46 protein-coding genes and 1 tRNA gene (1 of these 47 running past the window's edge) are annotated in these 47476 nt (G+C 32.3%); 18 read left to right on the top strand and 29 right to left on the bottom strand.

Features of this window, described 5'->3' with window-relative positions; translation table 11 throughout:
• Positions 1–111 precede the first annotated feature (111 nt).
• From GTZ96_RS10565 to GTZ96_RS10555, 3 genes are all read right to left on the bottom strand, one after another.
• Positions 112–654 (bottom strand): hypothetical protein, encoded by a 543-nt coding sequence (locus tag GTZ96_RS10565; RefSeq protein ID WP_161643852.1) that lies wholly within the window; start codon positions 652–654, stop codon positions 112–114.
• Positions 655–1026: 372 nt separating this feature from the next.
• Entirely contained in the window at positions 1027–2238 is a 1212-nt protein-coding gene (locus tag GTZ96_RS10560) for a tyrosine-type recombinase/integrase (protein WP_161643850.1), read from the bottom strand.
• 66 nt (positions 2239–2304) lie between these two features.
• Positions 2305–2378, bottom strand: a tRNA-Met gene (locus GTZ96_RS10555).
• A 154-nt stretch (positions 2379–2532) separates the two neighbouring features.
• Here GTZ96_RS10555 and GTZ96_RS10550 point away from each other — a divergent pair.
• Complete coding sequence (locus GTZ96_RS10550; RefSeq protein ID WP_161643848.1) at positions 2533–2925, top strand: START-like domain-containing protein; 393 nt, start codon at positions 2533–2535, stop codon at positions 2923–2925.
• Between the two features lie 55 nt (positions 2926–2980).
• Positions 2981–3820: an aminotransferase class IV gene (locus GTZ96_RS10545; RefSeq protein WP_161643846.1), complete on the top strand. Its 840-nt coding sequence runs from the start codon at positions 2981–2983 to the stop codon at positions 3818–3820.
• Here the strand turns inward: GTZ96_RS10545 and GTZ96_RS10540 are convergent.
• From GTZ96_RS10540 to GTZ96_RS10525, 4 genes are all read right to left on the bottom strand, one after another.
• The gene (locus GTZ96_RS10540) at positions 3817–4377 is read right to left on the bottom strand and encodes a YqgE/AlgH family protein (protein WP_161643844.1); all 561 of its coding nucleotides are present in this window, start codon (positions 4375–4377) and stop codon (positions 3817–3819) included. The two genes, GTZ96_RS10545 and GTZ96_RS10540, sit on opposite strands and share 4 nt — an antisense overlap.
• A 124-nt stretch (positions 4378–4501) precedes the next feature.
• A complete protein-coding gene (locus tag GTZ96_RS10535; RefSeq protein WP_071183513.1) occupies positions 4502–4774 on the bottom strand; it encodes an HU family DNA-binding protein in 273 nt (90 codons plus the stop codon).
• A gap of 179 nt (positions 4775–4953) precedes the next feature.
• The gene (gene fmt, locus GTZ96_RS10530) at positions 4954–5901 is read right to left on the bottom strand and encodes a methionyl-tRNA formyltransferase (protein WP_161643842.1); all 948 of its coding nucleotides are present in this window, start codon (positions 5899–5901) and stop codon (positions 4954–4956) included.
• A complete protein-coding gene (locus GTZ96_RS10525; RefSeq protein WP_161643840.1) occupies positions 5901–7796 on the bottom strand; it encodes a RecQ family ATP-dependent DNA helicase in 1896 nt (631 codons plus the stop codon). Before GTZ96_RS10525 ends, fmt begins: the two co-directional genes overlap by 1 nt.
• Before the next feature lie 183 nt (positions 7797–7979).
• On the opposite strand from GTZ96_RS10525, the gene GTZ96_RS10520 reads away from it, so the two are divergent.
• The 4 genes from GTZ96_RS10520 to GTZ96_RS10505 all read left to right on the top strand — a co-directional run bounded on the left by GTZ96_RS10520 (position 7980) and on the right by GTZ96_RS10505 (position 11344).
• The gene (locus tag GTZ96_RS10520) at positions 7980–8264 is read left to right on the top strand and encodes a DUF493 family protein (RefSeq protein ID WP_161643838.1); all 285 of its coding nucleotides are present in this window, start codon (positions 7980–7982) and stop codon (positions 8262–8264) included.
• Positions 8265–8329: 65 nt separating this feature from the next.
• Positions 8330–9052, top strand: a complete 723-nt coding sequence (locus tag GTZ96_RS10515; protein ID WP_161643836.1) for a DUF4290 domain-containing protein — start codon at positions 8330–8332, stop codon at positions 9050–9052.
• Between the two features lie 98 nt (positions 9053–9150).
• The gene (gene murA, locus GTZ96_RS10510; protein WP_161643834.1) at positions 9151–10467 is read left to right on the top strand and encodes a UDP-N-acetylglucosamine 1-carboxyvinyltransferase; all 1317 of its coding nucleotides are present in this window, start codon (positions 9151–9153) and stop codon (positions 10465–10467) included.
• Positions 10468–10471: 4 nt separating this feature from the next.
• Positions 10472–11344, top strand: coding sequence for a cation diffusion facilitator family transporter (locus GTZ96_RS10505; RefSeq protein WP_161643832.1), 873 nt, complete (start codon positions 10472–10474; stop codon positions 11342–11344).
• Between the two features lie 77 nt (positions 11345–11421).
• Here the strand turns inward: GTZ96_RS10505 and GTZ96_RS10500 are convergent, their stop codons facing one another.
• Both GTZ96_RS10500 and GTZ96_RS10495 read right to left on the bottom strand, forming a co-directional pair.
• The gene (locus GTZ96_RS10500; protein WP_161643830.1) at positions 11422–11835 is read right to left on the bottom strand and encodes a type II 3-dehydroquinate dehydratase; all 414 of its coding nucleotides are present in this window, start codon (positions 11833–11835) and stop codon (positions 11422–11424) included.
• Between the two features lie 82 nt (positions 11836–11917).
• Complete coding sequence (locus GTZ96_RS10495) at positions 11918–12484, bottom strand: porin family protein (protein ID WP_161643828.1); 567 nt, start codon at positions 12482–12484, stop codon at positions 11918–11920.
• 356 nt (positions 12485–12840) lie between these two features.
• Here GTZ96_RS10495 and GTZ96_RS10490 point away from each other — a divergent pair, with 356 nt between their 5' ends.
• Positions 12841–13311: a hypothetical protein gene (locus tag GTZ96_RS10490; protein ID WP_161643826.1), complete on the top strand. Its 471-nt coding sequence runs from the start codon at positions 12841–12843 to the stop codon at positions 13309–13311.
• Positions 13312–13392: 81 nt separating this feature from the next.
• Complete coding sequence (gene xerD, locus GTZ96_RS10485) at positions 13393–14295, top strand: site-specific tyrosine recombinase XerD (RefSeq protein ID WP_161643824.1); 903 nt, start codon at positions 13393–13395, stop codon at positions 14293–14295.
• Between the two features lie 136 nt (positions 14296–14431).
• On the opposite strand, the gene rny is transcribed toward xerD, so the two are convergent.
• The 3 genes from rny to GTZ96_RS10465 form a co-directional block, all read right to left on the bottom strand.
• Positions 14432–15994, bottom strand: a complete 1563-nt coding sequence (gene rny / locus GTZ96_RS10480) for a ribonuclease Y (protein WP_161643821.1) — start codon at positions 15992–15994, stop codon at positions 14432–14434.
• A gap of 213 nt (positions 15995–16207) precedes the next feature.
• Complete coding sequence (locus GTZ96_RS10470) at positions 16208–16495, bottom strand: cell division protein ZapA (RefSeq protein WP_161643819.1); 288 nt, start codon at positions 16493–16495, stop codon at positions 16208–16210.
• Between the two features lie 8 nt (positions 16496–16503).
• Positions 16504–16794, bottom strand: a complete 291-nt coding sequence (locus GTZ96_RS10465) for a hypothetical protein (RefSeq protein ID WP_128194106.1) — start codon at positions 16792–16794, stop codon at positions 16504–16506.
• 177 nt (positions 16795–16971) lie between these two features.
• Between GTZ96_RS10465 and GTZ96_RS10460 the strand changes: the two genes are divergently transcribed.
• The 3 genes from GTZ96_RS10460 to GTZ96_RS10450 all read left to right on the top strand — a co-directional run bounded on the left by GTZ96_RS10460 (position 16972) and on the right by GTZ96_RS10450 (position 21983).
• Entirely contained in the window at positions 16972–18666 is a 1695-nt protein-coding gene (locus tag GTZ96_RS10460) for a M23 family metallopeptidase (RefSeq protein ID WP_161643817.1), read from the top strand.
• 11 nt (positions 18667–18677) lie between these two features.
• The gene (locus GTZ96_RS10455) at positions 18678–21146 is read left to right on the top strand and encodes a TonB-dependent receptor (protein WP_161643866.1); all 2469 of its coding nucleotides are present in this window, start codon (positions 18678–18680) and stop codon (positions 21144–21146) included.
• Between the two features lie 114 nt (positions 21147–21260).
• On the top strand, positions 21261–21983 hold the full coding sequence (locus tag GTZ96_RS10450; protein ID WP_161643815.1) for a CREC-EF hand family protein: 723 nt from the start codon (positions 21261–21263) through the stop codon (positions 21981–21983).
• A 10-nt stretch (positions 21984–21993) separates the two neighbouring features.
• On the opposite strand, the gene GTZ96_RS10445 is transcribed toward GTZ96_RS10450, so the two are convergent.
• The 5 genes from GTZ96_RS10445 to GTZ96_RS10425 form a co-directional block, all read right to left on the bottom strand.
• A complete protein-coding gene (locus GTZ96_RS10445) occupies positions 21994–22695 on the bottom strand; it encodes a DUF2971 domain-containing protein (protein WP_161643813.1) in 702 nt (233 codons plus the stop codon).
• 176 nt (positions 22696–22871) lie between these two features.
• Positions 22872–24719: an ABC transporter ATP-binding protein gene (locus tag GTZ96_RS10440; RefSeq protein ID WP_161643811.1), complete on the bottom strand. Its 1848-nt coding sequence runs from the start codon at positions 24717–24719 to the stop codon at positions 22872–22874.
• 78 nt (positions 24720–24797) lie between these two features.
• Complete coding sequence (locus GTZ96_RS10435) at positions 24798–26525, bottom strand: phospho-sugar mutase (RefSeq protein ID WP_161643809.1); 1728 nt, start codon at positions 26523–26525, stop codon at positions 24798–24800.
• Between the two features lie 130 nt (positions 26526–26655).
• A complete protein-coding gene (locus GTZ96_RS10430) occupies positions 26656–27615 on the bottom strand; it encodes a glycosyltransferase family 2 protein (protein ID WP_161643807.1) in 960 nt (319 codons plus the stop codon).
• A 6-nt stretch (positions 27616–27621) separates the two neighbouring features.
• Complete coding sequence (locus GTZ96_RS10425) at positions 27622–28155, bottom strand: DUF4199 domain-containing protein (protein WP_181033175.1); 534 nt, start codon at positions 28153–28155, stop codon at positions 27622–27624.
• A 238-nt stretch (positions 28156–28393) separates the two neighbouring features.
• On the opposite strand from GTZ96_RS10425, the gene GTZ96_RS10420 reads away from it, so the two are divergent.
• From GTZ96_RS10420 to GTZ96_RS10410, 3 genes are all read left to right on the top strand, one after another.
• Positions 28394–28645 (top strand): type B 50S ribosomal protein L31, encoded by a 252-nt coding sequence (locus tag GTZ96_RS10420; RefSeq protein ID WP_035662670.1) that lies wholly within the window; start codon positions 28394–28396, stop codon positions 28643–28645.
• 127 nt (positions 28646–28772) lie between these two features.
• Positions 28773–29948: a GlmU family protein gene (locus tag GTZ96_RS10415; protein ID WP_161643805.1), complete on the top strand. Its 1176-nt coding sequence runs from the start codon at positions 28773–28775 to the stop codon at positions 29946–29948.
• A 207-nt stretch (positions 29949–30155) separates the two neighbouring features.
• Positions 30156–31790 carry an ABC-F family ATP-binding cassette domain-containing protein gene (locus GTZ96_RS10410; protein WP_161643803.1) on the top strand — a complete coding sequence of 545 codons (1635 nt, stop codon included), beginning with the start codon at positions 30156–30158 and terminating at the stop codon, positions 31788–31790.
• Positions 31791–32043: 253 nt separating this feature from the next.
• Here GTZ96_RS10410 and GTZ96_RS10405 read toward each other — a convergent pair whose 3' ends face one another.
• Positions 32044–32346 (bottom strand): GNAT family N-acetyltransferase, encoded by a 303-nt coding sequence (locus tag GTZ96_RS10405; RefSeq protein WP_181033174.1) that lies wholly within the window; start codon positions 32344–32346, stop codon positions 32044–32046.
• A gap of 269 nt (positions 32347–32615) precedes the next feature.
• Between GTZ96_RS10405 and GTZ96_RS10400 the strand changes: the two genes are divergently transcribed.
• Entirely contained in the window at positions 32616–33287 is a 672-nt protein-coding gene (locus GTZ96_RS10400; RefSeq protein ID WP_161643802.1) for an alpha/beta hydrolase family protein, read from the top strand.
• A gap of 133 nt (positions 33288–33420) precedes the next feature.
• Here the strand turns inward: GTZ96_RS10400 and GTZ96_RS10395 are convergent, their stop codons facing one another.
• Positions 33421–33936, bottom strand: coding sequence for a DUF2892 domain-containing protein (locus GTZ96_RS10395; RefSeq protein ID WP_161643800.1), 516 nt, complete (start codon positions 33934–33936; stop codon positions 33421–33423).
• A 169-nt stretch (positions 33937–34105) separates the two neighbouring features.
• Between GTZ96_RS10395 and rpmH the strand changes: the two genes are divergently transcribed.
• Positions 34106–34267 (top strand): 50S ribosomal protein L34, encoded by a 162-nt coding sequence (gene rpmH, locus GTZ96_RS10390; protein WP_007804536.1) that lies wholly within the window; start codon positions 34106–34108, stop codon positions 34265–34267.
• Positions 34268–34435: 168 nt separating this feature from the next.
• Entirely contained in the window at positions 34436–37291 is a 2856-nt protein-coding gene (gene carB, locus GTZ96_RS10385) for a carbamoyl-phosphate synthase large subunit (protein WP_161643798.1), read from the top strand.
• A 215-nt stretch (positions 37292–37506) separates the two neighbouring features.
• On the opposite strand, the gene GTZ96_RS10380 is transcribed toward carB, so the two are convergent.
• The 9 genes from GTZ96_RS10380 to GTZ96_RS18315 form a co-directional block, all read right to left on the bottom strand.
• Positions 37507–38136, bottom strand: a complete 630-nt coding sequence (locus GTZ96_RS10380; protein WP_161643796.1) for a hypothetical protein — start codon at positions 38134–38136, stop codon at positions 37507–37509.
• A gap of 141 nt (positions 38137–38277) precedes the next feature.
• Positions 38278–38952 carry a TIGR02117 family protein gene (locus GTZ96_RS10375; RefSeq protein ID WP_161643794.1) on the bottom strand — a complete coding sequence of 225 codons (675 nt, stop codon included), beginning with the start codon at positions 38950–38952 and terminating at the stop codon, positions 38278–38280.
• Positions 38953–39124: 172 nt separating this feature from the next.
• The gene (locus GTZ96_RS10370; protein ID WP_161643792.1) at positions 39125–41104 is read right to left on the bottom strand and encodes a KUP/HAK/KT family potassium transporter; all 1980 of its coding nucleotides are present in this window, start codon (positions 41102–41104) and stop codon (positions 39125–39127) included.
• A 119-nt stretch (positions 41105–41223) separates the two neighbouring features.
• Positions 41224–42732: a hypothetical protein gene (locus GTZ96_RS10365; RefSeq protein WP_161643790.1), complete on the bottom strand. Its 1509-nt coding sequence runs from the start codon at positions 42730–42732 to the stop codon at positions 41224–41226.
• A 178-nt stretch (positions 42733–42910) separates the two neighbouring features.
• Positions 42911–43372, bottom strand: a complete 462-nt coding sequence (locus tag GTZ96_RS10360) for a sensor of ECF-type sigma factor (protein WP_161643788.1) — start codon at positions 43370–43372, stop codon at positions 42911–42913.
• Between the two features lie 17 nt (positions 43373–43389).
• Entirely contained in the window at positions 43390–43812 is a 423-nt protein-coding gene (locus tag GTZ96_RS10355) for a hypothetical protein (protein WP_161643786.1), read from the bottom strand.
• Between the two features lie 33 nt (positions 43813–43845).
• Positions 43846–44388, bottom strand: coding sequence for an RNA polymerase sigma factor (locus GTZ96_RS10350; protein WP_161643784.1), 543 nt, complete (start codon positions 44386–44388; stop codon positions 43846–43848).
• A 61-nt stretch (positions 44389–44449) separates the two neighbouring features.
• Positions 44450–45571 (bottom strand): SRPBCC family protein, encoded by a 1122-nt coding sequence (locus GTZ96_RS10345; RefSeq protein ID WP_161643782.1) that lies wholly within the window; start codon positions 45569–45571, stop codon positions 44450–44452.
• 263 nt (positions 45572–45834) lie between these two features.
• A complete protein-coding gene (locus GTZ96_RS18315; RefSeq protein ID WP_235972954.1) occupies positions 45835–46023 on the bottom strand; it encodes a hypothetical protein in 189 nt (62 codons plus the stop codon).
• Positions 46024–46103: 80 nt separating this feature from the next.
• Between GTZ96_RS18315 and GTZ96_RS10340 the strand changes: the two genes are divergently transcribed.
• Positions 46104–46493, top strand: coding sequence for a pyrophosphohydrolase domain-containing protein (locus tag GTZ96_RS10340; RefSeq protein ID WP_161643780.1), 390 nt, complete (start codon positions 46104–46106; stop codon positions 46491–46493).
• Positions 46494–46567: 74 nt separating this feature from the next.
• On the opposite strand, the gene GTZ96_RS10335 is transcribed toward GTZ96_RS10340, so the two are convergent.
• Positions 46568–47476, bottom strand: partial view of a branched-chain amino acid aminotransferase gene (locus GTZ96_RS10335; protein ID WP_161643778.1) — the 3' portion only. It continues 159 nt past the right edge of the window; only the last 909 of its 1068 coding nucleotides appear in the window; its start codon lies beyond the right edge, outside the window — the gene reads right to left on this strand; the stop codon is at positions 46568–46570.

Genomic DNA, 47476 nt, shown 5'->3' with positions numbered 1-47476 from the left:
TTTGCAAGCTTCATCATTTGGCAATTCTTTTATAAAGTTTAGTATGCTTTGTCCTTCAAATACTTCCATAACGACTGTTTTTAAAGACATAAAAATACAGAAACTAAATGACTAACTCAATAAAGTATTATATTCAGAAGGGGGATCTACATCATTATATAGCGCCCAAACACCTTTACGTAAATCCCATTCTTGCCATTTATTTGGTATAATCTTCATATGTGGGGGCACATAAATAAGCTTAAATTTTTTTTTCCCCTTGACATATGGATTTAGTGAAGTATATTCGAATTGCAATACCACAAACGGTACGTTCTTATTAACAACATCTTTTGTGAATGTCCAATATTTTAATTCTGTAATATCCTTTAGAAGAGTTCCATTATACGTAGTCAACCGTATCTTAAAAGTTTTATAAACTTTTTCTACAGGAAGAAAATCATCTTTGGTTAGATGAAATTTTAATCCGTGAGGCTGAGGAGGAATTAAAGGATTGATTTTTTGGGGTTCCATAAATGTTATCTTACCAATAGATTTAGTATCAATCTTCCACACAGTTGACCATCCTGTTACCAAAACTGTATCCAATGTTAAAAAACCTTGTAATGCAAAGAATAAGACGATAAATGCCATGAATGTGATATGTTTTTTCATAATGTTAAATATTTAGTGGAAAATGTGTCACGACAAAACGAAATTGTCGAACATAAATTTAGTACATTTTTATTTATATACATGACAAAAAAAAACTTAAATATATTGATTTACAGAATATTAAATCTGATTAAAAGAAATTTAGACAAATGATTCAGTCCATATTTGAATACACTAACAAACCTTCTGCCATGTTTTTTATTTTTATTTTTTCGTCAATATAATCGCCTATTTTATAGCACCACACAAAAGCAATGATTGTCAATAAAAACAATCTTTCTGATCTTCCAAATCAGTAACATGTGTGTCCTCTATATCACTGACCCATCCGAAAATATTACTAGAATTGGATTGAAAACTGTTTAAACGAATTTATTTGATATGTTTTGAATAATCATCAGGAAGTACAGCATCAATATCACGTAAATATTTTTCTAATGCAGTCATTGTAGTATGTCCAGTAATTAGCATTAATTTACTTTTGGCTTCAAATGGAGTGCTGTTTTTTACAAGCTCTCTGTATAGCTTGGTTATGAAAGTATGTCTAAAGCTATAAAGCCCGTAATCTTTTCCTAATCCTAAACTGTCTTTTACTTTCTTGAAACGTTTGCTGAAATAATCTCTTTTATCGGTTTCTCCAGTTGTCCAGTCGTAGCCAATGCCATTTGGAGTGAACAAAAAACTTTCCGGATTGTACTTCTCTAAATCGGGTAATGTGGATAATAGTATCTCAGGAATGATTTTGATTTTTACAGCCTTGTTTTTGGTTCGAATATAAATAAGCTTGTCTTTTATGTTTACATCTTTTATGCGCAACCTGACAACTTCTACAGGGCGCAAATGATTATAAGAAACAAACTGAATAAACAAGAGTAATAAATCATCATTATTTTTTAGATAATTGAAAATATCAACTTCTTGGGTAGTACTATAAGTCTTGTTTCTTTCGGGTGACGATTTTAGAACATTAATTTTTTTGACAAAATTATCTGCAATAATATCATTATCCTCTAATGATTGAAAGAACATTGACAAATTGGAGCGTGTGTTATTTCTATTTTTGGCACTTGTATTCGATAAAACAGCGTTAAGAAAAGTGATTACCGCCTTTTTATTTACCGTTGTAATGTATCTATTTTCAAAACCATTTTCCAAAAGCCACTTCTCAAATGATTTTAATCGTACTCTAAAATCACGATAACTATTCTCTTTTAAAGTATTTTTTTTCAATTCAAGCGCAAAAGTAACTGCATCTGGAATATTATATTTCTTTGATTCGTCAACAGAAATAGAATCATCATAGGGATTGAAGCCATTTTCTAAAATAGTTTCAATTGCCTTAGCAAGGATTTTTATAGCTTCTTTTCTTTCTTTTAGTATTTTGAATTGATTGACCCCTGAGTAGATTGGAGTCTGTCTTTCGAGCATGTCGGTTGATGGATTTCGAAACGAATAATACACGTACCAACGCTTAGATAAATCTCCATTTGCATCGTAAATCTTTGGTACTGAGTATTGTTTCTTATAAGTCAAATCGTATGCGTTAGCGTATTCTTTCGTTAAGAGGTGGCGAATTTTAGACATAAAAAAAGCGGTTTTAAATTGCTCTAAAACCGCATAAAATCTATATTTTTTCGTCTTTTAACCTAGTAGCGAAGACGGGAGTTGAACCCGTGACCTCAGGGTTATGAATCCTGCGCTCTAACCAACTGAGCTACCTCGCCAAATGTTCAGGTAAATACTGTTCCTGATTGCGGGTGCAAAGATAGAAATAAAATTAAAAGTTGCAAGCATAAAATGAAGAAAAAAAATATTTTTAAAAACGTTTTTTTTTAGGCATTATATTCTATATATTCGAAAAAAAATAAATCTGCTTTTATGGATGTTAAAGTACGTTACGAAATTGAGTTTCCTATAAATTCTTCGCCGCAATTATTATATCAATATATTTCTACTCCTTCTGGTTTATCTGAATGGTTTGCTGATGATGTGAACTCAAGAGGAGAGTTTTTTACTTTTATTTGGAATGATTCCGAAGAAAAAGCAAGATTAGCTTCTAAAAAATCAGGAGAGAAAGTAAAGTTTAAATGGATTGATACGGCGGGTAAGGATACTGATTATTTTTTTGAATTACACATATTAGAGGATGAGTTGACTAAAGATGTTTCTTTGATGATAATTGATTTTGCGGATGAGGAAGAAGTTGATGAAGCCAAACAATTATGGGAAAATCAAATTTCTGATTTAAAACATCTCTTAGGTTCTGTATAGAGAATTCTATTTTTATAACTTATATTTGCCCTGAACAAAATTCAGGGCTTTTTTTATGATTAATTTCAACGGAACTTTAGTAGCGCAAGATTCAAATATATTAGTACAAAATCGTGGTTTTTTATACGGAGATGCGGTTTTTGAAACGGTTAAAATTGTAAATTCTAAAGTACTTTATTTAGAAGATCATTATTTTAGATTGATGGCTTCTATGCGTGTAGTGAGAATGGAAATTCCAATGAATTTTACAATGGAATACCTAGAAGAGCAATTACTTTCTTTGACGGATAAATTGTCTATTTCGAATGCTGCAAGAGTTAGAATTACTGTTTTTAGAAATGATGGAGGCTATTATTTGCCAATAGATAATACGGTTTCTTTTTTAGTTCATGCAACGGCAACTGAAGCTGTGTTTTATTCTTTTGAAGAAAAAGAATATGAAGTAGACTTGTTTAAAGATTTTTATATTACAAAACAGTTGTTGTCTTCTATTAAAACTACAAATAGAATCTTAAATGTTGCTGCAAGTATTTTTGCAAATGAGAATGCTTTAGATAATTGTTTGTTGTTGAATGACAGTAAAAATGTTGTCGAAGCAATTCAAGGGAATCTTTTTATGCTTATAGGAAATAAATTAATTACTCCCCCGGTTTCTGAAGGTTGTTTGAATGGAGTGATGCGCAAACAAGTTTTAAAATTAGCTAAAACTATTGCAGGAATTGAAGTAGTTGAGGAGGTTATTTCTCCTTTTGAGCTTCAAAAAGCCGACGAATTGTTTGTTACTAATGTTATAAAAGGAATTCAGCCCATTACTAAGTATAGAAAAAAGACTTTTGGAGTAAATATGTCCAGGGAAATAGTTGCCAAGTTGAATGAAATAGTTAGTGCTATTTAATTCAAATAAGGGTTCTCGGGTGCATTAGACCAAATTAGATAATCACCACCCAGTTCGATAATTTGTTGTTTCCAAAAATGAGCAGACGATTTACCTATGATTTTGTTTTTATAGGTATTAGAAGCAATAATCCAGGAATTAGTGTCCATCTCTGATTGGAGTTGGCTTTCAGACCAGCCAGTATAGCCAAGGAAAAAACGAATGTTGTTTTTGTTTATTTTTCCGCTATTAAGGAGTTCTTTTGTAGATTCAAAATCGCCGCCCCAATAGATTCCGTTAGATATTTCGATGCTATTCGGAATTAAACCAGGAACGTTGTGGATGAAATAAAGGTTGTCTTGTTCAACGGGACCGCCATTGTAAATTTTTAAACGTGAATTAATTTCAGGAATTAAATCGTTTATAGTGTATTTCAATGGTTTGTTGATGATAAAACCAACTGATCCGTCTTTGTCATGATCAGCCAATAAAATCACAGATCGATTAAATGATGAATCTCCGATGATAGAAGGCTCAGCAATAAGTAATTGTCCTTTTATTAATTTTTCTGAAATCATGACCTCTCAAGTTTTTATTAAATTTAAGAAAAAAAAATAAAAAACTCCAAACATAATCGTTAAAAAGCAAAAAAAAACCCTCAATTGAGGGTTTTTTTATATTGATAGGTTTTGAAACAAATTCTTAGTTTACAGCACCTTCTAATTCAGCTCCAGCTTTGAATTTTACAACATTTTTTGCTGCGATTTGAATTGTTTTCCCAGTTTGAGGATTTCTACCGTCTCTAGCTGCTCTTGGAGAAACTGACCATGATCCGAAACCTACAAGAGATACTTTTCCACCTTTTTTCAAGGTACCACCTACATTTCCTAAAAATGACTCTAAAGCTAATTTTGCAGCTGCTTTAGTAATTCCTGCATCAGCAGCGATAGCATCGATTAATTCTGATTTGTTCATAATAATAGTTATTAATTGTTGGTTAAAAATAAATTGTCATTACACAAATTTAGCAGTAAATACAGACCTTGCAAGTGTTTTTGTTGATTTTACACTGTTTTGTTAATAACTTATTTTTTTTGTTCATAACAGGGGCTTTTTTCCTATGTTTTTGGCTGATTTTCCCTGTTTTAGTGGGTTTATAGCGCCTTTGCTTCGTCAGAAAAAGTGATGCCATTGAGTAATTCAGGGGTAGTCATTTTCTTTTTGCCTGGAAATTGTAGACTTAATACCTGTATGAAGCCGTCTTTTGTAGCAACTTTTAGCTCTTTTTTAGTGCTGATGATTTTTCCAGTACTAAAATTATGAGCTTCCAAAATGATTTTAGATTCGTATATTTTCACATTCCATTCATGCTCTTTGTCAGTAAAAAAACACCAGGAAGCAGGATAAGGACTTAATCCTCTAATAAGATTGTTGATTTCTAATGAAGATTTACTCCAGTCAATCTTGCAGTTTTCTTTATTGAGTTTGTATGCTGTTTTGATATCATCATCTTCTTTTTGGATAGTTGTGGTGATATTTCCTTTTTCTATTAAGGTTAAAGTTTCAATAACGGTGTTGCTGCCTAAGTTCATTAAACGATCGTGAAGTTGTCCTGCATTTTCGTTAGGATCAATTTCAGTTTCTGAACTCAAAATCATTGCGCCGGTATCTATTTTGTCATCAATGAAAAAAGTAGTAACTCCTGTTTTAGTTTCTCCGTTTATAATTGCCCAATTGATAGGTGCTGCTCCACGATAATTAGGCAGGAGTGAAGCATGAAGATTAAATGTTCCCAGACTTGGCATTTCCCAAACTACTTTTGGTAACATTCTAAAAGCAACTACGATTTGTAAATTCGCGTTAAGCGATTTTAATTCGGCTAGAAAAGATTCGTCTTTTAGGTTGGTTGGTTGTAGAAGGTTAAGATTATTTGCTAATGCATATTCTTTTACGGCTGAATATTTTATTTTTTGTCCGCGCCCTGCAGGTTTATCAGCAGCGGTTATGACACCTACTATGTTGTAGTTGTTTTTTACTATTTGGTCTAGGATTCCTACCGCAAAGTCAGGAGTTCCCATAAATACAATTCGTAATTTTTCCATTATTGTTTTAAGCTATATTTATTGTTTGGTTTTATTAGAATGCTTTTATTTTCTAATAATTCTTGAAGTGCAAAGATAACATCGTCTGAAGGATTATTTAGCTTGATTTGGATTTCTCTCGAAGTTAAATCAGTTGTCTTTAATAAGCTTCGTATTTCTTCTGAAAGTGAAACATTGGTTTTCTTTTTTGTTTTGTGTTTAATACAGTAGGAACAAATGCCACAATTAGTTTCTTTTTTTTCTCCAAAATACTCCAATATTAATTTGTTTTTACAAATAGTGTCTTTCTTTATATAATGTAGAACCGCTTCAAATTGTTCTTTTTTTAATTGGTTTTGGTTTTCTAGGTATTTGGCTATTCGGTTAATTGTTCTTTCGTCTTCTCTAATTTCGTTAAAAATTAAAGTAGTATCATTATTTTTTGAATTGTAATCAACAATGCCTTTTTCTGTTAGTTTTTCTAAAACAGTTTGAACTTCTGCTTCTGAATGATTCGATTTTCGTGCAATTAACGGAAGGTTAAAGTTAGTTTGAATGTCATAAATTCCAGGATACGTACGCAGGATAGCCAGAATAATTTCTTCATCGTTAGGATTCAAACTCGTATAACGAATGACTTCTTTGGAAGGAATAATAAATTGTAAACTTATTTTTTCTGAGAATTCTTGTGATAAGCTAATAACGCCTTGTCTGTCTAAAAACTGAATGGCATTGTAGGTTTTTAAAACAGGGAATTTATATCGGGTACAAAACTGATTTAAGTTAAAGGAATATTGTTCGTTAATGCCTTCGCCGTAGGCAATTTGGAAATAGTTACACATTTTGATAAAAACCTCTTTCAGGAATTGTTTATCAGGAAGTGTATAAATGAATTGATTTTCGGTCTGGGCAACATCTGATGGGTTAGTTAGTAAAACAGCAAAAGCTTTTTCTTCGTTTCTACCAGCGCGACCTGCTTCCTGGTAATAATTCTCAAGGTTTTCAGGTAGTTGAATATGAATCACAGTTTTTACATTGGCTTTGTCAATTCCCATTCCAAAGGCATTGGTGGCAACCATAACCAGTGCTTCTTCTTCCATCCAAAGTTGCATGTTTTTGGTTTTGTCTTTTGTTGATAATCCGCCGTGATAATAGGTGGCTTTAAATCCTAAAGAGTTAAGTTGTGCGGCAGTATCAATACAGGCTCTTCGGTTTCGTACATATATAATAGACGGTTGTGGGTTTTTGCTTAGAATTTGTTTTATCCTAAAGAGTTTGTCTTCAATTTCAAAAACCATGTAAGCGATGTTTTTTCTTTCGAAAGATTTTTCAAAATATTTAGGGTTTTCAAGTCTTAATTCGGTAACAATGTCTTCTTTTACTTTAGGTGTAGCTGTGGCTGTTAAGGCCAGAAAAGGAGTTTTAGGAAAGTGGGTTTTTAGATTCGAAATTTTTAAATAAGCAGGACGAAAATCATGTCCCCATTGCGAAACACAGTGCGCTTCATCAATAGCAATTAAATTTATAGGGAGGCTTTTTATTCTTTCTAAAATCCAATCCGATTGTAAACGCTCAGGAGATAAATACAGAAACTTATAATTTCCGTATTGACAATTGTCTAATAAGTCAATTATTTCGTCTGATTTGATACCGTCAGTAAGAGCAATGGCTTTGATGTTGCGTTTTTCTAAATTGGCTACTTGGTCTTTCATTAAGGCAACTAATGGCGAAATGACCAAACAAATTCCTTTTTGCATCATGGCAGGAATTTGGAAACAAATGGATTTTCCACCACCTGTTGGCATCAGCGCAAAAGTGTCATGACCATCTAAAACAGCATTGATAATTTCTTCTTGAGGTAATCTAAAACTATCGTGGTCCCAGTATTTTTTTAGAATTTGTAAAGCTTCAGGCATGCAATTTAGAAAGATTTAATAGCTTTTTATTTCGAAAAAAGCCGCATTTACAACAAACTTACTCAAACTAATTTATATTTTGAAAATTGAAAGGAATCAAAATGATGATTTTGTTAAAAATCATATTACATAATTCATAATTTACATTTGAAACTGTATATTTGCTTTATTTTTAAATACAAAATGGATAAGAAGACAGAGGAATTTTATGATAGGTTAAAAACGGAGTTGGATAATAGCAATACCTGGCCAGCCTTATATTTGTTTAAATTTATTGTACCTACAGATAACGAAAAAATAAAACAGGTAGAGCTTGCTTTTGATTGTTTAGGAGCTGTTATTAAAACAACTCAATCAAAAACAGGTAAATTTACGAGTATTTCAGTTGATGTTCAAATGAAAGATTCTCAAGAAATAATTAATAAATACATTGAAGTTTCTACTATTGAAGGAATAATTTCATTGTAATCTTTGTATAAAAAGAAAAGTAGCTAGTATACCTTTTAGCTTTCAGAACTCCCAAATAATTAAGTATGAATCAGAAATATGTAAAAGAAAATGCGAATGATGTTGTTCATCATTTAGAATATAACGCAGAAAGATCGCATTTGATTATTCCTGAATACGGACGTCATTTACAAAAACTAATTGACCAGGCTACAGTTATTGAAGATGCTGAAACTAGAAATAAAGCGGCTAAATACATTATTCAGGTCATGGGAAGCTTGAATCCACATTTAAGAGATGTGCCTGATTTTCAGCATAAATTATGGGATCAGCTTTTTATAATGTCTGATTTTAGGTTAGATGTACAATCGCCATATCCTATTCCTTCCAGAGAAGTATTGCAATTAAAACCAGATGTTTTAAAATACCCTCAAAATTTTCCTAAATACCGTTATTATGGTAACAATATCAAGTATATGATTGATGTTGCGAACAAATGGGAAGAAGGAGAAATGAAAAGTGCGTTGGTAAAAGTAATTGCCAATCACATGAAAAAATCGTATTTGAGTTGGAATAAAGACACCGTAAAAGATGATGTTATTTTTGAACATCTTTACGAATTATCAGACGGTAAATTAAATTTAGTACAGAGCTCAGAAGAACTGATTAATACAACTGATTTATTGCGTACTAATAAGAGAGTTTCGAATAAAATTTCTCCTGCTGGACAGCCTAAAATCCAAAGTAATAAAAACAATAAAGGGCCAGGGAAACCAAAGCCTTTTCAGAAAAATAATAATCAAAAATAGAAGTTACTAAGTGTATAAGAAATTAAGTTGCTAAGTTTTTTTTGAAGAAAACCTTAGTGTCTTAGAATCTCAGTAACTCAGAACCTTAAAAAAAGAATATGGGAATTTTTAAAATTGAAGGAGGAATCCGTTTAAAAGGAGAAATAACTCCACAAGGCGCAAAAAATGAAGCATTACAGATTTTATGTGCTGTACTTTTAACTTCTGAAAAAGTAACAATCAACAATATTCCCGATATTATTGATATTAATAAATTGATTACGCTTTTAGGAAATTTAGGAGTGAAAATTCAACGTAATGGATCAGGTTCAATTACTTTTCAAGCAGATGAGGTTAATGTTGGATATTTAGAAACCGAAGCTTTCAAAAAAGAAGGTGGTGCTTTAAGAGGTTCTATTATGATTGTTGGACCACTTTTGGCTCGTTTTGGAAAAGGATATATTCCAAAACCAGGAGGTGATAAAATTGGAAGAAGAAGATTAGATACGCATTTCGAAGGGTTTATTAATCTTGGAGCAAAATTTAGATATAATAGAGAAGACCATTTTTACGGAGTAGAATCTCCGGAAGGAGGTTTGAAAGGAACAGATATGCTTCTTGATGAAGCTTCAGTGACTGGAACAGCTAATATTGTTATGGCAGCTGTTTTGGCAAAAGGAATAACAACAGTTTACAATGCAGCTTGCGAACCTTATTTGCAACAGCTTTGTAAGATGTTGAACTCTATGGGAGCTAAAATTACAGGAGTTGGTTCAAACTTATTAACTATTGAAGGAGTTGAAAGTCTTGGTGGTTGCGAACATAGAATTCTTCCTGATATGATCGAAATCGGTTCTTGGATTGGTCTTGCGGCTATGACAAAAAGTGAAATTACGATTAAAAATGTAAGCTGGGAAAATTTAGGTTTGATCCCAAATACGTTCAGAAAATTAGGTATTACAATCGAGAAACGTAATGATGATATTTATATTCCCGCTCACACAGATGGATACGAAGTAAAAACAGATATCGATGGCTCTATTTTAACTATTGCCGATGCACCTTGGCCTGGATTTACACCAGATTTATTGAGTATCGTTTTGGTTGTGGCAACACAAGCAAAAGGTGATGTGTTGATTCACCAAAAAATGTTCGAAAGCCGTTTGTTTTTCGTTGATAAATTAATCGATATGGGAGCTAAAATTATGTTGTGTGATCCGCATAGAGCTGTGGTTATGGGACATGATTTTAAATCAACATTAAAAGCAACTACGATGTCTTCGCCAGATATTCGTGCTGGAATTTCTTTATTGATTGCTGCACTTTCTGCTAAAGGAACAAGTACAATTCAAAATATTGAGCAAATTGATCGTGGATATGAGCGCATTGACGAACGATTGAGAGCTATTGGAGCTAAAATAGTTCGTGTTGAATAAAAAAATGAGTAAAGAACAGCAAGCCGTTGAGGCAACTTACTTTAGCATAATTGGAAATACCTGCTTAGCAATTATAAAAGGCTTAGCAGGTTTTTTTGGCAATTCTTACGCCCTAATTGCTGATGGAATAGAATCAACGACAGATATTTTTTCATCGCTATTGGTTTTATTTGGAATCAAATATTCGAATAGACCAGCAGATGAAAATCATCCTTATGGACACGGTCGTGCCGAGCCATTGATTACTTTTTTGGTAGTTGGTTTTTTAATTACTTCGGCTACTATTATTGCTTATGAAAGTATACAGAACATACAAAAGCCTCATGATTTACCAAAATTGTGGACTTTATTTGTGTTGGCGCCTTTGATTATTTGGAAAGAATTTTCGTTTCAACTCGTGATGAAACGAAGTATAGAAACCAATAGTTCTTCTTTAAAAGCAGATGCCTGGCATCATAGAAGTGATGCAATTACATCTGTAGCGGCATTTATTGGAATTACAATTGCCTTAGTTTTAGGGAAAGGATACGAAGCGGCCGATGATTGGGCAGCTCTTTTTGCTTCTTGTTTTATCTTTTACAACAGTTATTTGATTTTTAGACCCGCTCTTGGTGAAATCATGGACGAACATGTGTATGATGATTTAATCGAGCATATTAGAACAGTAGCTTCTCATGTAGAAGGGATTATTGATACCGAGAAATGTTTTATCAGAAAATCAGGAATGAAATACCATGTTGATTTACATGCTATTGTTAGTGCTGAGATTTCGGTAAAAGAAGGCCACCAATTGGCACACATTTTAAAAGACACTTTGCGAAAAGAAATTCCTGAATTGGGACATGTTTTGATACATGTAGAACCTGATGATGAATAATTAATTTTAGAAAATTATATAAAAAAAAACGAGTCAAATAATAAAATTGACTCGTTTTTTATGCTCTTAATCTAAGTTTATAGAAAAGATTGTATGGCTAAATCGTAGCTTTTTAAGCCAAAACCTAAAACGACTCCTTTAGCATTTCCTGAAATATAAGATTGATGTCTGAAACTTTCTCTCGAAAATGTATTCGAAATATGTACTTCAACAACTGGAGTTGTGATTCCTTTAACCGCATCGCCAATACCTATAGAGGTGTGTGTGTATGCGCCAGCATTCAGGATAATTCCATCGTAAGAAAAACCAAACTCTTGTATTTTGTTGATTAATTCTCCTTCAATATTACTTTGATAGTAGTTGAATTCGATTGCAGGGAATTTTTTTTGTAGCTCTTCAAAATATTCTTCGAAGGTTAGGCTTCCATAAATTTCAGGTTCGCGTTTTCCTAATAAGTTCAGGTTAGGGCCATTTATAATGCTAATTTTCATTTTTTATCTTTTTGTAAAAATAAAAAAACCGTCTCGTTAAAAAAATAACGAGACGGTTTTTATTATATTTTATTAGTTTTTTTTAGAACATAATTCCAGCAGATACTTGAAAAGTTGAGTTTTTAATGTCGGCATCTTTAGAAGCTTCAGTTAATCCAAGACCGTAACGAGCTTGAATGAATAGATTTTTGGTAATGTTTAAGCCTAAACCTCCCACTGCAGCAAATTCAAAGGTTTCAGAATTTTTATAATCAAAATCATTTCTTTCACTTAATAAGAAAGACGCTTGTGGCCCCACTTCTAAGCTCAAGCTTTTGCTTAAATAGATTTTAGCTAATACAGGAATGGATAGGTAACCCAATTCGTTTTTAAACTCTTCAGCTACATTTTTATAAGTAGCCCCTTGAGTAGAGTACAAAAGCTCTGGTTGAATGGCGAAACGGTCAAATAATTTAATTTCAGATACTAAACCGGCATGATAACTTGTAATAGCTTCTGTTGTGTTGAAGTTTTTAGAATTTACCGTAATACTTGTTCCGTTTTGATTAGCATAATTAATACCACCTTTAATACCAAAACGAATGGACTGAGCTTGTAATAGTGAAGTTATGCTTAAGAGCATAATAGTAACTAAGATTGACTTTTTCATAAATAAATTTTTTAGTTAAGATTTGAGACTGTAAATATAAAACAGTTAAAGAAACTATTTATTGTGTTTTCTAATAAAAATTGATTATGAATATAGAATCTAATTTTTTATTTATAACTAATATCTTTCAAAGATGCGAGCTCTATAAGTCATTTTAAAATTACCAGATTTGCTGATAGGATAGGTTTAAATTGTTGTAAATTAACTAATTATAATTATATGTTTTTTTTGCTGTATCTATTCCTGTTAAATTGTTGTTAATAGTATTGTTGATAAGTTTTTAGTAAGACTAAGTTTTTGTTTTTAATGATTTGATAATTTTAATTGAATAAATTATTAATTTAATAATGTAAACCATGAAAAAAATCATTTTAACAACAATGGTGCTATTTGCTTTTGGATTTGCAAATGCCCAAAGTGGATCTTTTAAACTAGGAGCTCATGTAGGTTTACCTACGGGTGATATGAAAGATGCTAGTTCTGTGAACTTAGGAGTTGATGTGGCTTATACCTGGAGTGTAGCCGAAGGTTTAGATGCAGGTATAACTACTGGTTATACTACTTATCTTGGTAAAAAAGGATGGGGTGATGTTAGTTTTATTCCTGTAGCTGCTACAGCACAATTTACCTTGACTGATAATTGGTTTATTGGAGCTGATTTAGGTTATGGTATTGGGGTTAATGATGGTAATGATGGAGGGTTTTTATACCAACCAAAATTTGGCTACCAAATGGAAAAAGCAGGTGTTTATGTTTCCTATAAAGGAGTTTCTGTAAATGGTTTAAATGTGTCATCTGTTAATTTAGGAGTGAACTTTAAATTGTAGAAAAAAAGAAATATTTTTAACGAGAACCTCTTCTGAAAAGAAGAGGTTTTTTTATGTTTATAAAAGTCGTTTATTTGTAATATGAACTGGAATTCCTATATAAAAAGTTATCAATCCTATCTTAAAATAGAACGCGGTTTGTCAAAGAATACTGTTGCTAATTATTCTTTTGATATTGAACGTTTGTGTTTGTTTCTTTCTGAAAATAAGATAGTGGTTTCTCCTTTGAAGATTGGAGAGGAAAGCATTCAGCAGTTTATATATGCTATTTCCAGTCAGGTAAATGCTCGCTCTCAGGCGCGAATTATTTCAGGATTAAAGAGTTTTTTTAGTTATTTGATTTTTGAAGATTATCGGGTTGATAACCCGATGGAGTTGATTGAATCTCCAAAAACGGGCAGGAAATTACCAGATACCTTAGCAGTTGAAGAAATAGATAGCCTGATTTCTGCGATTGATTTAAGTTCTAATGAAGGTGAGCGAAACAAAGCCATGCTAGAAACATTATATGGTTGCGGTCTTCGGGTATCAGAATTAGTTTCGCTTAAAATATCCGATTTGTTTTTTGATGAAGGTTTTATTAAAATTACTGGAAAAGGAAATAAGGATCGCTTTGTGCCAATTGCTAATTCGACAAAAAAGTATATTCTTCTTTATAAAGACAATGTAAGAACAACCGTTGCTGTGAAGAAAGAATTTACTGATACTTTGTTTTTAAATAGAAGAGGTGGGCAATTGACAAGAGCTATGGTTTTTACAATCATAAATAATTTGGCTTCTAAAATTAATTTAAACAAGAAGATAAGTCCCCATACTTTTAGGCATTCTTTTGCAACGCATCTTTTAGAAAATGGCGCCGATTTGCGTTCGATTCAGTTAATGCTAGGTCATGAATCGATAACAACTACCGAAATTTATTTGCATTTAGACAGAAAGTTTTTGACCGAAGTACTTGAGACTTGTCATCCTCGAAAGAATATGTAGTGAATTCCAAATACCAATCTCTTTACAGCTTAAATAAAAAAATCCAAATTCCAATTATAACTTTTGGAATTTGGATTTTTTAATATTGATTTTTTATTCCGCCTCCCTCTCCTTTGGAGAGGGCTGGGGTGAGGATTTATTTAGCAATATTTACTGCTCTGGTTTCTCTAATTACAGTTACTTTAACCTGACCAGGGTAAGTCATTTCAGTTTGTATTTTTTGTGAAATTTCGAAAGATAAAGTCGCTGCATTTTCATCAGAAACTTTTTCGCTTTCTACAATTACACGTAGTTCTCTACCAGCTTGAATTGCATAAGCATTTTTAACTCCGTTGAATCCGTAAGCTACTTCTTCCAGATCTTTTAAACGTTGGATGTAAGAATCTAATACTTGTCTTCTTGCTCCAGGTCTTGCTCCGGAAATAGCATCACAAACTTGGATGATTGGAGATAATAAAGATTTCATTTCAATCTCATCGTGGTGAGCACCAATAGCGTTGCAAACTTCTTCTTTTTCACCATATTTCTCAGCCCATTGCATACCTAATAAGGCGTGAGGTAAGTCACTTTCAGTATCGGGCACTTTTCCAATATCGTGTAATAAACCAGCTCTTTTAGCTAGCTTAACGTTTAGTCCTAATTCAGCAGCCATCAATCCACAAAGTTTAGAAACTTCACGAGAGTGTTGTAGTAAGTTTTGTCCGTAAGAAGAACGGTATTTCATGCGTCCTACTACTTTTATTAATTCTGGATGTAAACCGTGAATTCCTAAGTCGATAACCGTACGTTTTCCAACTTCTATAATTTCGTCATCAATTTGTTTGGCTGTTTTAGCAACAACTTCTTCAATACGTGCCGGGTGTATACGTCCGTCAGTTACTAATTTGTGTAGAGCTAGACGAGCAATTTCTCTTCTAACTGGATCAAAACAAGAAAGGATAATCGCTTCCGGAGTATCATCAACAATAATCTCTACTCCTGTAGCAGCTTCTAAAGCTCTAATGTTTCTACCTTCACGACCAATGATTCTACCTTTAACATCATCAGATTCAATATTGAATACAGAAACGCAGTTTTCTACTGCCTCTTCTGTTCCAACACGTTGAATCGTATTAATAATGATTTTTTTAGCTTCTTGTTGTGCTGTTAATTTAGCCTCTTCAATAGTATCCTGAATATGAGACATCGCTTTAGTTTTAGCTTCGGCTTTTAAACCTTCTACTAATTGTTCTTTAGCTTCTTCAGCAGATAGACCAGAGATAAGCTCTAATTGTTGTAATTGGCTTTTGTGTAGTTTGTCTACTTCAGCTTGTTTTTTATCTAAAACTTCGATTTTTGCTTCAAATTCAGCCGTTTTTTTCTCGAAATCATCGTTGACTTTTTTAGCTTTAGATAATTCATTAGAAATTTGAGATTCTTTGTCTCTTGTTCTTTTTTCTACTTCAGCTACTTTTTTATCACGAGCCAAAATCACTTGTTCGTGCTCTGATTTTAGTTCAATAAATTTCTCTTTTGCTTGAAGAATTTTATCTTTTTTTATGTTTTCAGCTTCAAGATTAGCGTCTTTTAAGATAGAAGCAGCTTCTTTTTTTGCGTTTTTGATAAGATTAGAGATATTGCTTTTTTCTATGATTTTAGCAATGCCAAATCCGGCTGCAATACCTATGATTCCCGAAATAATAATCGTTAATATGTCCATGTTTGTTTTAAAATTTATATATAAAAAAAGCCTACATTAAGTTGTTTGTATAAACTCGAAAAGACAAGTTTTGAGCTAACTCGTTGTTCAAGCTTCCAAACTGAATTGGCTTGCTATAGTAACGATGATTTGCTCATTCTAAATTGTTAGTGTTGAGTTTACCAAATATGAACTAATGTAGGCAGTATCTTAGTTGTTTAAAAGAACGTTTTTTTAGAGATTTTCGTCTAAAATAGCATTAATTTTTTGAATCCTATCGATGGTTTCGTCTCCGTTGATAGCATTATCAATCTGTTTTTGCTCTACTTGCGATGCAAATTGCAAGGCACACATGGCTAAAACGTCTTGTTTATCGCGAACAGCATAATTCTCTTCAAATTGCTTTATCATACTATCAATTTTTTTAGAAGCACTTCTAAGTCCTTCTTCCTGAGTAGGATCCACAGTTAGGGGATATACTCGGTCAGCAATTGATATTTTAATTTTAAGCTTTTCGTCCATTGTTTATACTAATCTGATAACTGTGCTATACAGTAATCAATTTCACGAATTAATGAATTTATTTTAAGCTTTGTATCTCTTTTGTTTTCGTCACTGCCTAATAATGAATTGGCAATCTTAAGTGTCTCATACTGCGCTTTTAAAGCTTCAATCTCTTGAGATTGGTTCTGTATGATTTGGGCAGATTTCTTTAATTCGATAGTTAAATCTTGATTGTTTTTTTCTAAATTTTTTAGTTTTAGAATAAGCTTTCCAACTTTATTTTCAAGAGTATCAATTATTTCTGCAATTACACTCATTATAAATCCTATTCATTACTTAATATTACAAATTTAGTATTAGTTTTTATTATTACAATATTTTATGGGTTTTTTTATTATAAAATAGTCAAAATGTTGTACTGTAATTGGTTACAAAAAAACTTTTTTTATAAAGTATTCCGAATTAGTTTTTTTATCTTAGCAAAAATGATACGCATGAGATTTTTCCTTTTTTTTCTATTGATTTCTAGAGCCCTTATCGCTCAAACCACTTATCCAAAAGATTATTTTCAAGTTCCTTTAGACAATCCGATGCAATTGGCAGGGAATTTTGGCGAATTAAGACCCAATCATTTTCATGCAGGTTTTGATTTTAAAACCTTACAAAAAGAAGGCTTAGAAGTTCATGCCGCTGCCGATGGTTATGTTTCTCGTATTAAAATTTCTCCTTTTGGAAACGGGAAAGCCATTTATATTAATCATCCAAACGGATTTACTACCGTTTATTGTCATTTGCAAACTGCAACTGCTGCTATTGAAGAGTATATCAAAAAAACGCATTATAAAGAGCAGGCTTTTGAGATTGAAATGTTTCCAAAAGCGAATGAATTAATGGTTAAAAAAGGTGAAATTATTGCACTTTCAGGAAATACAGGTTCTTCAGAAGGACCACACTTGCATTTTGAATTTAGAGATACCCAAACCGAAAAAATTATTAATCCAATGTTGTTTGGGTTTGATAAAAATTTAAAAGACACTAAAAAACCGTTGTTATCGGCTGTTTATGTTTATCCGTTTGAGGGAACAACGGCTAATCAATCCAAGCGCCCTTTGTTACTGAATGTTAGTTTGCAAAAAGATGGAACTTACCTAGCAAATAAGGTTTTGGCTAATGGAAAAATTGGTTTTGGAATTACTGCCGATGATTATGATAATGTCTCTTTTAGTAAAAATGGAGTTTATAAAGTGGAGTCTTATTTGAATGGGAAAGCTGTTTTTGGTTACCAATTTGATACTTATTCTTTCGACGAAATGCGTTATGTGAATGCTTTCATTGATTACGCTCGTTATAAAAAAACGTCCCAAAGAGTTCAAAAACTGTTTATGACTAATCCTTTTAATTTTAGTATTATTAAAACGGATGCGGATAACGGAATTGTAAATGTTGTTCCTAATTTAAATTTAGTGTATCGAATTGAGATTGCTGATTTTTTAGGAAATACTACAATTGTCAATATTCCGATTGCTTTTGATGCTTCTAGTCCAATTGTAGGGAAAGAAATTATAACCTCTAACTATTTTGTTAAAGCCAAAAAAGATAATATTTTTTCAAAAGATAATATGACTGCCAGTTTTCCGGCGGGTACTTTTTATGATGATTTCGCTATGAATTTTGCGGTAAATGCGAATGTTTTAACGCTTCATGATGATACTGTCCCTGTACACTCCAGTTTTGAAATTGCTATAGAAAGTGATAAATATACCGAGGAACAAAAAAGTAATGTCTATATAGCGAGTTTGAGCGCAAGTGGAACTTTAGGTTATAATATAACAGCAGTGAAAGGGAATATTTATACAACTAAAGTACGGACTTTAGGTAGATATACTTTGGCTATGGATACTACTTCGCCTACTATTACCATTGCAAAACCTATTGAAGGACGTTGGTTGAGTGCTGAAAAAACAATCCAACTTTCTATTAGAGATAGTGGTTCAGGTATAAAATCATACAACGGTTATTTGAATGGAAATTGGATTTTATTTGAATATGATGCTAAAACTAGAAAAATCACCTATAATTTTAGTGATGGAATTGTAGCCGAAGGGGCTAATGATTTAAAAGTTATTGTGACAGACCAAGTGGGGAATGCAACTACATTTGAAACTCATTTTTTTAGAAGTCAAAAATAATATTGGATACTTTGAATAGGAGTAAATTAAGTTTTGTTTTAGTTTTATTTTGGATTAGTTTTTCTTCTTTGGCGCAATTAGTTAAAGTAAAGGGAACGGTGCTCGATGCTCAAAAGCGGCCATTAAGTAATGTAAATGTTTCGTTTTTAGGACATACAACGCAATCCAATGCAAAAGGATTCTATGCTATTAAAATTCCTGTTAATAAAAAAATCAACCTTGTTTTTAGTCATTTGGCATTCAAAAAATCAACTATTTCTTTATTGTTGAAAAATTCGGAGGATTACGAATTGAATTTGGTAATGAATGAACATGAGGAGCAAATGGGGGAAATCATCATTACAAAAGACAAAAAAAGTCAAATTCAGGGAATTACTACTATTACACCTGATGTTATCAAAAAAACTCCAGGAGCCAATGCCGGAATCGAAAATGTATTGAAAACCTTAGCCGGAGTCAATTCGAATAATGAATTGAGTACCCAGTATTCTGTTAGAGGTGGGAATTATGATGAGAACTTAGTTTATGTTAACGAAATAGAAGTTTACCGTCCTTTTTTAATTCGTTCCGGGCAACAGGAAGGCTTGAGTTTTACCAATACTGATTTAGTTCAAAATGTCAATTTTTCGGCAGGAGGATTTCAGGCTAAGTATGGCGATAAATTATCTTCGGTTTTGGATATTACGTATCGAAATCCTACTCAATTCGCAGCAGCTTTTGAAGCGAGTTTTCTTGGCGGAAGCCTTGCTGTCGATGCAATTTCTAAAAATAAAAAATGGACTGCAGTAACGGGAGTTCGTTATCGAAATAATAGTCTGTTAGTGAATAGTCAAGATACAGAAACAAATTATACTCCTTCTTTTGTTGATGTGCAAACCAATGTAAATTACCAGGCATCTGCAAAATGGCAATGGAGTTTTTTAGGGAATATTTCGCAGAATAAGTATGATTATCAACCTTTAACTAGAAAGACCAGATTTGGAACTGTTGATAAACCGATGGTTTTGACGGTGTTTTATGATGGACAGGAAAAGGATAAGTATGATACTTATTTTGCTGCTTTGAAAACAACATTTAAAGCTTCTGATCGGCTTACATTCAAGTTTATTGGTTCTGTTTTTCATACTTTGGAACAAGAACATTTTGATATTTTATCCCAATACCGCTTAAGCGAGAACGATACGAGTATTGGATCAGAAACCTATAATGATGTTTCTTATACCAGCGGAATTGGAACTCAGTTAAATCATGCTCGAAATGACTTAGATGCTTTGATTGTAAATACCGAGTTGAAAGGTTTTTATGATTGGACAAAAAGTAATTTAGAATTTGGAGTGAAATATACCCGGGAATCTATTCGAGATAGAATAGTGGAGTGGGAAGTGATTGATTCGGCGGGATTTTCTATTAATCCACCAATAATCAATTTTGCTCAAAAAGATGAACCTTATACTTCTTTTACTGGACCGTTAGCTCCGTATCAAAGTGTATTTGCAACTAATTTTAATACCATCAATCGATTTTCGGCTTTTGTGCAATGGAATGCCAAAAGTAATTTAGAAAATGCGCAACTTTGGTACACGGCAGGTGTTAGAATGCAAAATTGGGGAGTATCAGGAACGAATGCTGCGGCTAATTCGCAAACGGTTTTTAGCCCCAGAGCGCAATTGGCTTTAAAGCCTAATTGGGAAAAAGAAATCGTTTTTAGAATTTCGGGAGGGTATTATTATCAGCCGCCTTTTTATAGAGAGCTCAGAGATGCCAGTGGCGCAGTTCAGCCCAATGTGAAAGCACAGCAATCGGTTCAGGTGGTTCTTGGGAATGAATATAATTTCCAAATGTGGAAACGCCCTTTTAAATTGGTTTCAGAGTTGTATTATAAATCACTCAGCGATGTCAATACTTATACTATTGATAATGTTAGAATTCGTTATGCGGCAAATAATGATGCAAAAGCTTATGCGCAAGGATTGGATTTTAGATTGAATGGAGAATTTGTTCCCGGTACAGAATCATGGTTTAGCTTTGGTTATCTTAAAACAGAAGAAAATTCGAATAATAAAGGATATATTGCACGACCAACAGACCAAAGACTGAAATTTGGCGTTTTGTTTCAAGATTATATGCCTAACATTCCTAGCATGAAAGTGTATTTGAATTTGGTTTACAATACTGGTTTGCCTGGAGGTTCGCCTTCTTATGCGGATCCTTATGTTTATCAAAATCGATTGAATGATTATCGCAGGGTTGATATTGGTTTTTCTAAAGTGCTGATTGATGCTAATTCGAAAAAAGTTAAAAAGAATTGGTTGGGGAATTTTAAAGAATTGTCCATCGGCTTAGAAATATTCAATTTGTTTAATAATCAAAATGCAATTACCAATACTTGGGTGCGTGATGTTTATTCTAAAAACGAATATGCAATACCTAATTATATGACTACAAGAATATTCAATGTGAAATTGAATGCTAAATTGTAGCAAAGGCATAATTTCTGGAGTTTTCTTCGGTTTTATTATATCATAAATTAAGTTTAAAATTCAAAAGCATTTTTAAAAATCATTACATTTGAAAATATTTTAATGCACATAAATATGAAAACAGTAGCTGTAGTCTTGATAAATATTGCCACCTTACTTTTGGTAAGTTGTAAAAAAGAAGTAGAAAAACCTAAAGTAATTTATGATACTACTAATAAAGGGAGGCAACTTACAAAAGTAGATTCGACTCAGGTTTCTATTGCTGATTTACCTATTCAGATGGAGGGAACGGATTACTTAATTCATCCTGTAGGCGATTTAAGAGTGTATGAGAGAGGGGCGAAGGCTAAATATGGTTCTTCTAGTGTAATCGATTTGAGTTTTACCATTTCTAATTTGGGTGATGATGAAATTACAGGTTTTTTACAAAATTTAAAGTTCCAAAAACTCGATTCTGATACTATAAAATCATTGACTGATAAGCCAGCTTTGATTTTGACTGTTACTTATTTAAAAGCGGTTGCCGATAAAACAAATAAGCAAATTTTAGTGTATACCATGTATGATGTGGATACTAATAAAGATGGAAAATTAGATACGAGTGATATTAAATCCTTGTATTTAAGTGAAATTAGTGGAGAGCATTTTACTAAAATTTCGGCTGATTTTCAGGAGTTGATTGATTGGAATTTAATCGAGTCTAAAAATCGTTTGTATTTTAGAACCGTTGAAGATACCAATAAAAACGGACAATTTGACAAAAATGATGTAGTGCAATACAGTTACATCAACTTATTAGCTAAAGATTGGGAAGTTAAAAATTATGAACCTATTTAATGTTTTTTGCTTAAATCAAAATATCACTTTCCAAATCGGATTTTTCAATTGTAAAATCAAAACCTAGTTGTTTTACCAATTCGATTACCAGATTTTTATACCAGTTTTCCGATTTAGGATGTATGTAGATTTTTTCAATCAATTGATTGATATCAACATTGATTTTTAAGCCATCATTCAGTTTTATTTTGCTATCAGTAACGTCCGTTATAATTCGGACTTCACGTTCGTATTGAAAACTTTTTCGTTTAAATAGAAAAGGGAAGAATAAATCATTAAAAGGAATGTATTCTTTCTTGTAGTCGATATAGTTTACCTCGCCAATATATTGTTTAAAATTATTCTCAGGATTCAAGGATTTTTGTAATCTTCCAATGGTAGATTGAATGGCAAGACCTTCGCTGTTTTGGGTGAAAATTTGCCACATGGCAAAAGATTCGTATTCATTAATATGCCAGCTACTAATGGCCACTTTTTCCCGATGTGTTTTATAATAATTGATAAAATCAGGATTGTCAATGGCTAATTTCTTGATTTCTTCATAAGTAGGCTCGCTAAACGTACCTTCGTATTGATCTTCAAACTTGTCCGAACGGGACATGAATAATTTTTGCGAAAGCAATAAATCTAAAAACTTTGATAAGTCTAAATATTTCCAAACAATAGTTTCTGTATCTTCCGGAAGTTTGATATTTAGATTGTTGTGATACATTTTTTAGACTTAAAATATTAGATAAAGGTATTATTCGTTTTTGAATCTAATACCGTTTGTTATTTCAAAATAGACCAATAAAAATTGGTCCAAATGAAATATACAACGGCATTATACCACAATAATAGGATTATATTGTATTTGGTATAAAATAAGTGATGTTAAATTATAATTATTTATTCGAATGATTGCATCATCACTAGTTTATTGTAAGCGCCATCTAAAGCAATTAATTCGTCGTGTGTTCCTTGCTCTACGATTTTTCCTTTTTTCATAACGATAATGATATCTGCTTTTTGAATGGTAGAAAGACGGTGTGCAATTACAATCGAAGTTCGGTTTTGCATCATGTTTTCTAATGCCACTTGTACAAATTTTTCGCTTTCAGTATCCAAAGCTGATGTTGCTTCGTCCAGAATCATTATTGGAGGATTTTTCAATACGGCACGAGCAATAGACAAACGTTGTTTTTGTCCTCCTGATAGTTTGTTTCCGCTATCGCCAATGTTGGTATAAATTCCATTTGGCAGGTCTTGAACGAATTCGTAAGCATTGGCAATTTTCAGAGCTTCAATAATTTCTTCGTCGCTTGCATTTGGCTTTCCTAAAGAAATATTTGCTTTTATAGTATCATTAAATAAGATGCTGTCTTGAGTAACTAATCCCATTAATCCGCGTAAAGATTGTAAGTTCATGTCCTTGATGTTTACTCCATCAATAGCAATGCTGCCTTCGTGAACATCGTAAAAACGCGTTAATAAATTGGCAATGGTGCTTTTTCCACTTCCTGATTGACCAACTAACGCTACAGTTTTACCTTTAGGTATTTCTAATGAAAAATCTTTTAAAACATTCTCGTCTTCGTATCTGAAATTAATATTCTTAATTGCGATACTGTCTTCAAAAGTTAATTTTTTAATTGCATTTTCGCTGTCTGTAATTTCATTTTTTACTTCTAAAACTTCAAAAACACGTTGAGCAGCCGCTAGTCCATTTTTTACCGAATAAGAGGCTTTAGAAATGGCTTTGGCAGGAGTTAAGATGTTATACGCAAGACCCATGTAGGCTAGGAATTTAGCTCCATCAAGTAATGCTTTTCCATCAGGTAATTTGTCGACAAGTACCATTTTTCCACCAAACCAAAGCAATATGCAAATAGTAATGATCCCTAAGAACTCACTTAAAGGCGTAGCCAAGTTGTTTTTTTTTCCTATACTGTTAGACAATTTTAAAACTCGGGTAACTGAATCATTAAATTTTTGTTTGAAATTTGATTCGGCATTGTAACTTTTAACCACTTTTAGTCCAGATAACGATTCTTCTACAATTGAAATTAGATAGCCGTTTTCATATTGAACTTTTTCGGATTTGCTGCGCAGTGATTTACCAATTTTTGATATTAATAGTCCTGAAAGAGGGATGAAAATAAAGACAAACAAGGTTAACTTAAAACTTATTGCAATCATACCAACAAGGGTGAATACGATGGTCATAGGCTCCTTAACAATCAATTCTAAGATAGAAAAAAAAGAATTTTGAACCTCATTTACATCACCTAACATTCTAGCCATAATATCACCTTTTCTTTTTTCGGAATAGTAGGAAACAGGTAAGTTAATAATTTTGTGATACATTGAATTTCTTAAATCCTTTAGTACACCATTTTTAAGATGCATCAAATGGTTGGATGCTAAGTAATTAAATAGATTTTTTAATAGAAAAGTTATACTTACTATTGCAATAACTAACAGTAAGGCAAATTCAGGACCATTCTTTTCGGTTAGTAGTGTGATGTTGTAATATAAGTATTCTTTAGAGAATTTGATTATGTCAAAAATAGACTCTAAAACAGGTTTTTTATTGATTTTTTCACTGGTGCCAAAAAGGACATTCATCATTGGGATTAATGCAATAAAAGACAAGGTGCTAAACAGTGCGTAAAAAATATTGAATATTACGTTCCAAATCACATGAGAACGATATGGGTTTGTGAAAGGAATAATTTTTTTGAAATTTGCGTCCATTTAAGTTGTTTTTTACCATCAAAACCCGATAGTTATTGAAAACATATCGGGTCTAATTGGAAAATTATCGAATTGTATTTATTTCAATTGCATTGCAGCAATAATATTTTTTATTTTTTGGTCTAAGATGTTTTCTACTTCGTTGAAGTTTTCTACGGCATCCAATTCAGTATTTACGCTGATGTAGAATTTGATTTTTGGTTCGGTTCCACTTGGTCTGGCGCAAATTTTAGAACCATCTTCAGTATAATAAATCAGTACGTTTGATTTTGGCATATCCATAACCGATTCTTCTCCATCAAGTAAGTTTTTAGCAATTGATGATTGGTAGTCTTCAACCATAATCACACGTTTTCCGTTGATTTCTTTCAATGGATTTTCTCTCAAGTCAATCATCATTTGGTTGATTTCTTGTAGGCCTTCCATTCCTTTTTTAGTCAATGAAACTAAATATTCTTTGAAAAATCCGTGGTCAACATATAGTTTTAGTAATTCTTTGTAAACAGTACTTCCGTTAGCCTTGGCTTGAGCCGCAACTTCGCAAATTAATAAGGTCGCTGCAACTGCATCTTTATCACGAACCGCATCTCCTACCATGTATCCAAAACTTTCTTCTCCACCACCTATGAATTGTAGTTCGGGAAAATCCTTAATCATTTTTGCAATCCATTTGAAGCCCGTTAAACCTACTTTGAAATTAACATCATAAGCCGAAGCCAATTCCATAATCATAGGAGTAGAAACGATGGTTGAACCCACAAATTGTTTTCCGTTGATTTTGCCCGCTTTTTTCCATTTTTCCAGTAAAAAGGCAGTCATTAAAATCATAGTTTGGTTTCCGTTCAATAAGGTCATTTTACCTTCATTGTTTCGAACAGCAATCCCTAAACGATCACAATCAGGGTCAGTACCAATAACGATATCGGCATTTGTTTTATCGGCTAAAGCCAATGCCAAAGTCAAAGCTTCCGGTTCTTCTGGATTTGGAGATTTTACAGTAGGGAAATCACCATTAGGAACCGATTGTTCTTCCACTAGATGTACGTTTTTGTAACCCGCTTGCGCAAAAGTTTCAGGAACTACCGTAATAGAAGTTCCGTGAAGTGAAGTAAAAACAATGTTTAGATTATCTTTTGCTTCAGCAGGAGTGTCAAAACTAGCATTTTCAATAGTTGATTTTATGAAAGCTTGGTCAACATCTTTATTAATATATTGAATCAAATCTTCATTTGCATCAAATTTGATTTCGTTATAATTTAATTTTTCGATAGCATTAATAATCGCTTCATCTTCTGGAGGAACAATTTGTCCGCCATCTTCCCAGTATACTTTGTAACCGTTGTATTCAGGTGGATTGTGAGAAGCAGTCAAAACAATTCCGCATTGGCAACCTAAATGTCTAAGTGCAAAAGATAATTCAGGAGTTGGTCTTAAATCTGAAAATAAATATACTTGGATTCCATTGGCAGAGAAAACATCAGCAACAACTTTTGCTAATGATTTACTGTTATGGCGACAGTCGAAAGCAATAACCGCCTTTATAGGTTGGTTTGGAAAAACAGATTTTAAATAATTAGAAAGTCCCTGTGTGCTTTTTCCAAGAGTATATTTGTTGATTCGGTTGTTTCCTACGCCCATGATGCCACGCATTCCACCAGTTCCAAACTCCAGATTTCTATAAAAACTTTCTTCAAGTTCTTTAGGAGTATTTTTTATCAGTTCGTTAAGAGCTTCTTGTGTTGCGGTATCAAATGTTGGGCTTTGCCATTCATTAACTGCATCTAAAATGTTTTGTTTAATTTCCATTTCTGTAGCGTTTTACGGTTCTCGTTTTATTTTCGGTTGTTTTTAGTTTTTGTAATAGGTTGTTTTTAACAACGACTATTTCATTCGGAATATAAGAAATAATTTGTATTGTATTGGTAATGAGTTTTAATTATGAGAAATTAATCTCATTAGAAATTTTGTATCGTTCTTCATTGTTTTTAGTGCGTAAAATAATTTCGCCTAAAAAACCCGCTAAAAATAATTGTGTTCCTAATATCATTGTAGTTAATGCGATGAAAAACCAAGGGTTATTTGTCACTAAGCTATAACGCATGTTGTTGTACATATGGTACAATTTTGAAACACCAATGTATCCCGCCAGTAAAAAACCGATGATGAACATGAATGAACCAATGGCTCCGAATAAATGCATGGGTCTTTTTCCAAATCGAGATAAGAACCAAATAGTGATTAAATCTAAGAAACCGTTAATAAAACGTTCCATTCCAAATTTAGTTTCACCGTATTTTCTGGCTTGATGTTGTACTACTTTTTCACCAATTTTTCCAAATCCGGCATTTTTTGCTAAAACTGGAATGTATCGGTGCATTTCGCCTGAAACTTCGATGTTTTTCACCACCACATTTCGGTAGGCTTTTAAACCGCAATTAAAATCATTTAATTCTACACCTGAAGTTTTTCGGGCTGCCCAATTAAATAGTTTTGATGGAATGTTTTTAGCCACAACAGAGTCGTAACGCTTCTTCTTCCATCCTGATACCAAGTCGAAATTTTGTTGGGTAATCATTTCGTACAATCCAGGAATCTCTTCCGGGCTGTCTTGCAAATCAGCATCCATGGTGATGATAACATCGCCTTGAGCCTTAGCAAAACCAGCATGTAAAGCCTGTGATTTTCCGAAATTTTTCATGAATCGGATTCCTTTTACATGCGTATTTTCGGCAGCAAAGCCTTGGATAATAGACCAGGAATGATCTGAACTTCCATCATCCAGAAATATGATTTCATAAGAATAGCGGTGTTCTTGCATTACTTTAATAATCCAAGTGTAAAGTTCTTTAAGAGATTCTTCTTCGTTAAGAAGTGGTATTAATATAGATAAATTCATCGATTTTTATTCTTGTGATGAGGGTTTGCTTTTAAAGAAAGCGGCCAAAATTAAACCAAAAATGGTACAGAAAACAATATTAGACAAAGAACCTTTTAAGAGTCCTATAATTGAGAATTGATCGTTTTCTTTTAAGTCTTTAATTGCTTTATTGATTGTTGCTGCAGGAGCGTTGAATTTCTCCATTGCAGAAACCATAAATTTAATTGTCAATTCTTTGATAGTATCTTTAGCAGCAGGATCAATAAAATTGAATAATATGATGTTAAAAACAACTGAGATTGCGATTCCAATTAAGGCAGAAATAAAATAAGTAGTGAAAGCGTCTTTAAATGTAAAGGTATCTTTGAATTCTTTTTTTGTTTTTACCAATAGCACAACTGCAATGATAAAATACAAGGCTAAATTAGAAAAACCAATCCACGGTGAGGTGAATAAATTTAAATCGATAGAGTAGATTAAAGTGGTGATTAAAACGGATGTTAAACCAGTAATAATTCCAAATGTAATTCCGTTTTTTTTGATAGTTTCGTGAATCATTGTTTGCTGCTTTCAATTGAGCAACAAATATAGTAATTCCCTCTATATTGGAGAGTAAAAAACTGTTTTTAGCGCTTTATATAAAAAAAAGAAATAAACATTTGTTTATTGAAAAATAATTGTATTTTTGCATCCTCAAAATAATATTAAAATAAAAAGTTATAATTAGTTTATACCTTTTCTGTTAAAAGAGAAGCTTCAAAATAAGTTATAGCCAAACAAATAAAAAAGATTCAAGATGAAAAAAGGTGTACACCCAGAAAATTACAGATTAGTTGCTTTTAAAGACATGTCAAATGACGACGTTTTTATTACTAAATCTACTGCTGATACTAAAGAGACAATTACAGTTGACGGTGTTGAATACCCAGTTGTAAAAATGGAGATCTCTAGAACTTCTCACCCTTTTTACACAGGTAAATCTAAACTTATCGATACTGCAGGACGTATTGATAAATTCAAAACTAAATACGCTAAACACATTAAATAATTTTAATTTGTTTTTAAATAAACTAAGCCTTCCTTTTGGGAGGCTTTTTTATTTTTATCTATTTGAAAACTTTGTAACTTTGGCTCGGGTTTTAAGAAAAAACTCAATTAATAAATAGACAACTTTTATGAATTATATACTTTTTGACGGACCAGCTCGTAATGCTTTGTTGCCATTTACTTTTACTCGTCCAGTGGCGGATGTTTTGATTGGAATTTTAACGATTCGTCAAAAATGGGAAAAATATTTAGGTTCAACCATTACTACTTTGACTGAAGAATATTTGTCTGATAAATATCCAATGGTGGAATTAGAAGAAAATGTAATGATTAATGCTTCGTTTCTTCCAAATGAAGTTTTGGCCGAAATGGTTTCGAATTTAGAATCCAATCAAGCTATTTTTAAAGGAGAAGAAGTAATTGCTTTTTATACTAATGATAGCCAGGAAGAGGTTGATTTTGACAGTTATGAAATTATCGAATATAGTGAGGAATGTTTAACGGTTATGAATACCTGGGATATTTTTTCTAAAAATGATGCAGCAATCCGTGAGGATTTTGAGTTTTTAACCGAAGAAAGAAAATCGCAAGCTATTCCTAAAAGTGTGAATGTCATTGCGCCAGAGAATGTATTTATTGAAGAAGGAGCTCAATTAGAGTTTGTGACTTTAAATGCATCAACGGGGCCTATTTATATTGGGAAAGATGCTTTAATCATGGAAGGGACGGTTATTCGTGGGCCTTTTGCGCTTTGTGAAGGTGCTGTGGTAAAAATGAGTGCCAAAATTTATGGAGCAACTACCGTAGGGCCTTATTCTAAAATAGGAGGAGAGGTTAATAATTCGGTGTTATTTGGTCATTCGAATAAAGGACATGATGGGTTTTTAGGGAATTCGGTTCTAGGTGAATGGTGTAATATTGGTGCTGATACTAATAATTCGAACCTGAAAAACAATTATGACGAAGTGAAATTATGGAGCTATGAAACCGAAGGTTTTGCTAAAACAGGATTACAGTTTTGTGGTTTAATGATGGGGGATCATAGTAAATGTGGTATCAATACCATGTTTAATACGGGAACTGTTGTTGGGGTGAGTTCTAATATTTTTGGAAGTGGATTTCCTCGCAATTTCGTTCCTAGTTTTTCATGGGGCGGAGCTGCTGGCTTTGCAACTTATACCACTAAAAAGGCTTTTGAAACCGCTAAATTAGTAATGGGAAGAAGAAATATTGAATTTGATGAACAAGAAGCGGCTATTTTAGAACATGTTTTTGAGGAAACTAAAAAATGGAGAAAGGATTAATTAGGTAATTAGTCAATTTGCAAATTAAATAATTTTTTAGCAACCCGATAGTTTTTAAAAAACTGTCGGGTTTTGTTTTATTATAGATTTCAAAAAAAGTTCTAATTCCTAAATTGTCTAATTCTCTAATTAATCTATCTTTGCGCTTTTAAATTTATTGAGGACAGAAACTTCTAACTTCCAGCCTCTAACTTCTAACTTCAAACAATGATTACAATTAACGACATATCCGTTCAATTTGGCGGAACAACTTTGTTTAGCGACGTTTCTTTTGCTATAAATGAAAATGATAAAATTGCCCTTATGGGTAAAAATGGTGCTGGAAAATCAACTTTACTAAAGATTATTGCAGGAAATAGCAAACCGTCAACAGGAAGTGTTTCGGCTCCTAAAGATGCAGTTGTGGCTTATTTGCCGCAGCATTTATTGACTACTGATGGTGCAACAGTGATGGAAGAAGCGTCTAAAGCTTTTTCTGAATATTTTTCTATGAAATCAGAGATTGACAAAATCAATGAGCAATTGACTATTCGTACAGATTATGAAAGTGATGAGTACATGAAATTGATCGAAAGAGTTTCAGACTTAAGTGAGAAATTTTATGCTATTGAAGAAATCAATTACGAGGCGGAAGTTGAGAAAATATTAATTGGATTGGGTTTTGTTCGTGAAGATTTTTCAAGACAGACTTCGGAGTTTTCCGGAGGATGGAGAATGCGAATCGAATTAGCGAAAATCTTATTACGCAAACCCGATTTAATTTTGCTGGATGAGCCTACAAACCACATGGATATTGAAAGTATTCAGTGGTTAGAGGATTTCTTGATTAATTCAGCTAAGGCGGTTGTGGTTATTTCTCACGATAGGGCTTTTGTTGATAATATTACCAATCGTACTATTGAGGTTACGATGGGAAGAATTTACGATTATAAAGCAAAATATTCTCATTATTTAGAATTGCGAAAAGACCGTAGGGTTCACCAGCAAAAAGCATACGATGAACAACAAAGAATGATTGCAGATAATCGTGCTTTTATTGATCGTTTTAAAGGAACTTTTTCTAAAACTGATGCGGTTCAGTCACGTGTGAAAATGTTAGAAAAGTTAGTTATTGTTCAGGTTGACGAGGTAGATAATTCAGCTTTAAAATTGAAATTTCCGCCCGCTGCCCGTTCAGGACAATATCCGGTTGTGGTTAAGGATTTGTCAAAATCTTACGGAGATCATGTGGTTTTTAAAGATGCTAATATTGTTATTGAAAGAGGTCAAAAAGTAGCTTTTGTAGGGAAAAATGGTGAGGGTAAATCGACAATGATTAAAGCTATCATGAAAGAAATTGGAATTGATGGCGGAAGTTTAGATATTGGTCACAATGCTCAAATTGGGTATTTTGCTCAAAATCAGGCGTCATTATTGGATGAAAATGCTACTATTTTTGAAACCATTGACGCTATTGCTGTTGGAGATATTCGTACTCAAATCAAGAATATTTTAGGAGCATTTATGTTTCAGGGAGATGATATTACTAAGAAAGTAAAAGTGCTTTCGGGAGGAGAAAAAACACGTTTGGCAATGATTAAATTGTTGCTGGAACCTGTGAATTTATTGATTTTGGATGAGCCTTCGAATCACCTGGATATGAAAACCAAAGACATTATTAAAGATGCTTTGCGTGATTTTGACGGAACTTTAATCTTGGTTTCTCACGATCGTGATTTCTTGGATGGATTAGCAACTAAGGTTTTCGAATTTGGAAATAAAAGAGTAGTGGAGCATTTTGAAGATATTTCTGGTTTCTTAGCGCATAAGAAAATGGAAAATATGAGAGAAATTGAAAAATAGATTTTAGAAATAAAATAATTGAGGTATGGTGATTGCTTTTGAAAAAGTTAAACACGGATTTCACAAATTTACACGAAATTCAATCTGTCTTAATTGCACTAATTTTTAGAACTGTTCTTGTAATTCGTGTAATTCAATTTTTAAAATTGATGTTATTTGTGAAAATTCGGGAAATTTGTGTCTGAAAACTTTAAATGAGAATAGCCTGATATAGAAAAGAGCATTTGTGTCATACAAATGCTCTTTTTAGGTTTTATAATCTGATTCCAGGTGGAAGTAATTCTTTGTATGAAGGATTTTTTTTGAAAAACTGCACAATTCTGGGATAGATTGGAACTACTCTTAATCGCTGTTCTATTGCGTTATCTAAGATGTTTTTTATCAAATTATCGATGAATATTTCGTTTTTAAATTCTTCGGGAGTGTTTATTTTGGTTAAAAATATTTTTCTTTCTTGAAAGGAATATTCAACGGTGACCAGTCCTTCGGGTATGGTGGTTTCAAATTGTCTTGCAAAAGTGTTGTCTCTGATTTCTATTGTTGTAATTGATTCCATAACTTTTGTTTTTTGAATTTAGACTAAAAAGATTAAGTTGAGTATTTTTAACGAATACTCAATTTTATAAACGAACCATTTGTATAGTGATTTTTGAAATAGATTTTGGAAGTGCAAAGGTAAGTATTTGATAATCAAAATCAAATCATTTTGGCATCTCATTTTGTTTGTAGATGATGAAGGGGATGTTTTCGTGATTATAAAATTAGGTAGGCTGTTTAAAAAACTTTAAATTAGTTTTTTAGCAATATGAAATTTGAAGTTAGAATATGAGTCGAATTCCTGTTTATTTTATGCCTGGATTGGCAGCAAATCCTTTGATTTTTGAAAGGATTAAGCTGGATGATACTCTTTTTGATGTTCATTATTTAGAATGGGAAATTCCGAAACCAAGCGAAACTTTGGAGGATTATGCACAACGAATCGCTTTTCATATAAAAGAAGAAAATCCGGTTTTAATAGGAGTTTCTTTTGGAGGAATTGTGGTGCAGGAAATGGCAAAACATATTGCTGTTAGAAAACTAATTATCATTTCGAGTGTAAAAACAAATTTAGAGCTTCCAAAACGGATTCAGTTAGTAAAAAAAACATTGGTGTACAAGTTAATTCCAATGCGTTTGATATTGAGTTTTGGTAAGTTGGCACAATTTGTATTTGGAGAAAAATTCACACATAGGATGCAGTTGTATGAAAAATTCCTTTCGGTGCGGGATATTAGTTATTTGAATTGGGCGGTAGAAAAAGTGGTTTCTTGGAATTGTTGCGTAGTTGATGAGCGTGTGATTCATATTCACGGAAATAAAGACAGAATGTTTCCAATTAAGCATATAAAAAAATGTATTGTTGTAGCAGGAGGGACTCATGTAATGATTTTTACCAAATACCGTTGGTTTAATACTCATTTGCCTGATATTATTTTGAATGAAAACGCCAAATTTTAACTCCTAACTCCTAGCTTCCATCTTCCAACTCCCATCTATTGAGATAGCTATTCATCGCAATAAAAAAATCCCAGATTCACAATTGGAATTTGGGATTTTATCCCGAAGCTTCGGAATTGAAATTTAAAAATCGTTAGATTTTCTTCATTTGATCTTTCATCATTGTGATTTGATCTTTTAACATGTTTTGTTTGTCTAGTTTTTTAACTTCGCTAATCAAATTAGTTGCTTCTAATTTTCTTCGGCGTGACAAAGCAATTCCAGCTAAATTTAATTTGGCTACAGCCAAATCCATATCCATAGATAGTCCTAGTTCGATAGCTTTCTTGAAATATTTTTCAGATTGATTGATATTTGTTTGCGAAAGCATAATTCCGTGTAGGTAATTAAAGTATCCTTGTTGCTTTCTTATTAAAGCCGATTCTGGATTTTTAATGAACGAAAGCCATTTTTGAGCGCCTTCAAAATCTTGTTTTCTTAGTTTTAAAAAGGCTAATAGGATAAATTCGTTTCTATAATAAAGAAAAATAGGAATTGCAGTCAGTAATAATAAGAAGATTCCGTTTCCAATATTGTTCTCTGCAAATTGCCAAATGCTAGTAATTACGATAAGTCCAGCGATAATAAGTTTGATATTCTTGTTTAACATGATGGGTATATAATTTGTGCTTGCAAAGATAGTAAAAGGAATTAAAAATATTTTTATAAAACTTCTTGCCAGAAAAAAAAGTCTTTGTATATTTGCACTCGGTTTCAGAATAAGTATTATTCGACCAAACAAAAGACACATATAAATAAGATTTTAAAGATACAAAGCAATGAGTAAAAGAACGTTTCAACCATCGAAAAGAAAAAGAAGAAATAAACACGGATTTATGGACAGAATGGAGTCTGCGAATGGAAGAAAAGTTCTTGCGCGTAGAAGAGCTAAAGGAAGACATAAATTGACTGTTTCTAGCGAACCTAGACACAAAAAATAATGTTTGTATAAGCATAGATAAGGGCGTTACTTTTTTTAGTACCGCCTTTTTTTATATCTTGTCGGTAAAATAAGACTCAAACTTAAGATTTTTAATGAGTTGCATCATTTTTTAATCTGAAATTGATGAGTAAAAAAAATTACTTCATAAAACAATAATTACAATATAATGCCAAAAGACACTTCCATAAAATCAGTTTTAATTATAGGTTCAGGTCCTATTGTTATTGGTCAAGCTTGCGAATTTGATTACGCAGGATCACAATCAGCACGTTCTATTCGCGAAGAAGGAATTGAGGTTATTCTTATCAATTCGAACCCTGCTACAATTATGACCGACCCTTCTATGGCGGATCATATTTATTTGAAGCCTTTAACAACAAAATCGATTATCGAAATTCTAAAAGAGCATCCACAAATTGATGCTGTATTGCCTACTATGGGAGGACAAACAGCTTTGAACTTGTGTTTAGAGGCTGAAGAAAAAGGGATTTGGAGTGATTTTGGAGTAAGATTGATAGGTGTTGATATTAACGCTATTAATATTACTGAAGATAGAGATCAATTTAAAGATCTTCTTAAAAGAATAAATGTACCTACAGCTCCTGCTGAAATTTGTACTTCTTATTTAAGAGGAAAAGAAATTGCTCAGGAATTTGGTTTTCCACTTGTAATTCGTCCATCGTTTACACTTGGAGGAACTGGAGCTTCTATAGTTTACAAACCAGAAGATTTTGACAGATTATTAACTGCCGGTCTTGAAGCATCACCAATTCACGAAGTTTTGATTGATAAAGCTTTGATGGGATGGAAAGAATATGAATTAGAACTTTTAAGAGATAAGAATGATAATGTTGTAATTATCTGTTCTATCGAAAATATGGATCCAATGGGAATTCATACCGGTGATTCGATTACAGTAGCACCAGCGATGACATTATCGGATACTACTTTCCAAAAATTACGTGATTATGCTATCCTTATGATGCGTAGTATCGGAAATTTTGCTGGAGGATGTAACGTACAGTTTGCGGTTTCTCCAGATGAAAAAGAAGATATCGTTGCCATTGAAATTAATCCACGTGTATCCCGTTCTTCTGCATTGGCATCTAAAGCTACAGGTTACCCAATTGCTAAGATTGCATCAAAACTGGCTTTAGGATACAACTTAGATGAATTGCAAAACCAAATTACAAAATCGACTTCGGCTCTTTTTGAACCAACATTGGATTATGTAATTGTGAAAATACCTCGTTGGAACTTTGATAAATTTGAAGGATCTGATAGAACTTTAGGCCTTCAAATGAAATCAGTAGGTGAGGTAATGGGTATTGGACGTTCGTTCCAGGAAGCTTTACACAAAGCCACTCAATCATTAGAGATTAAACGAAATGGTTTAGGAGCTGACGGAAAAGGATATACAAATTACGAACAAGTAATTGAAAAATTAACTTATGCAAGTTGGGATCGTGTATTTGTAATTTACGATGCTATTGCAATGGGAATCCCGTTGAGCAGAATTCATGAAATCACAAAAATTGATATGTGGTTCTTGAAGCAATACGAAGAATTATTTACTCTTGAAAAAGAGATTGCTAAATATACTGTTACTACTTTACCAAAAGAATTGTTATTAGAGGCTAAACAAAAAGGTTTTGCCGATAGACAAATTGCTCACATGGTGGGATGTCTGGAAAGTGAAGTTCATGCTTTACGTATGACAATGGATATCAACCGTGTATTTAAATTAGTAGATACCTGTGCGGCTGAGTTTAAAGCAAAAACACCATATTACTACTCGACTTTTGAGGCTGAAATTGAAAAAGCAGACGGAACACGTTATGTAGATAATGAGAGTACTGTTTCAGAAAAAAAGAAAATTATCGTTTTAGGTTCAGGACCAAATAGAATTGGACAAGGAATCGAGTTTGATTACTCTTGTGTACACGGAGTTTTGGCTGCTAAAGAATGTGGTTACGAAACTATCATGATTAACTGTAACCCTGAAACAGTTTCGACTGACTTTGATACTGCTGATAAATTATACTTTGAACCAGTATTCTGGGAGCATATTTATGATATTATCCAACACGAAAAACCAGAAGGTGTAATCGTTCAGTTAGGAGGTCAAACAGCTCTTAAATTAGCTGAAAAATTATCTAAATACGGAGTAAAAATCATCGGAACTAGCTTTGATGCATTGGATTTAGCTGAAGATAGAGGACGTTTCTCTGATTTATTGACTGAGTTAAAAATTCCTTTCCCGAGATTCGGAATTGCTGAAACTGCAGATGAGGCTTCGGCTTTGGCAGATAAATTAGATTTTCCTTTATTGATTCGTCCTTCTTATGTATTGGGTGGTCAGGGAATGAAAATTGTAATTAACAAACAGGAATTAGAAGAACACGTTGTTAACTTGCTAAAAACGATTCCAGGAAACAAATTGCTTTTAGATCACTATTTAGATGGTGCGATAGAAGCGGAGGCAGATGCCATTTGTGATGCTGATGGTAATGTATATATCATCGGAATTATGGAACACATTGAGCCATGTGGAGTGCACTCTGGAGATTCTAATGCTACATTGCCTCCTTTTAACTTAGGAGAGTTTGTAATGCAACAAATTAAAGATCATACACAAAAAATTGCTGTAGCTTTGAAAACAGTTGGATTAATCAACATCCAGTTTGCTATTAAAGATGATACGGTTTATATCATCGAAGCTAATCCAAGAGCTTCTCGTACCGTTCCATTTATTGCAAAAGCATACGGTGAGCCTTATGTAAACTATGCTACTAAAGTAATGTTAGGACACAATAAAGTAACTGATTTTGATTTCAATCCTCAATTAAAAGGATTTGCAATCAAACAACCGGTTTTTTCTTTCAGTAAGTTCCCTAATGTAAACAAAGCTTTAGGACCTGAGATGAAATCAACAGGAGAAAGCATCTTGTTTATTGACGACTTAAAAGACGATCAATTCTACGAATTGTACTCTAGAAGAAAAATGTATTTGAGTAAATAATTATTCGAATTCTGATATGAAAAAAGCTCCAATTTGGAGCTTTTTTTGTTATTATCCTAATCCTACTAATCGTTGAGGGCACAGAAATACAATTCTGCGCTAACCTTTGCGTATATCTGAGTGGTCGGGTGTATTTTCGGCAAAACGAAAATACATTAAAAACGATAATTCCACTAAATCTCCAGTCAACCTAAACAATTGTTACAAGTAATTGTTCATCCATTAATTTTTAGATTGTTAAATGAACTTTTTATATATTCCCAAAACATACCGCTTGCTTCTTGGGGTATTATGAAAGTCATAATTAAACTTGCAATTGTTCCGATAAATAATGATTTCCAATCAAACTTATTTAACTCATCTACTTTTAGAGAAAGAATATCTAATTTATTTTCAATTATTTCTAACTTTTCTTGAGATAGATTTAAAAGCTTAATTTTTACTTTTAATTCTTTTATGCTTTCTTTGGCTTGTATTTTTTCAGTTTCTGTAAATTCATCGTTTAAATCTTCATATTCAGTATTTAGAAAATTTGTATTTTCAAATGTTTCCCATCCTGTAGTTGAAGTCAGTTCTGTAGAAACTTGTTTCGCCCAATTGTCAAATCTTTTTTGTGTATTTATCCAAGTATCATTTAGATTATATGCATTTTTTCGATCTATTGAAAAAATTGATAATAAATAAGTATCATCTTTCGTCTTTTCTATTGAAAAAGAAAAATAATCATATTTGAATTTAACTTTGAATTCTTGATATTCTCCAGATGTTTCAAAATCAATTAGGTTTAGGTTGTTTTTTTTGAATATATCTGAAAGTTCTTTTTTTTGTATGTTAGTTATTCTCATTTCTTTTAAGTTATTGGTACACATTTATATTTTTGACAATGTTAGATATATCACATTTAATAAATAGGGGAGATGAGTCTAATCATCTAACTTTATATTCTATCAAAATATATTGATTAGTTGCTTTTACATTTATTAATTTTATTTGTATTTCGAAAAAATTCCAGAATCAGTTGCTGTCCAAAAACAGCATTTTTGACCACAAGCTTTCAAACCACTGTTAGCCCAGCTATTGCAAGTCTTTACTATGCTGTAACTTCCGTTTGCTTCATAAAAAGCATCAGTTTTACTATAATTGGCATCAGTTTTTATAGGGATAAAATTACCATCAGTATCTTTTTGAAAACTATCAGTAATGTAAGTAATTAAGCGCTGGTATTGTTCTTTGCTAATTAGCATTGATTTGCAGTCTTTGCCTAATTTCATTTGCTTGTAATAAGTAGCATGAATAGCGGTTGTACTTAATCCTGATATTGCCTTAAATGCAACCGAAGCTTTTAGGTCAGACCATTCAGGAGTTTCTAAATAAAATCCTTTATCTCCCCATCCTAATGCAATATACTTATAAGTTGAATCAGCTGCTATGGTGTTTTTAAATTGAATTTGTTTGCTCCAATCTATTTGATCGCTTGTTATAGGCATTACAATATCGGTATGAACGCCATTTGTTAGGATGTAAATTTCAACTTCTGGTTTTGCGTCAGCTTCTTTTTCAATTGTTATTATTGAAAGTAAATAGGCTATTATTACGTACAGTAAAATGAACCCCAAAAGAAATAAGACTAATTTTAAAAGAATTTTAAATGTGTTTTTCAAGTTGGTTTTTGATTGAAATTTCACCAAATTTAATTAAATATAGTTCATTTCAAAACGTTGAAAGAAAAAAAACAGCAAGTAAAATCTTTAAAATTTTTATCCTATAAATGAAAAAGCGACTGAGAATAGTAATTTTACTATTCTCAGTCGCTTTTTATAAATACTACATTTATTAAATGTGTATTTCTCTTGCGTCTAGACGAGTTAAGTCAATGTTTTCAGGGGTATGAAGTATCATCGGGAATTTTTCTATTTTCACAGAACTACTATCTAAACCAAAAGCACTTTCTTCAGATAAACTCAGTTTTTTGATAAAGAAATACGAGTTCATAATAATGTTTTCATGCCATTTTAATTCGTTGTCATTTGATAAAAATTTCTCAGACAGTACAAATTTAAAGTCGCCAATAATGTTGTTTTTGTTTAATGATTCATAACGGCTTCTAATGTCTACTTCTCCTTTTTTAACCATGTCTTTGATTACTTCTTTAAACATCAGGTTGATTTTTGTAGGCTCTCTAAAACCTAAATTAAAATCAACACGGTATAAATCATCTTTAAGAATTTCGGTTACTCTATATTCTGTTTTGTAAGGTTCCGTCAGGATGTTTACGTGTACAAACCAATAGATGTCGGCTCTTTTTGGTCTTTTTTGTAAAATAGAATACATTACCTTTTCTTCTATTTCATCTACACGTCCTGCATTTGTCATATATACTAAATGTGTAGCATATTTAGGAATACTCAAGTCAACACTTAGTTCGCTTAATACTTTTAAGTAATCTTGAACTTTTACAATTTTAGTATAGCTCTTGGTAATTTTTTTAGCTGTAAACCAAATAGACATAACGCAAATTAAAAGAGTTGCAATGATTAAGGTTACGTAACCTCCCTCAGCAAATTTGGTAATATTGGCTGCTAGAAAGCTTAATTCAATTAACAGGTAAATAGTAATTAATGGAACCATGAAGTACAATTTTACTCTTTTCATTATCAAATAAAAATTAAGTAAAATGGTGGTCATTATCATACATAAAATAATGGCTAAACCATAGGCATGTTCCATATTGCTGGATTCTTCAAAATGGAGAACGATTCCCACACAGCCAAAGAATAATAGCCAGTTTATAGATGGAATATACAATTGTCCTTGTACTTCGGTTGGGTAATTTATTTTTGCTTTTGGCCAAAAATTCAATCGCATGGCTTCATTTATTAAAGTAAACGAACCGCTAATTAATGCCTGAGAAGCAATAACGGCTGCCAAAGTAGCGATAACAATTCCGAATGGCTGAAACCAATGATCCATAATTAAGTAGAACGGATTTCCGTTTTTTCCACCTAAACTTTGTAGTGTTTGTCCTTCGTTATGAATTAAATAAGCTCCTTGTCCAAAATAGTTAAGTACTAATGTTGCTTTAACAAAAATCCAACTGATTCGGATATTTTTTCTTCCACAATGTCCCATGTCTGAATACAAGGCTTCGGCTCCCGTAGTACATAAAAAGACAAATCCAAGAACAAAAAAACCATCTGGATGAATCGTTAACAAATGATAAGCATAATAAGGATTGAAGGCTTTAAAAACTTCAGGATGTTTAGCTATTTGAATAATACCTAATATTCCAAGCATACTGAACCAAATAAGCATCATTGGAGCAAAGAATTTCCCAACTAGTTTTGTTCCAAATTGTTGTATGGTAAAAAGAATAAATAAAATTCCAATGACAATAGGTACTGTATTTATTTCAGGGTAATACGTTCGAATTCCTTCTACCGCTGAAGATACCGAAACGGGAGGTGTAATAATTCCATCAGCTAACAAGGCACTACCTCCAATAATGGCTGGTACTATGAGCCATCTAATTTTTGTTTTTTTTACTAAAGCATACAGAGCAAAAATTCCACCCTCGCCGTGGTTGTCAGCATTTAATGTTATAACGACGTATTTTATTGTTGTTTGTAATGTTAAAGTCCAAAAAACTGCTGATATTCCTCCTAAAACTACATCGGCATTAATGACGTGCTCTCCTAGTATGGCTTTCATTACATATAATGGAGAAGTTCCAATATCACCGTATATAATTCCTAATGTAATTAATAAACCTCCTAATGTAAATTTACTGTGTAGATTTCTATGTGATGTGCTCATGTATGATTTTGTAAACGCGTCAAATTTACTCTTTTTTAAACAATTCAAAACTTATTATTTTTAAAAAACAAAAAAACACGACCAATTGGTCGTGTTTTTAATAATAGCTTTTGATTTTGTTAGATTCTTCGGTTGTTATTTCTGGAAGAATTGTTGTTTTCTCCTCTGTTGTCACTATTTCTATTAGATTCCGCTCGTTGTGTTGGAGCGCTAGGTCCGGACATTGTTCCTCTATTTTGACTATTTTCTCTGGCGTTTTGTGCTCCTTGTGAGTTGTTTTCTTGTCTAGGAGAATAAGTTCTCGTTGTTGGGTTTTGTGGTGTTTGATTTTGTCTTGGATTTCCCGCGTTGTTTTGTTCGTAGGCTCTACTTTCTGTTCTTTGAGTTGAATTTCCTCTTGAGTTGGAAGCATTGTTTGGATCGTAGGCTCTACTTTCTGTTCTTTGAGTTGTGTTTCCTCTTGAGTTAGAAGCATTGTTTGGATCGTAAGCTCTGCTTTCTGTTCTTTGATTTGAATTTCCTCTTGAGTTGGATGCATTGTTTGGATCGTAGGCTTTACTTTCTGTTCTTTGAGCTGAATTTCCTCTTGAGTTAGAAGCATTGTTTGGATCGTATGCTCTAGTTTCTGTTCTTTGAGTTGAATTTCCTCTTGAGTTAGAAGCATTGTTTGGATCGTAAGCTTTACTTTCTGTTCTTTGTGTATTGTTTTCTCTTGAACTGTTAGTTGCATTATTAGGATTGTAGTTTCTAGACGGTGTGTTTGGTCTGGAAGTACCCGATCTGTTTTCTGAATAGTCTCTTTGTGTTTCTTTTCTAGGTGTTGTGCTATATTGTCTACCAGTTGAATTTCTGTTTGTTGAATTGTTATTGCTATAATATCTTGAACCTCTTCTTTGATCTAAATCGTAACGATTAGAGTAATTACTATTTCTTTTTGAGAAAGCATAATTTGGATAACGTCTTTCATAAGCATTTGTACGTCTGGAATTATATAATGAAATGGCCAGATTACTTCTTCTGTAGCTTACATAATTGTAACTGTTATGAAAATTTAAGCACAAACTAATGTTGTTTCTATATCTGTATACAGGATATGGATTCCAGGCATAGTAGTAAGATGGATAATAATTCCAGTACCAGTTTGAAACATAAGGGCGGTAATTAGAAGTCCAAAAAGAGGCATAGATTAATGGAGTCGAATAATACACTGGTTCGTAGATGTAGTTAGAACCATACATGTATTCGTTACCTATAAATTGTACTTGCACTCTATTGTAGTTGTCTCTTTCGATATCAATAGTTGCTACGTCTTGGTATACATCACGATCTAAAACAGCTTGGATAATAACTACGTGCGTATTGTATTCTACTGATTCTATTACACGCAAGTAATCTACTTCGTCATCATTATTTAAGTCTAAATTAGAAATTTGAAGTTCAGGATCATTCAGACGTCTTTCAAAATCTTCCAGATTTCTTGAGTCTCCAAAAATTGAGGCAACAGCTCTCAAATCGAGATTGTCACTAATTTCGTTACTCATTGCGTTTACTGTACTTTTATTTTGAGCTTCTGTTTGTGTGATAAAAAAAGAAGCTATAATGCTTAAGAATATTATTTTATTTTTCATGGCTACTGTTTTTTTAATATTGATAATTTGAGATATTCAATTACTGTGCCAATTAATTTAAAGTGATTTTGGTAGTTGTGATATGCAGTTTAAGAACGCATAAAATCAGCTAATAATATAATGGAAAAAGCCGTCGCGTTTTTTTAACGTGACGGCTTTACCCAATCTTTTTAATGTGTTATTTGTTTTTTCTGCCTCTATCTCCGTATTGTTGGAGTAATTTTCGATTAAAATCTTCTTCGGCTTTTTTTAATTTCAAGATTTTTGTTGCTGAAAAAATTGTTCTCAAGCTTTTGCTGAATTTTTTTCGCAATAAAAATAATTCTTCATCATTAGCTTCCATTTGCGAAAGTAAAATTGAAGCATCTCTTTCGTTCATTTTGCTAAGTGCGTCATCACTCAATTTACTTTTGAAGGCTTTCATTTTTTCATGTCTTAGTTCGAATTGTTTATCGTCATAAGCATTATAAATGGGCCAGAATTTTTCAGATTCTTGGGAGCTAAGATCGAGTTCGGTAGTTAAAAAAGCTACTTTTAAGGATCTAATTTGTTCTTTTTTATCGTTTATATTGTCTTTGTCTTGGGCATAAAAGCTACAAGTAAAAAGTAATAATAAGGGTATAATTTTTCTAAAATTCATCTTCCGTTTTTTTAATATTATTCTATAATATAATGTTCTAAATTGTTGTTACTTATTAAAATATCCTCAATAGTTTTGTCTTCTAAAGCGATATTAGTATTGGTGCTGATGTTGTCAATGTCCTCTTCGTCCAGTACATTTATTAAATCATATTGATTCACATTCGATTGATAGCTTAAGTAATTTTCTAAGGTTACAGGATCTATTTCGCTTGAACGACTCGCATTATTAATTACAGAAGGAATAAGTAAAGCTAGCACAAAAATAGCGGCTACCATCATAATAATTGCTTTCTTTTTTTGGAATAGCGAAATTGTTTTTGGTTCGTTTTTAGGCAATTGTTCTATTAGATTCGCTGAAAACTTTTCAAAAAAAAGGTCTTCGGGAGTTTTGAATCCAGATTCAATTTTAGGGATTGTATTTAATTTAAATTCTTTCATGATATCTATTAGACTGAATGAAATGTAAAAGGTTTAATTTGTTGTTAAAAGGGCTTCAATTTTTTTTACTGCATGATGATAAGAGGCTTTTAGTGCACCAACGGATGTACCAAGAATCTCTGAGATTTCTTCGTATTTTAATTCTTCAAAATATTTCATTTTAAATACTAATTGCTGTTTTTTAGGAAGTGTTACAATGGCTTTGTGTAATGCAATTTGAATATCGTTTCCGTCAAAATAAACATCAGCTTTAAGATTGTCTATTGCTTTGCTTTGTAAGGTTTCGGATGAAATTCCGCTTTTTTTTGCTTTTTGATTTAAAAAAGTCAGCGCTTCATTAGTAGCAATACGGTACATCCAGGAAAATAATTTGCTTTCGCCTTTAAAATTTTTAAGATTTTGAAAAACTTTGATAAAGGTATTTTGTAAAACATCGGCGGTATCATCATGATCTAAAACAATGTTTCGAATATGATTGTACAGTGGCTTTTGATAGGTATGCAACAACTTTTGAAAAGCATCGTTTTGCGTTTTCGGATTTAATAATTGTTGTATGAATTCCTTTTCGTCCAGCAAAGTCTTTTGTTGAATTAGATGTAAAAGTTGTGATATGGTTTAATGGACGAAAAGAAATTTTTTAAAATTCTGATTCTTCCTCTGCTGTTTTTGGTTTAGATTCTTCAATAGGATTGTTTCTCTCTACTGCTGCTGCCGGATAGTATGTTTTTTCTTGAGGAACTACTTTTGGTACAATAGGAATATAGACCTCCGTAATCCATTTAGATGTGTTTTTAATTTCATTTTTACCTGAAGTATAAATTTCTAAATGTGAAAAAACAGGATTTGGAGTTAGTTTGTTTTGATTTAAATAAGCGACGGTTTTGCTATAAGCAGTTTTTAGGTGCGAATAGTCCCCGGTTAATGTTGTTTTAGCACCTTCAAAAGCTTCTAGTTTTCCAGCTACAATTTCGCTTCCGGAACTAAAAAAGATAGCATCTCTAATGGCAATACCAATAGTGATTTTAGCAAGTCCCTTTGCAGTATCATAAGTGTGGTAAATAATAAAGGGTTTTCCACTAATTACAATATTATTTTTTTTGCAAAAAGTAGTCAGTTTAGGAATAATAATTTTGAAGTTCTTATTTATTTTGACTAACTCACTTGTGAAAGACTGCCCAATATAATTCATAACGGGTTTTTGAACTATCCCATTATTAATAGTCGAAAAGGTATTTATCTCATAATCTAGTGCTTTGTCTAAGTTGGCTAAACTTTTTTCGTAAATAGTCCCAATTACATTATCTACACCACCATTTATAGCAGAGTAAATTTTAAAGAAAAAGCTCATTTTTCCTTTGGTTTTCCAGGTTACTTTTGTTCCGCCAATAGTATCTTTAAAATTCCAAAAAACAGTAGATGTGGTTCCTTCAAATTCCATGGATTGTACAATACTATCGTTTTCTGTGATTCTAATAGTACGCATTTCACCACTACCGTCTTTCCCTTCCCAGGAATAAGAAGCGCTTTTGCCAATAGTATTTTGAGGGTACTTTATTTTTATTTCTGGATCTTCAGTTGTCCATGAACCAAAATCACTCCAGTTTCTGTAATCATTGATATAGTTATAAACTGAAGATCGGGGAGAATTAATAATCTTACTTCTTTCTACAAGGAAATCTCCTTTTTGTGTAGCAACAAATATTGATAAGGCGACTAAGCTAAGTAAAAATAAAAGAAAGATATATTTTAAAATTCTCATAGTAAATTGATTATTTTCTGTTGTAAAGTTAGAAATTTTATCAATATTCGAAGCTGTGAGCGCAAAAATTATAAAAAGAGATGCTTTATTGTCAAAATAGAAAAGAATTCTTGAATATTTCTGAATAGCAGCTTATGGTCAATTAACGGAAAAATAATAGTGAAAAAGTATAATTTTAAAAATTAACTGATTGTTTTTGTGAGGATTGTGTTTTTGGATAATCTTAATGTAATTTGAGATTATTGAAGTAAAAACTTGTTTGATTAATGTTTGAAAAATATTTTTATCAGGAATAAAATTCCAATGAAAATAAAGAAACCAATTAAGATTTTATAATTTCCTTTGTAAAATACTTTGTGTGTTTTGATATCTTTTCGATAAGAAATAATCATGATGATAACAAAAGCAATAATAAAACAGAGTGCAAATAATAATTGTCCTTGGCTAAACATAATTTTAAAAATTTATTGCAAAAATAGTCAAATGTTTAGGATTAGTTGCTAATTTGCATTTCATTTAATCAATAATAATTATGCAAAAGCAAATCAATTCAGTTAAAGAATTTCACACAGCATTTGGAATAGGACATAGTGAAAATCCTATTGCCGATTTAGGAGAGTCAAAAAAAACACTTCGTTATCATTTAATGAAAGAAGAAAACGAAGAATATCTGGAAGCAGTTAAGAATAATGATTTGGTTGAAATTGCTGATGCTTTAGGTGACATGATGTATATTTTGTGCGGAACAATCATTGAGCACGGACTTCAGAATAAAATTGAAGCTGTTTTTGATGAAATTCAAAGAAGCAACATGAGTAAGTTAGGAGAAGATGGTCAACCTATTTATCGTGAGGATGGAAAAGTGATGAAAGGTCCTAATTATTTAAAACCCGATTTTTCAAAAATATTAGGTAATTTCTAACAAAATAAGCAATACTAAAAAAGGCGATTTTCAAATTTGAAAATCGCCTTTTTCTTTATCTTAAAATGAGAAAATTATATTTTTACAGTCCAACCAAATGGGTCTTCTGCTAATTTGTGTTGGATGTTCGTCAATTTTTCTTTCAATTGTAATGCTATAGAATCTTCTATTTTAGGCAATTCGAAATATTCTTCTTTGTATGAGAATCCTTTTATAGGGCTAACTACAGCAGCAGTTCCTGCACCAAATATTTCTTTTAAGCTACCATCTTTGATTCCTTCAATTAATTCAGAAACAAGAACCGGACGTTCTTCAATAGCAATTCCTTCTCTTTTAGCCATATCAATAAGACTTTTTCTGGTAACTCCATCTAAAATTCTTTCGCTTGTAGGAGCAGTTACTAAAGTATCATTAATTCTGAAAAATACATTCATTGTTCCTGCTTCTTCTAACTTAGTATGCGTTGCATCGTCAGTCCAGATGATTTGTTGGAAACCTTCTTTGTTAGCTAAACTAGTAGGGTAGAATTGTCCTGCATAATTTCCAGCAGTTTTTGCAGCACCAATACCACCATTAGCAGCTCTACTGTAATGCTCTGCAATAAGAACCTTAACTTCTCCCGAATAATAAGCTTTTGCAGGAGATAGAATAATCATGAATTTGTATTCATCAGATGGATTAGCTACAACGCCAAAACCAGTTGCAATCATAAAAGGGCGGATATATAAAGTGTTTCCTAAGCCTTTTTTAATCCAGGCTTCATCTAATTTTAATAATTGGTTAAGCCCTTCAGTAAATAATGATTCTGGAACTTCAGGCATTGCCATTCTAACAGCCGAACTATTAAAACGTTTTATATTTTCATCAGGTCTAAAAAGCCAGATAGCATCATTGTCATCTTTGTAGGCTTTCATTCCTTCAAAAATGGCTTGTCCATAATGAAAAACTCTTGATGATGGATCCATCATAAATGGAGCATAAGG

This window comes from Flavobacterium undicola, from assembly GCF_009909155.2.
GTDB classification, from domain to species: Bacteria; Bacteroidota; Bacteroidia; order Flavobacteriales; family Flavobacteriaceae; genus Flavobacterium; species Flavobacterium undicola.
The sequence above is the reverse complement of the archived record's forward strand: the minus strand, read 5'-3'. Positions and strand labels throughout refer to the sequence as shown.

Coding starts and splice junctions, on each gene's coding strand:
- xerD (WP_161643824.1), top strand. CDS start 13,393: ATGAACTGGAATTCCTATATAAAAAGTTATCAATCCTATCTTAAAATA.
- GTZ96_RS10395 (WP_161643800.1), bottom strand. CDS start 33,936: ATGTTAAACAAGAATATCAAACTTATTATCGCTGGACTTATCGTAATT.
- GTZ96_RS10535 (WP_071183513.1), bottom strand. CDS start 4,774: ATGAACAAATCAGAATTAATCGATGCTATCGCTGCTGATGCAGGAATT.
- GTZ96_RS10565 (WP_161643852.1), bottom strand. CDS start 654: ATGAAAAAACATATCACATTCATGGCATTTATCGTCTTATTCTTTGCA.
- GTZ96_RS10490 (WP_161643826.1), top strand. CDS start 12,841: ATGAAAAAAATCATTTTAACAACAATGGTGCTATTTGCTTTTGGATTT.
- fmt (WP_161643842.1), bottom strand. CDS start 5,901: ATGGAAAAATTACGAATTGTATTTATGGGAACTCCTGACTTTGCGGTA.
- GTZ96_RS10410 (WP_161643803.1), top strand. CDS start 30,156: ATGATTACAATTAACGACATATCCGTTCAATTTGGCGGAACAACTTTG.
- GTZ96_RS10430 (WP_161643807.1), bottom strand. CDS start 27,615: ATGAATTTATCTATATTAATACCACTTCTTAACGAAGAAGAATCTCTT.
- GTZ96_RS10365 (WP_161643790.1), bottom strand. CDS start 42,732: ATGAAAAATAAAATAATATTCTTAAGCATTATAGCTTCTTTTTTTATC.
- GTZ96_RS10460 (WP_161643817.1), top strand. CDS start 16,972: ATGAGATTTTTCCTTTTTTTTCTATTGATTTCTAGAGCCCTTATCGCT.
- GTZ96_RS10420 (WP_035662670.1), top strand. CDS start 28,394: ATGAAAAAAGGTGTACACCCAGAAAATTACAGATTAGTTGCTTTTAAA.
- GTZ96_RS10540 (WP_161643844.1), bottom strand. CDS start 4,377: ATGATTTCAGAAAAATTAATAAAAGGACAATTACTTATTGCTGAGCCT.
- GTZ96_RS10405 (WP_181033174.1), bottom strand. CDS start 32,346: ATGGAATCAATTACAACAATAGAAATCAGAGACAACACTTTTGCAAGA.
- GTZ96_RS10425 (WP_181033175.1), bottom strand. CDS start 28,155: ATGATTCACGAAACTATCAAAAAAAACGGAATTACATTTGGAATTATT.
- GTZ96_RS10355 (WP_161643786.1), bottom strand. CDS start 43,812: ATGAAAGAATTTAAATTAAATACAATCCCTAAAATTGAATCTGGATTC.
- GTZ96_RS10400 (WP_161643802.1), top strand. CDS start 32,616: ATGAGTCGAATTCCTGTTTATTTTATGCCTGGATTGGCAGCAAATCCT.
- GTZ96_RS10525 (WP_161643840.1), bottom strand. CDS start 7,796: ATGCCTGAAGCTTTACAAATTCTAAAAAAATACTGGGACCACGATAGT.
- GTZ96_RS10440 (WP_161643811.1), bottom strand. CDS start 24,719: ATGGACGCAAATTTCAAAAAAATTATTCCTTTCACAAACCCATATCGT.
- GTZ96_RS10545 (WP_161643846.1), top strand. CDS start 2,981: ATGATTAATTTCAACGGAACTTTAGTAGCGCAAGATTCAAATATATTA.
- GTZ96_RS18315 (WP_235972954.1), bottom strand. CDS start 46,023: ATGTTTAGCCAAGGACAATTATTATTTGCACTCTGTTTTATTATTGCT.
- GTZ96_RS10450 (WP_161643815.1), top strand. CDS start 21,261: ATGAAAACAGTAGCTGTAGTCTTGATAAATATTGCCACCTTACTTTTG.
- rny (WP_161643821.1), bottom strand. CDS start 15,994: ATGGACATATTAACGATTATTATTTCGGGAATCATAGGTATTGCAGCC.
- GTZ96_RS10415 (WP_161643805.1), top strand. CDS start 28,773: ATGAATTATATACTTTTTGACGGACCAGCTCGTAATGCTTTGTTGCCA.
- GTZ96_RS10445 (WP_161643813.1), bottom strand. CDS start 22,695: ATGTATCACAACAATCTAAATATCAAACTTCCGGAAGATACAGAAACT.
- GTZ96_RS10550 (WP_161643848.1), top strand. CDS start 2,533: ATGGATGTTAAAGTACGTTACGAAATTGAGTTTCCTATAAATTCTTCG.
- GTZ96_RS10500 (WP_161643830.1), bottom strand. CDS start 11,835: ATGAAAATTAGCATTATAAATGGCCCTAACCTGAACTTATTAGGAAAA.
- GTZ96_RS10470 (WP_161643819.1), bottom strand. CDS start 16,495: ATGGACGAAAAGCTTAAAATTAAAATATCAATTGCTGACCGAGTATAT.
- GTZ96_RS10380 (WP_161643796.1), bottom strand. CDS start 38,136: ATGAGAATAACTAACATACAAAAAAAAGAACTTTCAGATATATTCAAA.
- GTZ96_RS10520 (WP_161643838.1), top strand. CDS start 7,980: ATGGATAAGAAGACAGAGGAATTTTATGATAGGTTAAAAACGGAGTTG.
- murA (WP_161643834.1), top strand. CDS start 9,151: ATGGGAATTTTTAAAATTGAAGGAGGAATCCGTTTAAAAGGAGAAATA.
- rpmH (WP_007804536.1), top strand. CDS start 34,106: ATGAGTAAAAGAACGTTTCAACCATCGAAAAGAAAAAGAAGAAATAAA.
- GTZ96_RS10495 (WP_161643828.1), bottom strand. CDS start 12,484: ATGAAAAAGTCAATCTTAGTTACTATTATGCTCTTAAGCATAACTTCA.
- GTZ96_RS10360 (WP_161643788.1), bottom strand. CDS start 43,372: ATGAATTTTAGAAAAATTATACCCTTATTATTACTTTTTACTTGTAGC.
- GTZ96_RS10465 (WP_128194106.1), bottom strand. CDS start 16,794: ATGAGTGTAATTGCAGAAATAATTGATACTCTTGAAAATAAAGTTGGA.
- GTZ96_RS10340 (WP_161643780.1), top strand. CDS start 46,104: ATGCAAAAGCAAATCAATTCAGTTAAAGAATTTCACACAGCATTTGGA.
- GTZ96_RS10370 (WP_161643792.1), bottom strand. CDS start 41,104: ATGAGCACATCACATAGAAATCTACACAGTAAATTTACATTAGGAGGT.
- GTZ96_RS10515 (WP_161643836.1), top strand. CDS start 8,330: ATGAATCAGAAATATGTAAAAGAAAATGCGAATGATGTTGTTCATCAT.
- GTZ96_RS10505 (WP_161643832.1), top strand. CDS start 10,472: ATGAGTAAAGAACAGCAAGCCGTTGAGGCAACTTACTTTAGCATAATT.
- GTZ96_RS10345 (WP_161643782.1), bottom strand. CDS start 45,571: ATGAGAATTTTAAAATATATCTTTCTTTTATTTTTACTTAGCTTAGTC.
- GTZ96_RS10560 (WP_161643850.1), bottom strand. CDS start 2,238: ATGTCTAAAATTCGCCACCTCTTAACGAAAGAATACGCTAACGCATAC.
- GTZ96_RS10435 (WP_161643809.1), bottom strand. CDS start 26,525: ATGGAAATTAAACAAAACATTTTAGATGCAGTTAATGAATGGCAAAGC.
- carB (WP_161643798.1), top strand. CDS start 34,436: ATGCCAAAAGACACTTCCATAAAATCAGTTTTAATTATAGGTTCAGGT.